The organism is Pseudomonas sp. LS-2 (assembly GCF_003605735.1).
Classification (GTDB): Bacteria; Pseudomonadota; Gammaproteobacteria; order Pseudomonadales; family Pseudomonadaceae; genus Aquipseudomonas.
This window is the reverse complement of sequence record NZ_QXTJ01000039.1, coordinates 715,326-771,836: the sequence shown is the minus strand read 5'-3', so window position 1 is coordinate 771,836 and position 56,511 is coordinate 715,326. Positions and strand designations below refer to the sequence as shown.

55 protein-coding genes and 1 pseudogene (1 of these 56 cut by a window edge) are annotated in these 56,511 nt (G+C 59.4%); 33 read left to right on the top strand and 23 right to left on the bottom strand.

The features are described 5' to 3' along the window. On the top strand, window positions 1–114 hold the 3' portion of the coding sequence (locus D3M70_RS24800) for an OsmC family protein (protein ID WP_081564570.1). It extends 318 nt beyond the left edge of the window; only the last 114 of its 432 coding nucleotides appear in the window; the start codon falls outside the window, past its left edge; its stop codon occupies window positions 112–114. A gap of 132 nt (window positions 115–246) precedes the next feature. After that, window positions 247–480, top strand: a complete 234-nt coding sequence (locus D3M70_RS24795; protein WP_120128242.1) for a DUF1161 domain-containing protein — start codon at window positions 247–249, stop codon at window positions 478–480. A 37-nt stretch (window positions 481–517) separates the two neighbouring features. Here the strand turns inward: D3M70_RS24795 and D3M70_RS24790 are convergent, their stop codons facing one another. Continuing rightward, complete coding sequence (locus D3M70_RS24790; RefSeq protein WP_120128241.1) at window positions 518–934, bottom strand: hypothetical protein; 417 nt, start codon at window positions 932–934, stop codon at window positions 518–520. A 110-nt stretch (window positions 935–1,044) separates the two neighbouring features. On the opposite strand from D3M70_RS24790, the gene D3M70_RS24785 reads away from it, so the two are divergent. Beyond that, window positions 1,045–2,112, top strand: coding sequence for an aminopeptidase (locus tag D3M70_RS24785; protein ID WP_120128240.1), 1,068 nt, complete (start codon window positions 1,045–1,047; stop codon window positions 2,110–2,112). A gap of 105 nt (window positions 2,113–2,217) precedes the next feature. Here the strand turns inward: D3M70_RS24785 and D3M70_RS24780 are convergent, their stop codons facing one another. Then, complete coding sequence (locus tag D3M70_RS24780) at window positions 2,218–2,877, bottom strand: HAD family hydrolase (protein WP_120128238.1); 660 nt, start codon at window positions 2,875–2,877, stop codon at window positions 2,218–2,220. A 104-nt stretch (window positions 2,878–2,981) separates the two neighbouring features. Next, window positions 2,982–3,530: a gamma carbonic anhydrase family protein gene (locus D3M70_RS24775; protein WP_120128237.1), complete on the bottom strand. Its 549-nt coding sequence runs from the start codon at window positions 3,528–3,530 to the stop codon at window positions 2,982–2,984. Between the two features lie 90 nt (window positions 3,531–3,620). On the opposite strand from D3M70_RS24775, the gene prlC reads away from it, so the two are divergent. Together prlC and D3M70_RS24765 are read left to right on the top strand one after the other, a co-directional pair. Next, complete coding sequence (gene prlC, locus D3M70_RS24770; protein WP_120128236.1) at window positions 3,621–5,672, top strand: oligopeptidase A; 2,052 nt, start codon at window positions 3,621–3,623, stop codon at window positions 5,670–5,672. Further along, window positions 5,669–5,956 (top strand): YheV family putative zinc ribbon protein, encoded by a 288-nt coding sequence (locus tag D3M70_RS24765; protein ID WP_120128235.1) that lies wholly within the window; start codon window positions 5,669–5,671, stop codon window positions 5,954–5,956. The genes prlC and D3M70_RS24765 overlap by 4 nt, the downstream gene beginning before the upstream one ends. A 128-nt stretch (window positions 5,957–6,084) precedes the next feature. Here D3M70_RS24765 and D3M70_RS24760 read toward each other — a convergent pair whose 3' ends face one another. Continuing rightward, window positions 6,085–6,759, bottom strand: a complete 675-nt coding sequence (locus tag D3M70_RS24760) for a dual specificity protein phosphatase family protein (RefSeq protein WP_120128233.1) — start codon at window positions 6,757–6,759, stop codon at window positions 6,085–6,087. 193 nt (window positions 6,760–6,952) lie between these two features. Here D3M70_RS24760 and D3M70_RS24755 point away from each other — a divergent pair, with 193 nt between their 5' ends. From D3M70_RS24755 to D3M70_RS24745, 3 genes are all read left to right on the top strand, one after another. Next, window positions 6,953–8,011, top strand: a complete 1,059-nt coding sequence (locus tag D3M70_RS24755) for a PA0069 family radical SAM protein (protein ID WP_120128231.1) — start codon at window positions 6,953–6,955, stop codon at window positions 8,009–8,011. A 249-nt stretch (window positions 8,012–8,260) separates the two neighbouring features. Further along, complete coding sequence (locus D3M70_RS24750; RefSeq protein ID WP_120128229.1) at window positions 8,261–8,992, top strand: carbonic anhydrase; 732 nt, start codon at window positions 8,261–8,263, stop codon at window positions 8,990–8,992. An 84-nt stretch (window positions 8,993–9,076) separates the two neighbouring features. After that, entirely contained in the window at window positions 9,077–10,606 is a 1,530-nt protein-coding gene (locus D3M70_RS24745; RefSeq protein ID WP_120128228.1) for a SulP family inorganic anion transporter, read from the top strand. Between the two features lie 121 nt (window positions 10,607–10,727). Here D3M70_RS24745 and D3M70_RS24740 read toward each other — a convergent pair whose 3' ends face one another. After that, window positions 10,728–11,381, bottom strand: a complete 654-nt coding sequence (locus D3M70_RS24740; protein ID WP_120128227.1) for a hypothetical protein — start codon at window positions 11,379–11,381, stop codon at window positions 10,728–10,730. Window positions 11,382–11,800: 419 nt separating this feature from the next. On the opposite strand from D3M70_RS24740, the gene coxB reads away from it, so the two are divergent. The 5 genes and pseudogenes from coxB to D3M70_RS24720 all read left to right on the top strand — a co-directional run bounded on the left by coxB (window position 11,801) and on the right by D3M70_RS24720 (window position 16,129). Then, entirely contained in the window at window positions 11,801–12,928 is a 1,128-nt protein-coding gene (gene coxB / locus D3M70_RS24735; RefSeq protein WP_120128226.1) for a cytochrome c oxidase subunit II, read from the top strand. A 160-nt stretch (window positions 12,929–13,088) separates the two neighbouring features. Next, window positions 13,089–14,574, top strand: a pseudogene (locus D3M70_RS24730) (cytochrome c oxidase subunit 1); the annotation flags it as partial. Window position 14,575: 1 nt separating this feature from the next. Continuing rightward, window positions 14,576–14,639, top strand: a 64-nt coding sequence (locus D3M70_RS33670) for a hypothetical protein (RefSeq protein WP_256659983.1), incomplete at its 5' end; no start/stop codon positions are given. Window positions 14,640–14,653: 14 nt separating this feature from the next. Beyond that, the gene (locus D3M70_RS24725; RefSeq protein WP_120128223.1) at window positions 14,654–15,217 is read left to right on the top strand and encodes a cytochrome c oxidase assembly protein; all 564 of its coding nucleotides are present in this window, start codon (window positions 14,654–14,656) and stop codon (window positions 15,215–15,217) included. A gap of 27 nt (window positions 15,218–15,244) precedes the next feature. Next, entirely contained in the window at window positions 15,245–16,129 is an 885-nt protein-coding gene (locus D3M70_RS24720; RefSeq protein ID WP_120128222.1) for a cytochrome c oxidase subunit 3, read from the top strand. Window positions 16,130–16,280: 151 nt separating this feature from the next. On the opposite strand, the gene D3M70_RS24715 is transcribed toward D3M70_RS24720, so the two are convergent. Further along, the gene (locus tag D3M70_RS24715; protein WP_062386384.1) at window positions 16,281–16,484 is read right to left on the bottom strand and encodes a twin transmembrane helix small protein; all 204 of its coding nucleotides are present in this window, start codon (window positions 16,482–16,484) and stop codon (window positions 16,281–16,283) included. Window positions 16,485–16,555: 71 nt separating this feature from the next. Between D3M70_RS24715 and D3M70_RS24710 the strand changes: the two genes are divergently transcribed. The 5 genes from D3M70_RS24710 to D3M70_RS24690 all read left to right on the top strand — a co-directional run bounded on the left by D3M70_RS24710 (window position 16,556) and on the right by D3M70_RS24690 (window position 20,715). Beyond that, window positions 16,556–17,317, top strand: a complete 762-nt coding sequence (locus D3M70_RS24710; protein ID WP_120128221.1) for an SURF1 family protein — start codon at window positions 16,556–16,558, stop codon at window positions 17,315–17,317. Next, window positions 17,283–17,876, top strand: a complete 594-nt coding sequence (locus D3M70_RS24705) for a hypothetical protein (protein WP_120128220.1) — start codon at window positions 17,283–17,285, stop codon at window positions 17,874–17,876. Before D3M70_RS24710 ends, D3M70_RS24705 begins: the two co-directional genes overlap by 35 nt. 10 nt (window positions 17,877–17,886) lie before the next feature. Continuing rightward, window positions 17,887–18,942, top strand: a complete 1,056-nt coding sequence (locus D3M70_RS24700; protein ID WP_120128426.1) for a heme A synthase — start codon at window positions 17,887–17,889, stop codon at window positions 18,940–18,942. A gap of 244 nt (window positions 18,943–19,186) precedes the next feature. Further along, window positions 19,187–20,086 (top strand): heme o synthase, encoded by a 900-nt coding sequence (cyoE, locus tag D3M70_RS24695; RefSeq protein ID WP_120128219.1) that lies wholly within the window; start codon window positions 19,187–19,189, stop codon window positions 20,084–20,086. Then, on the top strand, window positions 20,083–20,715 hold the full coding sequence (locus tag D3M70_RS24690) for an SCO family protein (RefSeq protein ID WP_120128218.1): 633 nt from the start codon (window positions 20,083–20,085) through the stop codon (window positions 20,713–20,715). Before cyoE ends, D3M70_RS24690 begins: the two co-directional genes overlap by 4 nt. 106 nt (window positions 20,716–20,821) lie before the next feature. On the opposite strand, the gene D3M70_RS24685 is transcribed toward D3M70_RS24690, so the two are convergent. From D3M70_RS24685 to D3M70_RS24675, 3 genes are all read right to left on the bottom strand, one after another. Further along, window positions 20,822–21,595: a MetQ/NlpA family ABC transporter substrate-binding protein gene (locus D3M70_RS24685; protein WP_120128216.1), complete on the bottom strand. Its 774-nt coding sequence runs from the start codon at window positions 21,593–21,595 to the stop codon at window positions 20,822–20,824. Window positions 21,596–21,661: 66 nt separating this feature from the next. Further along, window positions 21,662–22,336, bottom strand: a complete 675-nt coding sequence (locus D3M70_RS24680) for a methionine ABC transporter permease (protein WP_120128214.1) — start codon at window positions 22,334–22,336, stop codon at window positions 21,662–21,664. After that, the gene (locus D3M70_RS24675) at window positions 22,336–23,343 is read right to left on the bottom strand and encodes a methionine ABC transporter ATP-binding protein (protein ID WP_120128213.1); all 1,008 of its coding nucleotides are present in this window, start codon (window positions 23,341–23,343) and stop codon (window positions 22,336–22,338) included. The genes D3M70_RS24680 and D3M70_RS24675 overlap by 1 nt, the downstream gene beginning before the upstream one ends. 395 nt (window positions 23,344–23,738) lie before the next feature. Here D3M70_RS24675 and katE point away from each other — a divergent pair, with 395 nt between their 5' ends. Next, complete coding sequence (katE, locus tag D3M70_RS24670; protein ID WP_120128211.1) at window positions 23,739–25,898, top strand: catalase HPII; 2,160 nt, start codon at window positions 23,739–23,741, stop codon at window positions 25,896–25,898. A gap of 185 nt (window positions 25,899–26,083) precedes the next feature. Here the strand turns inward: katE and D3M70_RS24665 are convergent, their stop codons facing one another. The 4 genes from D3M70_RS24665 to zur form a co-directional block, all read right to left on the bottom strand. Continuing rightward, a complete protein-coding gene (locus D3M70_RS24665; RefSeq protein ID WP_120128210.1) occupies window positions 26,084–26,797 on the bottom strand; it encodes a PA5502 family lipoprotein in 714 nt (237 codons plus the stop codon). Between the two features lie 157 nt (window positions 26,798–26,954). Beyond that, entirely contained in the window at window positions 26,955–27,737 is a 783-nt protein-coding gene (gene znuB / locus D3M70_RS24660) for a zinc ABC transporter permease subunit ZnuB (protein WP_120128208.1), read from the bottom strand. Then, window positions 27,730–28,542, bottom strand: a complete 813-nt coding sequence (gene znuC / locus D3M70_RS24655; RefSeq protein ID WP_120128207.1) for a zinc ABC transporter ATP-binding protein ZnuC — start codon at window positions 28,540–28,542, stop codon at window positions 27,730–27,732. Before znuC ends, znuB begins: the two co-directional genes overlap by 8 nt. Continuing rightward, window positions 28,542–29,024 (bottom strand): zinc uptake transcriptional repressor Zur, encoded by a 483-nt coding sequence (gene zur, locus D3M70_RS24650; RefSeq protein WP_120128205.1) that lies wholly within the window; start codon window positions 29,022–29,024, stop codon window positions 28,542–28,544. The genes znuC and zur overlap by 1 nt, the downstream gene beginning before the upstream one ends. A 57-nt stretch (window positions 29,025–29,081) precedes the next feature. Between zur and D3M70_RS24645 the strand changes: the two genes are divergently transcribed. Next, window positions 29,082–30,014 carry a zinc ABC transporter substrate-binding protein ZnuA gene (locus tag D3M70_RS24645; protein ID WP_120128203.1) on the top strand — a complete coding sequence of 311 codons (933 nt, stop codon included), beginning with the start codon at window positions 29,082–29,084 and terminating at the stop codon, window positions 30,012–30,014. 123 nt (window positions 30,015–30,137) lie between these two features. On the opposite strand, the gene D3M70_RS24640 is transcribed toward D3M70_RS24645, so the two are convergent. Continuing rightward, on the bottom strand, window positions 30,138–31,088 hold the full coding sequence (locus D3M70_RS24640) for a homoserine kinase (RefSeq protein WP_120128202.1): 951 nt from the start codon (window positions 31,086–31,088) through the stop codon (window positions 30,138–30,140). A gap of 33 nt (window positions 31,089–31,121) precedes the next feature. After that, entirely contained in the window at window positions 31,122–31,412 is a 291-nt protein-coding gene (locus D3M70_RS24635) for a DUF2782 domain-containing protein (protein WP_120128200.1), read from the bottom strand. A 74-nt stretch (window positions 31,413–31,486) separates the two neighbouring features. Between D3M70_RS24635 and polA the strand changes: the two genes are divergently transcribed. Beyond that, window positions 31,487–34,252: a DNA polymerase I gene (gene polA, locus D3M70_RS24630; RefSeq protein WP_120128198.1), complete on the top strand. Its 2,766-nt coding sequence runs from the start codon at window positions 31,487–31,489 to the stop codon at window positions 34,250–34,252. A 397-nt stretch (window positions 34,253–34,649) separates the two neighbouring features. Here polA and yihA read toward each other — a convergent pair whose 3' ends face one another. Next, entirely contained in the window at window positions 34,650–35,285 is a 636-nt protein-coding gene (yihA, locus tag D3M70_RS24625; RefSeq protein ID WP_093466666.1) for a ribosome biogenesis GTP-binding protein YihA/YsxC, read from the bottom strand. A 175-nt stretch (window positions 35,286–35,460) separates the two neighbouring features. On the opposite strand from yihA, the gene D3M70_RS24620 reads away from it, so the two are divergent. The 6 genes from D3M70_RS24620 to D3M70_RS24595 all read left to right on the top strand — a co-directional run bounded on the left by D3M70_RS24620 (window position 35,461) and on the right by D3M70_RS24595 (window position 42,550). Continuing rightward, window positions 35,461–36,078, top strand: a complete 618-nt coding sequence (locus D3M70_RS24620; protein ID WP_120128197.1) for a cytochrome c — start codon at window positions 35,461–35,463, stop codon at window positions 36,076–36,078. Between the two features lie 203 nt (window positions 36,079–36,281). Further along, window positions 36,282–36,923, top strand: coding sequence for a thiol:disulfide interchange protein DsbA/DsbL (locus D3M70_RS24615; RefSeq protein WP_120128195.1), 642 nt, complete (start codon window positions 36,282–36,284; stop codon window positions 36,921–36,923). A 9-nt stretch (window positions 36,924–36,932) separates the two neighbouring features. Continuing rightward, the gene (locus D3M70_RS24610) at window positions 36,933–37,811 is read left to right on the top strand and encodes an endonuclease/exonuclease/phosphatase family protein (protein WP_120128194.1); all 879 of its coding nucleotides are present in this window, start codon (window positions 36,933–36,935) and stop codon (window positions 37,809–37,811) included. Further along, on the top strand, window positions 37,808–39,979 hold the full coding sequence (locus D3M70_RS24605) for a GGDEF domain-containing protein (RefSeq protein WP_120128193.1): 2,172 nt from the start codon (window positions 37,808–37,810) through the stop codon (window positions 39,977–39,979). The genes D3M70_RS24610 and D3M70_RS24605 overlap by 4 nt, the downstream gene beginning before the upstream one ends. Before the next feature lie 93 nt (window positions 39,980–40,072). After that, the gene (locus D3M70_RS24600; RefSeq protein WP_120128424.1) at window positions 40,073–40,849 is read left to right on the top strand and encodes an N-acetylmuramoyl-L-alanine amidase; all 777 of its coding nucleotides are present in this window, start codon (window positions 40,073–40,075) and stop codon (window positions 40,847–40,849) included. An 81-nt stretch (window positions 40,850–40,930) separates the two neighbouring features. After that, window positions 40,931–42,550, top strand: coding sequence for an EAL domain-containing protein (locus tag D3M70_RS24595; RefSeq protein ID WP_120128192.1), 1,620 nt, complete (start codon window positions 40,931–40,933; stop codon window positions 42,548–42,550). Between the two features lie 99 nt (window positions 42,551–42,649). Here the strand turns inward: D3M70_RS24595 and D3M70_RS24590 are convergent, their stop codons facing one another. Both D3M70_RS24590 and algB read right to left on the bottom strand, forming a co-directional pair. Next, window positions 42,650–44,437 (bottom strand): KinB sensor domain-containing domain, encoded by a 1,788-nt coding sequence (locus tag D3M70_RS24590; RefSeq protein ID WP_120128191.1) that lies wholly within the window; start codon window positions 44,435–44,437, stop codon window positions 42,650–42,652. A 10-nt stretch (window positions 44,438–44,447) separates the two neighbouring features. Beyond that, on the bottom strand, window positions 44,448–45,794 hold the full coding sequence (gene algB, locus D3M70_RS24585) for a sigma-54-dependent response regulator transcription factor AlgB (RefSeq protein WP_120128190.1): 1,347 nt from the start codon (window positions 45,792–45,794) through the stop codon (window positions 44,448–44,450). 263 nt (window positions 45,795–46,057) lie between these two features. Here algB and D3M70_RS24580 point away from each other — a divergent pair, with 263 nt between their 5' ends. From D3M70_RS24580 to D3M70_RS24555, 6 genes are all read left to right on the top strand, one after another. Beyond that, on the top strand, window positions 46,058–46,912 hold the full coding sequence (locus D3M70_RS24580; protein WP_120128188.1) for a BON domain-containing protein: 855 nt from the start codon (window positions 46,058–46,060) through the stop codon (window positions 46,910–46,912). A gap of 319 nt (window positions 46,913–47,231) precedes the next feature. Further along, window positions 47,232–47,519 carry a hypothetical protein gene (locus D3M70_RS24575; RefSeq protein ID WP_120128187.1) on the top strand — a complete coding sequence of 96 codons (288 nt, stop codon included), beginning with the start codon at window positions 47,232–47,234 and terminating at the stop codon, window positions 47,517–47,519. 88 nt (window positions 47,520–47,607) lie between these two features. Next, window positions 47,608–47,772, top strand: a complete 165-nt coding sequence (locus D3M70_RS24570; RefSeq protein WP_002555679.1) for a DUF1328 domain-containing protein — start codon at window positions 47,608–47,610, stop codon at window positions 47,770–47,772. A gap of 2 nt (window positions 47,773–47,774) precedes the next feature. Continuing rightward, window positions 47,775–48,242 carry an inhibitor of vertebrate lysozyme family protein gene (locus D3M70_RS24565; protein WP_120128186.1) on the top strand — a complete coding sequence of 156 codons (468 nt, stop codon included), beginning with the start codon at window positions 47,775–47,777 and terminating at the stop codon, window positions 48,240–48,242. A 787-nt stretch (window positions 48,243–49,029) separates the two neighbouring features. After that, window positions 49,030–50,361 carry a glutamate/aspartate:proton symporter GltP gene (gene gltP / locus D3M70_RS24560; RefSeq protein WP_120128185.1) on the top strand — a complete coding sequence of 444 codons (1,332 nt, stop codon included), beginning with the start codon at window positions 49,030–49,032 and terminating at the stop codon, window positions 50,359–50,361. Window positions 50,362–50,539: 178 nt separating this feature from the next. Then, complete coding sequence (locus D3M70_RS24555; protein WP_120128184.1) at window positions 50,540–51,778, top strand: nucleoside recognition domain-containing protein; 1,239 nt, start codon at window positions 50,540–50,542, stop codon at window positions 51,776–51,778. On the opposite strand, the gene D3M70_RS24550 is transcribed toward D3M70_RS24555, so the two are convergent. From D3M70_RS24550 to D3M70_RS32395, 5 genes are all read right to left on the bottom strand, one after another. Beyond that, entirely contained in the window at window positions 51,751–52,389 is a 639-nt protein-coding gene (locus tag D3M70_RS24550; protein ID WP_120128182.1) for an ABC-type transport auxiliary lipoprotein family protein, read from the bottom strand. The two genes, D3M70_RS24555 and D3M70_RS24550, sit on opposite strands and share 28 nt — an antisense overlap. Then, window positions 52,386–53,324: an MlaD family protein gene (locus D3M70_RS24545; RefSeq protein WP_120128181.1), complete on the bottom strand. Its 939-nt coding sequence runs from the start codon at window positions 53,322–53,324 to the stop codon at window positions 52,386–52,388. Before D3M70_RS24545 ends, D3M70_RS24550 begins: the two co-directional genes overlap by 4 nt. Then, window positions 53,324–54,115 carry an ABC transporter ATP-binding protein gene (locus tag D3M70_RS24540; protein WP_375233037.1) on the bottom strand — a complete coding sequence of 264 codons (792 nt, stop codon included), beginning with the start codon at window positions 54,113–54,115 and terminating at the stop codon, window positions 53,324–53,326. The genes D3M70_RS24545 and D3M70_RS24540 overlap by 1 nt, the downstream gene beginning before the upstream one ends. 11 nt (window positions 54,116–54,126) lie before the next feature. Further along, complete coding sequence (locus tag D3M70_RS24535) at window positions 54,127–55,296, bottom strand: ABC transporter permease (protein ID WP_120128177.1); 1,170 nt, start codon at window positions 55,294–55,296, stop codon at window positions 54,127–54,129. A 10-nt stretch (window positions 55,297–55,306) separates the two neighbouring features. Further along, a partial coding sequence (locus D3M70_RS32395; RefSeq protein WP_218568447.1) for a DUF5924 family protein occupies window positions 55,307–56,511 on the bottom strand: 1,205 nt, incomplete at its 5' end.

Sequence of the window (56,511 nt, the reverse complement as noted above, 5' to 3'; positions counted from 1 at the left end):
CCTGGCGCAACTCAGGAACAGTTCGACAAGCTGACCGCCATGGCCAAAGAAGGCTGCCCGGTTTCCAAAGTCTTGAACGCCAAGATCACTCTGGACGCTACGCTGGTGAGCTGATTTTCAGCCCCGCTCCACGTCGATGACCCGCCAAGGCGGGTCATTCTCGTTCAAGAGCCCGCAGAACCGGTTCCGGGCGACAGGGTCATATGCAGGGCCGATGCGATTCGCACGGCATCGAAGGAGTCGAACATGAAACGTATCGCCGCAACCCTGATTCTCAGCGCTCTGACCACTGGCGTGTTCGCCGCTCCCAAACCCTGTGAAGAGCTCAAGGCCGAGATCGAAGCCAAGATCCAGGCGCAGAGCGTCAGCTCCTACACGCTGGAAATTGTCAGCAATGAAGAGGTTCATGACGAGAACATGGTCGTGGGCTCATGCGAAAACGGCACGAAGAAGATTATCTATCAGAAGAATGATCGGTGAGGGCCACGAACGGATTGAAAATATCCTGTAGCAGTCGTCACGGAATGCAGAAAATCTCGCCCTCTTCGGCCAGTACTTTTCGCTGTTCATCACGCAGCTGCGCGTCGATGCTGTTGGCAATGTGGCGAACATCCAGTCGGTAACGGTGGCCGGCTTCGAAATGGTCGTAGTTGATCGTGACGTAGCAGGTCAGCTCGTTGTAGATATCCATCGAAAGCCCCATGCCACCGGGTGCGTACTCATAGTCGTAGCGCACTTCGAGCTTGTGTTTGCCGGGCGTTACCTGGAAATAGCGACCATCCTCGGTGCGCACGCCATCAAGCTTGTCGGCCATCAATGTCTTGCCGGTGAACGTGTGCAGATCGACCCAGGCCTGTTGCGGGTCGACGGCCGGCAACGGGCCTGCGCATCCGGTCAGCAGACTCAGGGCAATGATCGACAGTGGCAGGCGCATGGCAGACTCCGCATTCAGGCAGGTAACGATGGAGGTTGCGTCAGAGGTCGGCTCTGCGGCATAACGCTGGTCTTTGAGTTTTCTACGTGGAACGAGGTTAAGGCCGCTGCATGAATCGATCTGACATCGCGTGGTTGCTGCGCGGCTTGCCGATGCTGGCGATTTTACTCCTCAGTGGCTGTTCCAGTCTCTCCTATTACACGCAATTGGCCAGCGGCCAGGTTGCGTTGCTTCGCGCCCGGGAGCCGGTAGCCGAAATCATCGCCGATCCGCAGCGCGACCCCAGGCTGCGGGAGCATTTGCTCAAGTCTCAGCAGGCTCGCGCTTTCGCCAGCGAACACCTGCATCTGCCCGACAACAAAAGCTATCGACTCTACGCCGACATCCATCGCCCCTATGTGGTCTGGAACGTGTTTGCCACCGGTGAGTTCTCGCTGGAGCCTGTGACTCACTGCTTCCCCATCGCCGGCTGCGTGGCGTATCGCGGTTATTACGATCAGGGCGCGGCGCGAGGGGAAGCGGCGCTGCAGAAGCTTGAGGGCAAGGATGTCTACGTCAGTGGTGTCGAGGCCTATTCGACGCTCGGCTGGTTCAACGACCCGATCATCAGTTCGATGATGCACTGGGGCGATGAGCGTCTGGCCACGTTGATCTTCCACGAATTGGCGCACCAGCGTTTTTACGTGAAGGACGACAGCGAATTCAATGAGTCCTACGCGACTTTCGTTGAGGAGGAAGGCACCCGGCAGTGGCGCGCAGCCCGAGGCTTGCCCCCGGAGACGGCGTCTTCCCTAGCCCGTCGCCGTGATCAGTTGACGCATTTGGCGCTTGATACCCGTGATCGCCTGAAGGCGCTGTATGCCGAGCCACTGACTCCGGAACTCATGCGCCAGCGCAAGGCGGCGGAATTCGAGCGTCTGCGCAGTGAATACCGACAATTGCGCGACAGTCAGTGGGGCGGCGACAAGCGCTTCGACACATGGGTTTATGCGCCGATGAACAACGCCCGTCTGCTCCCGATCGGGCTCTATGACCAGTGGGTTCCGTCGTTCGAGGCTTTGTTCAGGCAGGTCAACGGCGATTGGCCGGCTTTCTTTTCGGCTGTCGAGAAGATCGGGGGCTTGCCGAAGGATGAGCGCAAGGCGGCGTTGGAGCAGTTGGCAAAGCCAGCAGGCTGACGTGATCACCAGTAGGAGCGCGCTTGCCCGCGATTGCGGAGTGTCAGCCAGCGCATCACTCCCCGACAGAACGCTATCGCGAGCAAGCTCACTCCTACAGGTCGTTTAGCGTTTTTCTGACTCCAGAAACGCCTGATGCAGCTCTTTTAGCGAGTTGAAGTGATACGTCGGCGCTTCGGCTTCCAGTTCTTCACGGCTGCCAAATCCGTATCCTACCGCCGCCACGTCCAGCCCGTTGCGCTTGCCGCCGATCAAGTCATGTTTGCGGTCGCCGATCATCAACGTCTGCTTGGGATCGAGCTTTTCCTCTTCCAGCAGATGCCGGATCAGCTCGACCTTGTCGGTCCGGGTGCCGTCCAGTTCGCTGCCGTAGATCAGCTTGAAGTGACGTTCAAAATCGAAATGCCGGGCGATCTCATGGGCGAACACCCATGGCTTGGACGTCGCGATAAACAACGTCCGGCCCTGATCCGACAGCAGATCGAGCAGTTCGAACACACCGTCGAATACCAGGTTTTCATAGAGACCGGTGACCTTGAACCGTTCACGGTAAAAACCCACTGCCTCCCACGCCCTGGCCTCGTCGAAGTCGTAAGCGCGCATGAATTGCTGCAGCAGTGGCGGCCCGATGAAGTGCTCGAGCTGGGTGATGTCGGGTTCGTCGATGCCCAGCTTGCTCAGGGCGAACTGGATCGAGCGAGTGATGCCTTCCCGTGGGTCGGTCAGGGTGCCGTCCAGGTCGAACAGAATATTCTGGTAATGCATGTGTTCTCTCGAAGTCTGTGAATCGGTGCAACGCGTGGCATGTGTAGCAGCACGGCTTGCCGGCGGTGGCGGCTTCAGTCTTCCATCGCCTGCAAGCGGGACTGCTATAGGGGTTTGTCGAAACCTTCAGCCAGGTGCTGATCTTTCAACTTCACGTAATTGCTGGCGCTGTAGGGGAAGAAGGCGATTTCCTTTTCCGTCAATGCCCGGACCTGCTTCACGGGTCGACCGACATACAGAAACCCGCTTTCGAGGCGTTTGCCTGGCGGCACCAGGCTGCCAGCGCCAATGATGACTTCATCTTCGACCACCGCGCCGTCCATGATCGTGCTGCCCATGCCGATCAGAATCCGGTTGCCGATCGTGCAGCCATGAAGCATGACCTTGTGACCGATGGTCACTTCATCGCCGATGAACAGCGGGAAGCCGTCCGGGTTGAAAGGGCCGGCGTGGGTGATGTGCAGCACGCTGCCATCCTGCACGCTGGTGCGAGCACCGATTCGGATGCGGTGCATGTCGCCGCGAATCACGGTCAATGGCCATACCGAGCTGTCGTCGCCGATGTCGACATCGCCGATAACGATGGCCGAATGATCGACAAACGCCCGTTCGCCAAGGGCCGGGATGTGATTCTGGAATGTGCGAATAGCCACAATAGGTTCCTTCTCTGGCGCTGATAGCTGCGGTCAGCGCAGATTGTAATTAAGATGCTCAGGTGTTTCTTCCAGCCAAGGTGCCAAACCGTGAGCGCGAACAACCCTCTTTTGCAATCGTACGACCTGCCACCTTTCTCGGCGATTCGCGCCGAGCACGTAAAACCTGCTATCGACCAGATTCTTGCCGACAACCGCGCCGCGATTGCCGACATCCTCGCCAAGCAAGGTACGCAGCCTACATGGGCTGGCCTGGTGCTGGCGATGGACGAGCTGAACGACCGCCTGGGCGCCGCCTGGAGCCCGGTCAGCCATTTGAACGCCGTGTGCAACAGCGCCGAGCTGCGCGAAGCCTATGAGTCCTGCCTGCCGGGGTTAAGCGCGTACTCCACCGAAATGGGCCAGAACCGCGAACTGTTCCAGGCGTTCGAAGCGCTGGCCAACAGCCCGGAAGCCGCTGGTTTCGACGTGGCGCAAAAGACCATTCTGGAACACTCGCTGCGCGATTTCCGCCTGTCGGGCATCGATCTGCCGCCTGAACAGCAGAAACGTTACGCCGAAGTGCAGAGCAAGCTGTCGGAGCTGGGCAGTCAGTTTTCTAACCAACTGCTCGACGCCACCCAGGCCTGGACCAAGCACGTCACCGACGAAGCCACCCTCGCCGGTCTGACCGATTCGGCCAAGGCGCAAATGGCGGCGGCTGCGAAAGCCAAGGATCTGGACGGCTATCTGATCACCCTGGAATTCCCGAGCTACTACGCGGTGATGACCTACGCCCAGGACCGTGCGCTGCGCGAAGAAGTTTACGCGGCCTACTGCACCCGTGCGTCGGACCAAGGCCCGAATGCCGGCAAAAACGATAACGGCCCGGTGATGGAGCAGATCCTCGACCTGCGTCAGGAACTGGCCAAACTGCTGGGTTTTGCCAGCTTCTCCGAGCTGAGCCTGGCGACCAAGATGGCCGAGTCCAGCGATCAGGTGCTGAGTTTCCTGCGCGATCTGGCCAAGCGCAGCAAACCCTTCGCCGCCCAGGATCTGGAACAACTGAAAGCCTACGCCGCCGAGCAGGGCTGCCCGGACCTGCAAAGCTGGGACAGCGGTTTCTACGGCGAGAAGCTGCGTGAGCAGCGCTACAGCGTGTCCCAGGAAGCCCTGCGCGCCTACTTCCCGATCGACAAGGTGCTGAACGGCCTGTTCGTCATCGTGCAAAAACTGTACGGCATCGAAATCGCCGAGCAGAAAGGCTTCGACACTTGGCACCCGGACGTTCGTCTGTTCGAGATCAAGGAGAACGGCCAGCACGTCGGCCGCTTCTTCTTCGACCTCTACGCTCGCGCCAACAAGCGTGGCGGTGCGTGGATGGACGGTGCCCGTGATCGTCGTCGCACTCTGGAAGGCTCGCTGCAAAGCCCGGTCGCCAACCTGGTGTGCAACTTCACCCCGGCGTCGCCTGGCAAGCCTGCCCTGCTGACCCACGATGAAGTCACGACCCTGTTCCACGAGTTCGGCCATGGCCTGCATCATTTACTGACCCGTGTCGAACACGCGGGTGCCTCAGGCATCAACGGCGTGGCGTGGGACGCAGTCGAGCTGCCAAGTCAGTTCATGGAGAACTGGTGCTGGGAGCCCGAAGGTCTGGCGCTGATTTCCGGCCACTACGAAACCGGCGAGCCGCTGCCTCAGGATCTGCTGGAAAAAATGCTTGCGGCGAAGAACTTCCAGTCCGGTCTGATGATGGTCCGCCAGCTGGAGTTCTCGCTGTTCGACTTTGAACTGCACGCCACACACGGCGACGGCCGCACGACCCTGCAAGTGCTCGAAGGCGTTCGCGACGAGGTCTCGGTCATGCGCCCACCCGCTTACAACCGCTTCCCGAACAGCTTCGCGCACATCTTCGCGGGCGGTTATGCAGCGGGTTACTACAGTTACAAGTGGGCTGAAGTGCTCTCGGCAGATGCCTTCTCCAAATTCGAAGAAGACGGCGTGCTCAATGCCGAAACCGGTCGCGCCTTCCGCGAGGCGATTCTGGCCCGTGGCGGTTCGCAGGCGCCGATGGTGCTGTTCGTCGACTTCCGCGGACGCGAGCCTTCGATTGACGCACTCTTGCGCCACTCCGGCTTGAGCGAGGAAGCGGCAGCATGACCGATACACCGCATGTGGTGACCAAGAAACGCTTCATCGCCGGGGCTGTATGCCCGGCGTGCAGCGAGCCTGACAAACTGATGATGTGGAGCGAAGACGATGTCCCGCATCGCGAGTGCGTGCATTGCGGGTATTCGGACACGCTCAACGCGCAGGGGCAGTCGATCCCGAAGGAGCTGGGCACACGGGTCAACAAGACCCCTGCTAAACCGGCCGGTCCCAAGGTGCAGGGGGTGCAGTTCTTCCCGAATCCGAAGCTGAAAAAGCCGGTTGATCCGAGCTGATTGTTACACCGTCCCACTGTAGGAGTGAGCTTGCTCGCGATTGCTGTTTCTCTGCACCACTTGGGTGTGAAGGGTACCGCTATCGCGAGCAAGCTCAGTCCCACACGTCAGCTGCATCAGCTCCGATCTTACAATCGCCACAAAATCGTCTGCACACCCACCACATCGGTTTTCTGAAACCATCCCTTGATCGCACAACCGGCAAAGGCGCTGGTGCTGCATGCGCCGCTGTTGAGTGCTGTTTTAAGGGCGTCGACATCGACCTTGTGGATGTACGCGATGCCGTGCCTGAGGTCATCCGCGTCACCAAATCCGCCGTATTCCATCTCGTCCAGCGCCGCCTGTTTGCTCCAGCCCTGAACAACGATTCTGTACATCGCCGCCACAAGTCCCGTGCGATCCAGCCCGTGTTTGCAGTGAATCAGCACTGGACCTTTCTCTTGCGCGGTCTCGATGGCGCGCAGGCTGCGAATCATGTCAGCGTCATCGACGTGAACCGTCTGCAGCGGAATCTGAACCTGGGTCACGGACGGGTCGGACAGCCATTTGCTGTCGCTTTCCTTGATGAAGTCCACCACCGTCACGACCCCCAGCTTCTGTAGCAACGGCTGCGCGGCGGCATCGGGCTGACGGCTGCGGTAGAGCGTGGGCGTGATCTCGTAGAGGTTGTAGTGCGTGTCGATTGGCTGCGCCCACTGACCGGGTCTGACGGTGGGAGTGGCAGGTTCGTCTGACTGGGCAAACGCGCAGAGTGAAACCGTCAGCAGAGTGGCCACCAGTGAAGCGATCATTGGAATACGCATCGAGCATTACCGTGCGACAGGCAGGGAGTGGAAGCGGCGAGTCTGCGCCACCGGGAGTCAATGCACTGTGAGGTAAATGTCAAAACCGTGTTGGCGCCGTTGATCGCTGAGCGGTCCATTTTTTCGGATTGAACATGGAGGGTGCGCGGGTTTCACGATACTGTATGCATGAACAGTTATCGGGAGCGTCCGCATGTCCATCACTCTGCCACCCCGCGGCCGCGGTACCGCGACCAACCCCCACAACCGCTTCGCGCCCAACCGCCCGGTGGTCGAGGACGACGGCTGGTATCAGGAAGCGCCGCTGACTCAAGGGACCACTGTCACGCTGGAAACCGCCAAGAGCATCATCGCGCGCAATTCATCGCCAGACATCCCCTTTGACCGTTCCATCAACCCGTATCGCGGCTGTGAGCACGGCTGCATTTATTGTTATGCCAGGCCCAGTCATGCCTATTGGGACATGTCTCCGGGGCTGGATTTCGAGACGAAGCTGATCGCCAAGACCAACGCCGCTGCGTTGCTGGAACAACAGCTGTCCAAGCCCGGCTACAGCGTTGCGCCGATCACGCTGGGAGCCAATACCGATCCTTATCAGCCCATCGAGCGCGAATACAAGATCACCCGCGCCACGCTGGAAGTATTGCTGCGCTATCGTCATCCGGTGACGATCATCACCAAAGGCTCGCTGATTCTTCGTGATCTGGACCTGCTCGCCGAGTTGGCAAAACTTCGGCTGATCTCGGTGTTCATCAGCCTGACCTCGCTCGACGATGAGCTCAAACGCATTCTCGAACCTCGCGCCGCCGCGCCCAAGGCGAGGCTGCGGGCGATTCGGGTGCTGCGCGATGCGGGTGTTCCGGTCGGCGTGCTGCTGGCGCCGATGATTCCTATGATCAACGACATGGAGCTGGAACGGTTGATGACCGAGGCCAAGGCTGCCGGTGCCTTGAGCGCCAGTTACGTGATGCTGCGCTTGCCGCTGGAGGTCGCGCCGCTGTTCGAGGAATGGCTGCAGGCGCATTATCCGCAAAGGGCCGAGCATGTGATGAGCCTGGTCCGCCAGAGTCGTGGCGGGCAGGTTTACGACAGCCGCTTCGGTTCGCGGATGCGTGGCGAGGGTGTGTTCGCCGAGCTGCTGGCGCAGCGCTACAGTATTGCGGTGAAGAAGCTGGGCTTGAACAAGCGCGACAGTTTCACGCTGGACTGCGAAGCGTTCTGCCCGCCGGGTGGTCAGATGTCTCTGTTGTGACTCGGGTGGCGTCTTACATGGCAAGCGCGCTCCTACCAATGTGGCAGTGCCCGTGGATTAAGATTTCCTTAAGCGAGACCCGCGAGCTAGAGCGATGCATTCAGTTTCAGTTAAGTTTTTGCCGTTAATGTGTTTTCCAAGTGACCGACTGGTCGCGTGCAGCTGGAATTGTCCGTATTGCCAGAAAAAAGTGGGCCGTCCACGGGAATCACTGGAAACTCCACTTCAATCCGTCAAAGAGGATAAGACATGACAGACATGGATAAACGGCCTCAGGCGACTTCGCCAGGCGCCTTGGCAGAAGCGGAATCCGCGGATGTTGCACTCAAGCACATCGTCGATGGCTTCAAGCATTTTCGTCACGACGTCTTCCCGCAACAGGAAGAACTGTTCAAGAAACTCGCCACGGCTCAACAGCCACGCGCGATGTTCATCACGTGCGCAGACTCGCGCATCGTTCCGGAACTCATCACCCAAAGCTCTCCAGGCGACCTGTTCGTGACCCGTAACGTGGGTAACGTGGTTCCGCCGTACGGCCCCATGAATGGCGGCGTTTCCACGGCCATCGAATACGCGGTCATGGCGTTGGGTGTGCATCACATCATCGTCTGCGGGCACTCCGACTGCGGCGCCATGCGTGCGGTACTCAATCCGGACACTCTGGAAAAGATGCCCACCGTAAAGGCCTGGTTGCGTCACGCCGAAGTCGCCAGAACCGTGGTTCAGGACAACTGCAATTGCTCGGGCGAGCATGAAACGATGCACGTCCTCACCGAAGAGAACGTCATTGCGCAGCTGCGCCATCTGCAGACCCACCCTTCCGTGGCGTCCAAGATCGCGAGCGGCCAGTTGTTCATTCACGGCTGGGTATATGACATCGAGACCTCCGCGATTCGCGCTTACGATGCCGAGCAGGGAACCTTCCTTCCCCTCGATGGCGACAACGCCACCCCGATGGCAACACCACGAAAACGTTACTGATCCCGGGTTGAAAACAGCCGCAAGGCCGTTGAATCCGCGTCACCACTGACGGTTCANCGTCTGAAGAATCTCCGGAGAGTCGTCATGGCTACTACAGATCTGAAGTCTTTATTGCCACGGGAGCTATTGGCTTCCGTGGTGGTTTTTCTGGTGGCCCTGCCTCTTTGCATGGGGATCGCCATCGCCTCTGGCATGCCGCCCGCCAAGGGTTTGATCACCGGCATTATCGGTGGGTTGGTCGTAGGCTGGCTCGCAGGTTCACCATTACAGGTCAGTGGACCGGCTGCAGGCCTTGCCGTTCTGGTGTTCGAGCTGGTGCGTGAGCATGGCATGGCGATGCTCGGGCCCATCCTGCTACTGGCCGGTTTGCTGCAATTACTGGCCGGGCGTCTCAAGCTCGGCTGTTGGTTCCGCGTCACGGCCCCGGCCGTGGTCTACGGCATGCTCGCCGGTATCGGCGTGCTGATCGTGCTGTCACAGGTCCATGTGATGTTCGACAGCGGGCCGAAACCTTCCGGGCTGGATAACCTGATCGCCTTCCCTGAAACCCTGTTGGGTGCGATCGGCCCGGGCAGCGGCATGCAAGCGGGTCTGCTGGGGCTCGGAACCATCGCAGTGATGTGGCTGTGGGAAAAGCGCCGTCCTCACGCGCTGCGTTTCGTGCCCGGCGCGCTGCTGGGGGTAGGTATCGCCACCGTGGTGAGTCTGCTGATGAGCCTGCAAGTCAAACGAGTCGAAGTGCCCGCCAATCTTGCAGAGGCAATCGACTGGTTGCGTCCTGCGGATCTGCTGAACCTTGCGGACCCTGCGATCCTGATCGCTGCGATTGCCGTGGCGTTCATCGCCAGTGCCGAAACCTTGCTGTCCGCCGCTGCGGTGGACCGGATGCATGACGGCCAACGCTCGGATTTCGACAAGGAACTCAGCGCCCAGGGCGTCGGTAACATGCTTTGCGGTCTGGTCGGTGCGCTGCCGATGACCGGCGTGATCGTGCGCAGTTCGGCCAACGTACAGGCCGGTGCCAAGACACGCATGTCGGCGATGTTCCATGGTCTCTGGCTGTTGGCGTTCGTGTTGTTGCTGTCCAGCGTGCTGCAAAGCATTCCGGTGGCGAGTCTGGCGGGCGTGCTCGTTTATACCGGTATCAAGCTGGTGGATTTAAAGGCGCTGCGAGGCCTGGGTCGTTACGGTCGCATGCCGATGTTCATCTACGGCGCCACAGCGAGCGCGATCATCCTCACGGACCTGCTCACGGGCGTATTGATCGGTTTCGGGCTGACCCTGGTGAAGCTGGCGCTTAACGCTTCGCGGCTGAAGATCAATCTGGTGGATCTGGAGGCCGAAGGCGAGATGGAGTTGCGCCTGAACGGTGCTGCGACCTTCCTCAAAGTTCCGGCGCTGACTCAGGCACTGGGCGCAGTACCGCCCGGCACCACGCTGCATGTCCCGCTGAGCAACCTCAGCTATATCGACCATTCCTGCCTTGAGTTGCTGGAAGAATGGGGCCGCGCCAATGCCGCCCAGGGCTCGCGCCTGTTACTGGAGCAGCGTTTGCTCAAGCGCCGGGTCGAGGGGCGGATTCGGACGTCGATTGGTGGGGCGGCGTTGCATTGAGAATTGAATAGCACGATTGGGAACATTCTGTAGCAGTCCGGCTTGCCGGCGGTGACGGTCTTGTGATCGCTGCCGCCGGCAAGCCGGACTGCTACAGGTCATATGTCGCCAGCAGGCAGGCCTATAAATCCTTCGTACATTCCATTTCAAGCCCCACGCCGAGTTGGCGCGACAGGCTTGGCCAGCGCTTCCACGCAGCCTCTGTGTCCGGGCTGGAAAGCTGGTCTCGGTAGGCTTCTACCGACTCCAGCGAGAAGCTGTCTTCATCGAGCAGTTCGTCGATGGCGTGGTGCACCACTTCGTCGAGCTGGTTGGCGAATTCTTCGCCGATCAATTGGTGGGCAATCACGCTGGCGACGGTGGTGTTGACCGGAATCAGCGGCTGGCCGAAATGCACGATGTACAGGTCGTTGACCTCTTCCACCAGACGGTGCGCCAGATAGGCTTCGTCCAGCAGGCCGTCGAGGCCTTCATGGCCATCCATGATGGCGGGTGGGGCACTGAAGAATTGCTCGGCGATTTTCAGCACCGGTTTAATCTGGGTGTCGATTCCTGCCTGCAGTGCCACCTCATGGGCTGCGTCCAGCAGGTCTGGCACTTGCTCGATGTAGGCGACCACGAAACGCGCCAGAACGCCTCGGGCGTCGACGTCCGGAAGATGAATCGCAGGGTGCAGATGAGGGAGTTGCGACTCGAGTTGGCGCAATAACTGACCGGTCTGGGTCTCGTGTTCCTGTGCTCGTGTGATCTGCTCGCGCAATGCGGCGGTGTTCATGAATGCTCCATAGGGCAATAAAACCAGGCTGTCATTATAGGGAAGTCATACGTTAGCTTGCTTATCAATGACGCTAAGACGTAATTGTCATAACAATTTCATGGTTATGTGCATAGGCTATTAAAAGGCCACTTTTCCCTGTTTTTCTGCGATTTTTCTCAGTAAATGCGCGTGCGTATAGCTGGGTTTTCGGGAATCTCCACTGCATTGCGGACACTTTGCCCGTGTCTATACTCGGATTTGTGATGATTACTCTGATGACACTGAAATGTGACGCTGGCCTGGCCCCGGTCCTATAGCGACTTTCTCGACCGCTCCCTCGCCCGCACAGGCAACGTGTGAAAGCCATGCGCACGGCATGGTTTCGCCCCGTCTGAAATGACTGCTGGCTAATAAGAAGAACAAGAGGGGAACCCGCAATGATGCGACATCCACATGTCTGGATGGGCCTCCTGTTGTGGTCGATATTCGGTCAAGCGCACGCCGCCTGGACCACGAATATGGCGCCGGGAGCGACCGAGGTCAGTCACGAAGTCTTCGATCTGCACATGACCATTTTCTGGATATGTGTGGTGATCGGGATCATCGTGTTCGGCGCGATGTTCTGGTCGATGATCATTCATCGACGCTCAACCGGACAGGTTGCCGCCAAGTTCCATGAAAGCACCACGGTGGAAATCCTCTGGACCGTCGTGCCGCTGCTGATCCTGGTCGTCATGGCGATCCCTGCGACCAAAACCCTTATTCAAATGTACGACAACACGGAATCGGGTCTGGATATCCAGATCACCGGTTATCAATGGAAGTGGCATTACAAGTACCTGGGTCAGGACGTCGAGTTCTTCAGCAATCTGGCGACTCCCGCCGATCAGATCCACAACAAGGAAGCCAAGGGCGAGCACTATCTTCTTGAGGTGGATCAGCCGCTGGTGGTGCCGGTGGGCGTGAAAATCCGCTTTCTGGTGACCGCCGCCGACGTCATCCATTCCTGGTGGGTGCCAGCGTTCGCGGTCAAGCGCGACGCCATTCCCGGGTTCGTCAACGGGGCGTGGACCCGTATCGAAAAGCCCGGCATCTATCGCGGTCAGTGCACCGAGCTCTGCGGCAAGGACCACGGCTTCATGCCGATTGTGGTCGAGGCCAAGTCGCAGGCCGATTACGACACCTGGCTGGCCGGGCGCAAGGAAGAAGCCGCCAAGCTCAAGGAGCTGACGAGCAAGGAATGGACGCTTGAGGAACTGGTGGCTCAGGGCGACAAGGTTTATCACACCACCTGCGTGGCCTGTCACCAGGCCGAAGGCCAGGGCCTGCCGCCGATGTTCCCGGCGCTCAAGGGCTCGAAAACCGTCATGGGCCCCAAAGAAGAACACCTTTCCGTCGTATTCCATGGTCGTCCGGGCACTGCGATGGCAGCGTTCGGCAAGCAGTTGTCGGAGGTCGACATCGCCGCTGTCGTGACCTACGAGCGCAACGCCTGGGGCAACAACAAGGGCGACATGGTTACGCCCAAAGACGTGTTGGCGCTGAAGCAGGCGGAGGCGAAATGAGTTGCCTTGAAGGAATCACCGTAGGAGCGCGCTTGCCCGCGATGGCAGCGTGCCTTCGACACATGCGCAATCTGACACAACCTCGTCGCGGGCAAGCGCGCTCCTACAGTGGAGTTGCGGCAGACACGAACACCCGTCAGTGTTTCGCAGGAGACAGGACATGAGCGCAGTGATTGACGACCATGGTCACGACGGCCATGTGCATGGTCCGGCCAAGGGCTTGATGCGTTGGGTGCTGACCACTAACCACAAGGACATCGGCACGTTGTACCTGTGGTTCAGCTTCTGCATGTTTCTGCTGGGCGGCTCGTTCGCCATGGTGATCCGCGCCGAGCTGTTCCAGCCGGGACTGCAGATCGTGGAGCCTGCGTTTTTCAATCAAATGACCACCATGCACGGGCTGGTGATGGTGTTTGGCGCAGTGATGCCGGCATTTGTGGGGCTGGCGAACTGGATGATCCCGCTGATGATCGGCGCGCCTGACATGGCCTTGCCGCGCATGAACAACTTCAGTTTCTGGTTGCTTCCCGCCGCTTTTCTGCTTCTGGTCTCGACGCTGTTCACACCCGGCGGCGGCCCGAACTTCGGCTGGACCTTCTACGCTCCGCTGTCCACCACCTATGCGCCGGAAAGCGTCACTTATTTCATCTTTGCCATTCACCTGATGGGGATCAGCTCGATCATGGGGGCAATCAACGTCATCGCCACCATCCTCAACCTGCGCGCGCCCGGCATGACCCTGATGAAAATGCCGCTGTTCGTCTGGACCTGGCTGATCACCGCTTTCCTGCTGATTGCCGTAATGCCGGTACTGGCAGGCTGCGTAACCATGATGCTGATGGACATTCACTTCCACACCAGCTTCTTCAGCGCGGCGGGCGGCGGAGATCCGGTGCTGTTCCAGCATGTCTTCTGGTTTTTCGGGCACCCCGAGGTGTACATCATGATCCTGCCGGCATTTGGTGCGGTCAGTTCGATCATCCCGGCGTTCTCGCGCAAACCGCTGTTCGGCTACACCTCGATGGTCTACGCCACGGCGAGCATTGCGTTCCTGTCGTTCATCGTCTGGGCACACCACATGTTTGTGGTCGGGATCCCGCTGGTGGGCGAGTTGTTCTTCATGTACGCAACCATGCTGATTGCCGTCCCGACGGGGGTGAAGGTGTTCAACTGGGTCAGCACCATGTGGCAGGGCGAACTGACCTTCGAGACGCCGATGCTGTTCGCCGTGGCCTTCGTGATCCTCTTCACCATCGGCGGATTCTCCGGGCTGATGCTGGCGATTGCGCCTGCTGACTTCCAGTACCAGGACACCTATTTCGTCGTGGCGCATTTCCATTACGTGCTGGTCCCGGGGGCGATCTTCGGCATCTTCGCTTCGGCCTATTACTGGCTGCCGAAATGGACCGGCCATATGTACGACGAAACCCTGGGCAAGCTGCATTTCTGGCTGTCCTTTATCGGCATGAACATGGCGTTCTTCCCGATGCACTTCGTGGGGCTGGCGGGGATGCCGCGTCGGGTACCGGATTACAACCTGCAGTTCGCCGACTTCAACATGGTGTCGTCGATTGGTGCGTTTACCTTCGGCGCGACGCAGATATTTTTCCTGTTCATCGTGATCAAGACCATCCGTGGCGGCCCGCNGGAGTGGACCGTGCCTTCGCCGGCACCGTATCACACCTTCGTCACGCCACCGGAAGTGAAGTAAATGAGCCAAATGCAATGAGCGACACCTTGCGCCCGAACAAGCGACTGGTCACCCGCCTGCTGATATTGGTGGTGGCGATGTTTGCCTTCGGATTCGCGCTGGTGCCGCTGTACGACGTGATGTGCAAGGCGCTGGGCATCAACGGCAAGACTGGCGATCAATACACGCAGACCCAGCAGGTCGATGACAGCCGCCAGGTGCGTGTGCAGTTCCTCGCCACCAACAATGCCGATATGAGCTGGGGTTTTTTTCCCAAGGCTGAAGAGATCACGGTCCACCCCGGTGCGGTCAGCGAAATGCTTTTCGTGGCGCAGAACCCGACCGACAAGCCAATGACAGCGCAGGCGATCCCGAGCATTTCACCGAGCACCGCTGCGGTGTATTTCCACAAGACCGAATGCTTCTGCTTCACCCAGCAAATGCTGCAACCGGGCGAGCGCATAGAAATGCCGGTGCGCTTCATCGTTGATCGCGACCTGCCCAAGGATGTGAAACACCTGACCCTGGCTTACACGCTGTTCGATATCACCGCTCGCATGCCTCCCGTCGCGCGCCCTGTCGCGGCAACGGGTGGCTAGACCGCTAAGGTCGAGGAGATTCAGAAGATGGCAACGCATGAGCATTACTACGTCCCGGCGCAGAGCAAATGGCCGATCATCGCCACGGTCGGCATGTTCATCACCATGTACGGCCTTGGCACCTGGTTCATCGACATGAAGGCAGGGCGTGAGTCTCACGGACCGATCTTCTTTGCGATTGGAGGACTGATCGTCGCCTACATCATGTTCGGCTGGTTCGGGACGGTGATCAAGGAAGGTCGTGCGGGGTTGTACAGCGCGCAGATGGATCGCTCTTTCCGCTGGGGCATGAGCTGGTTCATTTTTTCGGAAGTGATGTTCTTCGTGGCTTTTTTCGGTGCTCTGTTCTACGTGCGCACTGTCGCGGGCCCTGCGCTGGGCGGCGAAGGCCCGAAAGGCATCGCACACATGTTGTGGCCGAACTTTCAGTACGCCTGGCCGTTGCTGCAGACGCCCGATCCGAAGATGTTTCCGCCCCCAAGGGAAATCATCGACCCCTGGCACCTGCCGTTGATTAATACGGTGCTGCTGGTCAGTTCCAGCGTCACAGTGACCATCGCTCACCACGCTCTGAAGAAAGGCCATCGCGGTGCGCTGAAGCTGTGGCTGGGCCTGACGATTTTGTTGGGCCTCGCGTTTCTGGCCTTGCAAGCTCTGGAATACCACGAGGCTTACACCGAGCTGGGGCTGACTCTGGGCTCGGGCATCTATGGCGCGACGTTCTTCATGCTGACGGGATTTCACGGGGCTCACGTCACCATCGGCACGATCATTCTGTTTGTGATGCTGATGCGGATTTTGCGCGGACATTTCGACGCCGAGCATCAGTTCGGATTCGAGGCGGCAAGCTGGTACTGGCACTTCGTGGACGTGGTGTGGGTGGGGTTGTTCGTTTTTGTGTACGTCTTGTGATCGCCGGAACGTTGCCTTCACGCAGAGCTGTAGGAGCGCGCTTGCCCGCGATCGCGGTGGATCAGGTAAAGAGTTGTCAGCTGACCCTACGCAATCCCGGGCAAGCGCGCTCCTACAGGGTAAAGCTTCGACAGTGAGAAGGTCGGCGGTCTCACCAAGGCGTGTGATAGACCAACTGCCCACTGAAATACCCATAGGCAATCAACGCCAGGGTGATGGCGGCGCAGGTCACGCGCACAGTGAGGGCTTTCACCAGCCGGGTGGACGACGCATCGTCCTTGACCAGAAAGAACAGGCCGCTGAACAGGCTGACCACCGTGGCGATGAGCATAAAAACAATGGCCGCTTTGAGCATCGGGTAACTCCGGGAGCGAACGCTATGCAAGAGAGTATAGGTGTGGCTCGTCAGCAGGCGCGCAGGGCGTGATGAAGCCTTTCCGGCCCGGCATTGCGCCCACCCTCGTGGTCTTGGCGCTGCTGCCAGTGCTGATCTCGCTGGGCTGTTGGCAACTGGGGCGTGGCGAAGAAAAGCGCGTCATGCTCGCCCATTACGCCGAGCGCCGCGCTGCGCCGCCGATGACTGCCGAGTTGCTGCCAGCCACCTCCGACCTGGCCTATCGTCGAGTGCAATTGCGCGGCAGTTTCGACGCCGAGCACAGCCTGTTGCTGGACAACAGCACCCGGGAGGGTAAGGCCGGTGTCGAGCTGATCCAGCCCTTTCATGATCAGGCGAGCGGTTTATGGCTGATGGTCAATCGTGGCTGGCTGCCATGGCCGGACCGGCGTACGCCACCCGTGTTCGACACGCCCGCGCAGTCGTTGAATCTGGACGCCTGGGTTTATGTCTCGCCCGGCGCGACCTTCCAGTTGCACCCTGATGCGCAGAGCGGTACCTGGCCGAAACTGGTCACGGCGATCAATCCGGCCAAGGTCTGGCCTGAATTGAACCGCGAAGGCTTTGCCCATGAGTTGCGCCTGGATACAGGGTCGGCGGCCTATCGCACCGACTGGCCAGTTGTTGCCATGGGACCCGAAAAGCATCTGGGCTATGCCGTGCAATGGTTCGCCATGGCCACAGCATTGGTCGGGCTATATCTGTATTTGAGCTTCAGCCAGCCGCGAAATGCCAAGAACAACAAGAAGGAGAAGCCCCATGGGAACAGCGACGAATCCAGCCAGCATGTCTGAAGCCCGTGCGCCGAGAAGCCGGCGTCGCGGGCGCTTGCAGCTGATTCTGGTGCTGCTGGTAGCGCTCGGGCCGATGATCCTCGCCACCACCATGTACAAGTTCAAGTTCTGGGTGCCTGACAGTCGCAGCTTTCATGGCGAGCTGATCGGCAATGGCGAGAGCCGCGCTGAGCTTGGAGTGCAGTCCGACGAGAAGCGCTGGCAGCTCTTGGTGACAGCGCCCGATCAATGCGAAGCCGACTGTCAGCAGTTGGTGTATCTGGCGCGACAGATACAGATCGGTCTGGGTCGCGATGCGTCGCGCGCCAGTCATGCGCTGACCACCGCTCAACCGCTCAATCCCGAGTACGACGCCGTGCTCACTCGGGAATACCCGCAATTGCAACGTTATCCGCTGGACCTCAAGCGCTATCACCGCATGGCGCCGGGCGTCGAGTTGCCGCAGCTGTGGATCGTCGACCCCCACGGCAATCTGGTGCTGCGCTACGGCGCGCAGGTGAAAGGCAAAGACCTGCTCAACGACCTGCGCCAACTGCTGAAACTGTCGAACATCGGATAAGGGGGGCATGATGACCAGGCCCGGATTTCGTCTCGCACTGTTTGCAACCCTTTTGGCGCTGGTGGTCGTGCTGCTCGGTGCCTACACCCGTTTGACCCATGCAGGCCTCGGCTGCCCGGACTGGCCCGGCTGCTACGGCTTCATCAGCGTGCCCAATACCGAGGCGCAACTGGCCCATGCCGAGCTGCGTTTCCCGGAGTCGCCTGTCGAGGAGCACAAGGGCCGTAACGAGATGGTCCACCGCTATTTCGCAGGCGGGCTGGCTTTGATGATCATGATGCTCGGCGTGCAGGCCTGGCATCGACGGCACTTCGTCGATCAGCCAGTTGGACTGGCTTTGGCCCTGGTCGGTGTGGTGTTCGCGCAGGCAGCATTCGGTATGTGGACGGTGACGCTCAAACTCTGGCCGCAGGTGGTGACAGCGCATCTGCTCGGCGGCATCACCACGTTGAGTCTGTTGTTTCTGCTGACGTTGCGCTTGAGCGGGCGGTTTGCGGCCATGCCTCAGATCGCACCGCGCTTGCGGCGCCTGGCTGTGATCGGGCTCGTGTTGGTGGGGCTGCAGATTGCGCTGGGGGGATGGGTCAGCTCGAACTACGCGGCCATGGCCTGCACTGATCTGCCGACCTGTCAGGGCCAATGGTGGCCGGAGGCCGACTTCGCCAATGGCTTTCATCTGACGCAGCACATCGGCCCCAATTACCTGGGGGGCAAGCTGGACAGCACGGCCCGTACGGCTATTCATCTGACACATCGCGTTGGCGCTTTACTGGTGACATTCTCACTGCTGGCATTGGCCTGGCAGCTGCATCGCGCGGGGCTGAAAGGTCTGGCGGGTGTGTTGGTGCTGGCGCTGGGCATGCAGATCGGGCTGGGCATCAGCAATGTGCTGTTTCACCTGCCGTTGGCAACGGCTGTAGCGCATAACGCGGGAGGCGCGGCGTTGATGCTGGCGATGACCCTGATCAACTACCGTGTCAGGCCCGTTTATGCGCTGTCCCGAAGGCACGCCCCCAGTTTCTGGCAACACGCCCATGTGCTGCTGCACCTGGGCCCACATCGTTGAGGGATTGCACATTGCTTTTGATTCTGGCCGGAGGCCGTGGAAGCTCGGCTTGCCAGCGATCTGCTGCGCAGCAGTAGCAGGCCCTACCGGCGCGGCGTGTCTGGCATAGCCAAGGTCTCAGATTTTGCTGCCGGTGCCCGGCAGATCGCGAGCAAGCTTGCTCCTACGCCCTTCGGGCAGAAGCGAGAATGAGTCATTGTCCAAACCGCACTCCGGCGCAAGCTGATCGCAACAGGAGGAACACATGACAACCACAACTGGCGAGCACCATCGCCAGGCGCTGTGGCGGGACTATCTGGAGCTGACCAAGCCCAAGGTTCTGGTGCTGATGCTAATCACTTCGCTGGTGGGCATGTTCCTTGCCACCCGCGCCGGCGTGCCGTGGACAGTGCTGATCTTCGGCAATCTGGGGATCGCGCTGTGTGCCGGTGGCGCGGCAGTGGTCAATCATGTAGTGGATCGACGCATCGATGCCCTTATGGCCCGGACACGCAAACGTCCCATCGCCCGGGGCCGCGTCTCACCCGTCGCCGCCCTCACATTCGCCGCGTTGCTGGCAATCAGCGGGCAGGCGTTGTTACTGACATTCACCAACCCGTTGGCCGCATGGCTGACCCTGGCATCCTTGCTCGGCTATGCAGTGATCTACACCGGCTTCCTGAAACGCGCGACGCCACAGAACATCGTTATCGGTGGCCTGGCCGGGGCTGCGCCGCCGATGCTCGGCTGGGTCGCTGTCACCGGGCACGTCACCGCCGAGCCGTTGCTGCTGGTGCTGATCATCTTCGCCTGGACCCCGCCGCATTTCTGGTCGCTGGCAATTCATCGCAAAGAGGAATACGCCAAGGCCGACATCCCGATGTTGCCCGTCACCCACGGCGAGCGTTACACCAAGCTGCACATCGTGCTCTACACCTGTGTGTTGCTGGCGGTGAGCCTGATGCCGTTCGTGATCAAGATGAGCGGTGCGCTGTATCTGATCTGCGCCAGCGCACTGGGGATTCGCTTTCTGCATTGGGCTCTGGTGTTGTACCGTGGCAGCCGGCCGCAGGCCGCGATCAACACCTTCAAGTACTCGATCTGGTACTTGCTGCTGCTGTTCATCGCGCTGCTCGTAGATCACTACTTATTGTTGAATTTATGACCCGAACCCAAAAAACCGTCTTCATTCTCGTCGCTGTCGTTGCGGTGGTGCTGGGCCTGACCGTCAACCGGGTACTTTCCGGAAAAGGCCAGGGTGATCAGACCGCGCTGATCGACGCGGGTGTGATTCTGCTGCCGCAAAGCCGCGAAGTGCCGGACCTGAAGATGGTCGATCAGGACGGTCAGTCCGTTTCGCTGGGGTCATTGAAGGACAAGTGGACGCTGCTGTTCTTCGGCTACACCTTCTGCCCGGACATCTGCCCGACCACCCTCGCCCAATTGCGCCAGATCAAGAGCGAGTTGCCGAAAGAGGCGGTCGATAAACTGCGTATTGTGCTGGTCAGCGTTGACCCGAACCGGGACACGCCGCAGCAGCTCAAGACGTATCTGGGGTACTTCGATAAACAGTTCGTGGGCCTGACCGCGCCGGTAGACATCATTCAGAAGCTGGCCAATGCGGTGAGCATTCCGTTCATTCCAGCGGACACCAGCAAACCGAATTACACCGTTGACCATAGCGGCAACCTGGCGCTCCTCGGCCCAGACGGGACACAGCGCGGATTCATACGCGGGCCGTTGAACAACCAGAAGCTGGTGGCGCAATTGCCGGGGCTGGTCGAGAGGAAGTAAGAGGCGGGATGGATAATCGTGGATCGGCGTTCCCACGCGGAGCGCGGGAACGATCAAACAACATCAGAACTGTAGCCGTCACAGCTGCGGCAAGCACCGCGTTCGATTAGAACGCCGGAACCACAGCACCCTTGTACTTGGTCTCGATGAACGCCTTGGTCTCTGGGCTGTGCAGCGCGGCGACCAGTTTCTGGATGGCGGGCGAATCCTTGTTGTCTTCGCGAGTCACGAGAATGTTCGCGTACGGCGACTCCTGACCTTCGATGATCAGCGCATCCTTGGTCGGGTCGAGCTTGGCAGTCAGCGCGTAGTTGGTGTTGATCAGCGCCAGGTCTACCTGAGTCAGCACGCGCGGCAGGGTTGCGGCTTCCAGTTCGCGGAACTTCAATGCTTTCGGGTTCTGCTGCACATCACTTGGCTTGGCGGTGATGCTGGTCGGGTCCTTGAGGGTGATCAGACCGGCTTTCACCAGCAGCAGGAACGCGCGGCCTTCGTTGGTCGCATCGTTGGGCAGGGCCACGGTCGCGCCGTCAGGCAGGTCGGCCAGGTTCTTGATCTTGTCCGAATAGGCGCCGAACGGCTCGACGTGAACCTTGGCCACGCTCACCAGATGCGTGCCCTTGCCCTTGTTGAACTCATCCAGGTATGGCTGGTGCTGGAAGAAGTTGGCGTCCATTCGCTTCTGATCGACCTGCACGTTTGGCTGGATGTAGTCGTTGAAGACTTTCACGTTCAGGGTCACGCCTTCTTTGGCGAGCGTCGGTTTGACGAACTCGAGGATCTCGGCGTGGGGCACGGCGGTGGCCGCGACATTCAGGGTTTCATCGGCGTGGGCGGAAAATGCAGCCACTGCAGCGAAAACGGCCAACAGCTTCTTCATGGGTTCTTCTCCTTGAAATGCGCGCCGTTCGGCGCGCACTTGCCGGCCAATGACCGGCGAAATCGGTTAACGGTGTGAAAAGTGTGCGACCAGTCTGTCGCCCACGGTTTGCAGAATCTGCACCAGCACCAGCAGCAATACGACCGTCACGAACATCACATCGTTCTGGAAGCGCTGGTATCCGTAACGAATCGCCAGGTCGCCCAGGCCGCCTGCGCCGACCGCACCGGCCATGGCAGTGAACGAGACAAGGGCAATCGCAGTGACGGTGATTGCCGCCAGAATGCCCGGACGCGCTTCGGGCAGCAGCGCCTTGACGATGATCTGGCGGGTGGTGGCGCCCATCGCCTGAATCGCTTCGATGATCCCGCGATCCACTTCACGCAGCGCGGTTTCCACCAGACGTGCGAAAAATGGCGTAGCGCCGGCAATCAGCGGTGGCAGGGTGCCGAGAATCCCCAGCGAAGTGCCGGTGATGATTTCCGTCAGCGGCATCATCACGATCAGCAGGATGATGAAAGGCAGGGCCCGCAGCATGTTCACGATCAAGCCAACGGTGGCGTAGACCGGCTTGTTCTCGAGCAACTGGCGGGGCGAGGTGAGGAACATCAGCACGCCCAGCGGCAGGCCGAGCAGCACGGTAAAGGCCAGGGAAACGCCGAGCATGATCAGGGTATCGCCGGTGGCGACCCAGATTTCATACCAGTCGACGTTGGAAAACATATTGATCAGGGTATCCATCAGCGCAGGACCTCCATGTGAACGTCGGCTGCGGTGAAGCGGGCGAACGCGGCGTCCATGTCGCCGCCAGTGATGGCCAGCGTCAATTGCCCGTAGGGGGTGTCCTTGATGCGGTCGATTCGTCCGGCCAGGATGCTGTAGTCCACGCCGGTTTCCCGCGCGACGGTACCCAGCAGCGGCGCGTAGGTCGCTTCGCCCTGGAAGGTCAGACGCACGATTCGGCCCTGCACGTGAGCAAAGTCGGTGTTCTGTTCGTTTTCGTCCACTTCCTCGTCTTCCTGGACGAAGCGGCGGGTGGTCGGGTGCTTGGGATGCAGGAACACATCGGCCACGGCCCCCTGCTCGACGATCACGCCCGCGTCCATCACCGCCACCTGGTCACAGACGCGACGAATCACGTCCATCTCATGGGTGATCAGGACGATGGTCAGTTTCAGCTCGCGGTTGATCTCGGCCAACAGTTGCAGGACTGAGGCGGTGGTTTGCGGGTCCAGAGCGCTGGTCGCCTCGTCGCACAGCAGAATTTTCGGTTTGGTCGCCAACGCACGGGCGATACCGACGCGCTGTTTCTGGCCGCCAGACAACTGGGCGGGGTACTTCTTCGCGTGATCCGACAGCCCGACCCGCGCCAGCAACTCGGCCACTCGCTGATCAATCTGCGCACGGGACATGTCCCCGGCCAGAGTCAGCGGCATGGCGACATTGTCGGCCACTGTCCTGGATGACAGCAGGTTGAAGTGCTGGAAGATCATCCCGACCTGGCGGCGAAAACCGCGCAGGCCGTCAGCATCCAGAGCCGTGACATCGACGTCATCGACCAGAATTCTGCCGCCGCTTGGCGCTTCGAGGCGGTTGATCAGGCGCAACATGGTGCTCTTGCCCGCACCGGAATGGCCGATCAGACCAAACACCTGACCGTCTTCGACCCGAAGGCTGGTGGGGTGCAGTGCGGGAATTTCCCTGTCGGCGACCCGATAGGTTTTATGGACGTTTTGGAACTCGATCACTTAGCGAACCTTGTGGGGGCGCGGTAGAAGTTCAGCGTGCGAGATGGATCTCGAGCAGGCTGGTGGGCGATGCCATTTCGGCCATTTATCGCCTCGGCTGGATAAACCGGGCGCGCATTTTAGCCTGTCGAACCGCGGTTGAGCCCAGCCTTCTTAGCATTTATTTCACGCATCACCTGCCGAACGGTCATATGGGTGCGCTCAGGCCAGGTTGATGCAACGTTAGACCAAAGGTTTGAAAAAACACGGAACGCCCATTTTTATCCTCAGTCACTACATAAGCGCCGAGATTTCCCCAGTCTTCTGTCCGGGAAATCCTTACTAAACGAGCTCCTACCGCCTTTCGCCACGGAAGAACGAGAAAAGAGCCGCCTGAACCGAGGAGTTTTTGACTGATGGCTACGAAAAAACCAGTACCTGTAAGTCCGACCGGCAAAAGCGAACTGGCCGGGACCGATACATTGGATCGGGGCAACACCAACCAGAAGCTCGAAAGCCTTGAGCAGTTTCGCTCCGACGCAACAGGTCAGGCCTTGCGCACTAACCAGGGCGTGAAGGTCTCCGATAACCAGAACACGTTGAAAGTCGGCAATCGAGGCCCGTCGCTGCTCGAAGACTTCATCATGCGTGAAAAGATCACGCACTTTGACCATGAGCGCATTCCGGAGCGCATCGTTCATGCTCGCGGGACGGCTGCCCATGGTTACTTTCAGACTTACGAGAACCACTCGGCACTGAGCAAGGCTGAATTCCTGCGTGATCCGGGAAAGAAAACGCCGGTGTTCGTGCGCTTTTCCACGGTTCAGGGCCCAAGAGGTTCGGGCGATACGGTGCGTGACGTGCGCGGGTTCGCGGTGAAGTTTTATACCGGCGAAGGCAACTACGATCTGGTCGGCAACAACATGCCAGTGTTCTTCATTCAGGACGCGATCAAGTTTCCTGACTTCGTTCACGCCGTAAAACCTGAGCCACACAATGAAATCCCTACCGGGGGTTCGGCTCATGACACCTTCTGGGATTTCGTGTCGCTGGTCCCGGAATCGGCGCACATGGTGATTTGGGCCATGTCTGACCGGGCCATCCCGAAAAGCCTGCGCACCATGCAAGGCTTCGGCATTCACACCTTTCGCATGATCAACACCGAGGGTAAATCCTCGTTCGTGAAATTCCACTGGAAGCCCAAGTACGGCACCTGCTCGCTGCTGTGGGACGAGGCCCAGAAGCTGGCGGGTAAAGACACGGACTACCACCGTCGTGATTTGTGGGAGTCCATCGAGATGGGCGACTATCCCGAATGGGAACTGGGCGTACAGATCGTCGCCGAAGAAGATGAGCACAAGTTCGACTTCGACCTGCTGGACCCGACCAAGATCATTCCGGAAGAGATGGTCCCGGTGACGCCGCTGGGCAAAATGGTGCTCAACCGCAACCCGGACAACTACTTCGCCGAGACCGAACAGGTTGCATTCTGCCCAGGCCATGTCGTGCCCGGGATCGACTTCTCCAACGACCCGCTGCTGCAAGGTCGCCTGTTTTCCTACACCGATACGCAGATCAGCCGACTCGGCGGGCCGAACTTCCACGAAATCCCGATCAATCGCCCGGTTGCGCCGAACCACAGTGGCCAGCGTGACGCGCAGCACCGGATGACCATCGACAAGGGTCGTGCTTCCTACGAGCCGAACTCGATTGACGGCGGCTGGCCGAAAGAAACACCCGCAGGCCCCGAAGATGGCGGCTTCGAGACGTATCAAGAGCGTGTCGAGGCGCATAAGGTGCGTGAGCGCAGCCCTTCTTTTGGCGACCACTTCTCCCAGGCAACGCTTTTCTTCAACAGCATGAGCGAGCACGAGAAGGAGCACATCATTGCGGCTTACAGTTTCGAGCTGGGCAAGGTCGAGCGCGAGCACATTCGTGCCCGTCAGGTGAACGAGATCCTCGCCAATATCGACATGACGCTGGCCTCTCGCGTTGCGGCCAACCTTGGATTGCCGGCGCCGCAAGGTCCGACCGTCACGACGCAGAAAACCGGCAAGCCGACGGTGGACAAGTCGCCATTGCTCAGTCAGGCCAATCTGTTGTCCGGTGATATTGCTTCGCGCAAGGTGGCGATTCTGGTGGCCGATGGCGTCGACGAAAAAGCCGTCGCCACCATGAAAGCGGCGCTCGAAGCTGAAGCCGCTCACGCCAAAATCCTGGGCCCGACCTCTGCGCCGGTGAAAACCGCTGACGGGAAGACCCTGGCCGTCGATGCCTCGGCTGAAGGACTGCCATCGATTGCTTTCGATGCCGTGTTCATCCCCGGTGGTGCCGCGTCGGTGAAAGCGCTGACTGGCGACGGCGTGGCGCTGCATTACGTGCTGGAAGCCTACAAGCACCTCAAGGCCATCGCTTACGCGGGTGAAGCGCAAGAACTGATCGATCTCCTGCGTCTGGAGCCTGATGCGGGACTGTTGACGGTGTCGGACAGCAAGTCCTTCGCAGCGTTCTTCGATGCAATCAAGCAGCATAGGGTCTGGGCCCGTGAGCCGAAGGCGAAGGCCATTCCGGCTTGATTGGCAATCTCTAACGGAGCGCTGGCTTGTAGGCGCGCGCTTGCCCCGTGATTGCGGTGTGTCACAAACCTACGTGTGACTGAAACGCTGCAATCGCGGGCAAGCGCGCTCCGACTTGATAGATCCGGCCTGCAAAAAAGGCGTTGCCTGTGAGGGCAACGCCTTTTTTGTTGATCAAATTTTGATCAGGTTTTCGCGTGTTTCAGAATGATCTGCGCCGGTTCGGTTTTCTCGATCTCACGCTGAATCTGCAATTCGAAATCCGGGTTGATCTTCGTTACTCGCTTGGTCAACAGCGTTGCCAGCCATGGGTAATCGTCGGTGCGTGGCACCTGAACAATCACGTCGCAGTTGAACGCTGTCACATCAGCCGCAATGTCGTTCAGTTGGCGGCGCAGTTGCGCCATATCGCCGATCTTCAGCTCAATCGTGCTGCTTTCCGCCGAGGGATCGATGATCTTGGCAGTACGTCTGGCTTCGGCCTCACGCAGTTGCGCTTCCGCTTTATCGAGTTCAGCCTTGCGTGCGTTGGCAATGGCGCCGTTGACGCCGCTGGTCAGCGCGGGCGCTTTTGGCATCAGCGCGCGGGCCCGGCTCAAAGCGGTGGCAGCAGCATTCATGTCGCCCTTTTGCAGCACGATCTGGCTGCGCGCCAGGTAAGCCTCTGCCAGTTGGCGTTGGTACTGCTCCAGGCGAGGATCATCGGGGTTCTGGGTCTGCAACGCTGCCAACTGATCTTCAGCGGTGGCCAGTTCACTGCCTGCGATGTTCTGTTCCAGCTGTTGATAGGCGTCCGGCGCCGCGACTTGCGCAGGCTGGTCGACGGGCTTGCTTTGGCAAGCAGCCAACAGGATGGAAAATGCGGCAAGCAGCAGATAACGGGATGCGAACGGCTTCATTCCTGCGATTCTCTAATTGCGCAAAAAACGAGCAAGTCTACACATAAGTGCCTTGCACCGAAAATAACTGATCACCATCGGCGGTGCTTCATCAGGTCATTGCACATTGCCGCCATTCGATGATTGCCGAGTATGACTGTTCTTACGACGCAAGGTTCTACCGCTTGGGTAAAACGAAGCTCAACAGAAAGAGTGCCGCTGCGCATACCACAATCGACGGGCCTGCCGGGGTGTCCTTAAACCAGGACAACGCCAGCCCGCCGCACACCGCAAGGATGCCGATCACGCTGGCGCCAAGGGCCATCTGTTCCGGTGAGCGTGCGTGACGTTGTGCCGCAGCGGCCGGGATGATCAGCAACGAGGTGATCAGCAGCACCCCGACGATTTTCATCGCTACCGCAATGACCACAGCGATCAAAAGCATCAGTGTCATGCGCAGCGTCGCGACCGGCAGGCCTTCGACCATCGCCAGTTCTTCATGCACGGTGATGGCCAATAACGGACGCCATAACGCACAGATCAGCACCAGCACAGCGGCGCTGCCGCCGAGAATCCAGGCAAGATCGGTCGGGCTGATCGCCAGCAGATCACCGAACAGGTAGCCCATCAGGTCGATGCGCACATCACGCATGAAGCTCAGAACCACAAGACCCAGCGACAACGTGCTCGGTGCAAGAATCCCCAGCAGCGTGTCTGACGCCAGCGGTTGGCGTTGCTGCAACGTGACCAGCAGGATCGCCAGCAGCAGACAACCGACCGTCACTGCGACAGCCGGACTGATATCCAGCAGAAAACCCAGTGCCACGCCGAGCAAGGCCGCATGGGACAGCGTGTCGCCGAAATAGGCCATCCGCCGCCAGACCACGAACGAACCCAGAGGGCCGGCCACGACGGCCAGAGCGAGGCCTGCGAGCAAGGCATAGAGTAGAAAATCAGCCATGCTTGCAGCTGTCTCCGTGGTCATGATTGTGGGGGTGGGCGTGATCATGGTTGTGATCGTGCGTCGGCGCCGGTTGGCAAACCTCACCGTGCAGGTCATGGGCATGATCGTGGTGATGGTGATAGATCGCCAGGCTCGGCGCATGCTGGCCGAACAGTTCGACAAACGCCGGGTCGTTGCTCACATGCTCAGGGTGACCGGAACAGCAGACGTGGCGATTCAGGCAGACCACCTGATCGGTGGTGCTCATGACCAGATGCAGGTCGTGGGACACCATCAGCACGCCGCATTTGTGGCGATTGCGCAGCTGGGTGATCAACGCATACAGCTCGGCCTGACCCGCGACATCAACGCCCTGGACAGGCTCGTCGAGGACCAGCAGCTCAGGTTGGCGTAGCAGCGCCCTCGCCAGCAGAACACGCTGCATCTCGCCGCCGGAAATGCCTTGCAGCGGGCTATCGATGACCTTCTCGGCGCCCACTTCAATCAGCGCGGCCAGCGCTGTTTCCCTGTCCACGCCGGGCACCAATCGCAGAAAGCGCAGGACCGACAGCGGCAGCGTGGCGTCCACATGGAGTTTTTGCGGCATGTAGCCGACGCGCAGCTTTGGCTTGCGCCAGACATCGCCCGAGTCGGGTTTCAGCAGGCCCAGAACGGCGCGCACCAGCGTCGTCTTGCCCGCGCCGTTGGGGCCGATAAGCGTGACGATCTCCCCTGGGCTGACACTCAGCTGGATATTTTCCAGCACGCTCTGGCCCGCGCGGGTGACGCTGACATCCTTCAGGCGGATCAGGGCATCGCTCATCAGGCGGCCTTGCAGCCAGCACACACACCCACGACCTCGACCGTCTGGGCTTCTACCGCGAAGCCGACTTCATTGGCGGCATCGACGATGGCGGAACTGATCGCCCCGTGTTGCAGCTCAATGGCGGCGTGGCATTCGCGACAGATCAGGAACTGGCCCTGATGCGCGTGGGTCGGGTGATTGCAGCCAGCGAAAGCGTTCAAAGAGGCAATGCGGTGCACCAGACCGTTTTCCAGCAGGAAATCCAGCGCACGGTAGACGGTGGGAGGCGCGGCTCGACGACCATCTTCTTCGCTCAGCACGGCGAGGATGTCATAGGCCCCCAGCGGCTTGTGGCTTTGCCAGACCAGTTCCAGCACGCGACGACGCAGAGCGGTCAGGCGCAGACCTTTGCCAGCGCAAAGCGTATCGGCTTCAGCGAGGGCGCTGTGCACGCAATGAGAGTGATCGTGAGGGCGACTGGCCAGTGGTGTTTTGGACATGGGCGGCGACGGCTTTTGTGAGAGACGTTATTATGTTACCCGTTCCTGCCCCCATGAGTGGTCATCGTGTCCCGACTTTTTTTACTTTTTGTCGTATTCATCACTGGATTCTCTGCAATTGCTCCCGCCCAGGCCGACGTCCGCGTTCTGACCAGCATCAAGCCGCTGCAGCTGATTGCAGCCGCTGTACAGGAGGGTGTCGCCGTGCCGGAAGTGCTGTTGCCGCCGGGAGCGTCACCGCATAACTACGCACTGCGCCCTTCCGACGTACGGCGCGTGCAAGACGTCGACTTGCTCTACTGGATTGGCCCGGACATGGAAACATTCCTGCCGCGCGTGTCGGCGAGTCGGACCAAGGCCTCGGTGCCAGTACAGTCCCTGCCGGGCATGCATTTGCGTCATTTCACCGCCAGTAGCGATCATCACGACGAGGGCGATGAAGACGAGCATGATCACGATCACCGCCCGGGCAGCATCGATGCGCACCTGTGGCTATCGTCGTTCAACGCTCGGGTGATCGCCGCGAAGATGGCAGCGGACCTGAGTCAGGCGGACCCGGGCAACGCAGCGCGCTATGCAAGCAACGTCAAAGCATTCGATGCGCGTCTGGATGCGCTGGATTCGAAGATCAAGCAGCGCGTGGCGGGCATTACCGACAAGAAGTACTTCGTGTTCCATGAGGCTTTCGATTATTTCGAAGAAGCCTACGGGCTCAAGCACGCTGGCGTGTTCGCCGTCAGCAGCGAGGTGCAGCCCGGCGCCCAGCACGTCGCCGCCATGCGCGCGCGGTTGGCTGAATACGGCAAGACCTGCGTGTTCAGCGAGCCGCCGCTTCGTCCTCGGTTGGCTGATACCTTGAGTGCGGGTTTGCCGGTGAAGCTGGCCGAGCTTGATGGACTGGGCGGATACACGCCCGCAACGGCTCAGGGGTATGAGCAGTTGCTGAGCAAACTGGCGGATGATCTGGCGGGGTGTCTGGAGAGTTTGTAACCCTGAGCGCGTGACAGACCTGTAGCAGTCCGGCTTGCCGGCGGTAGCGTCTTCAAAAATCGCTGCCGACGGCAAGCCGGACTGCTACAGAGTCGGCGGTTTGATCACTTGCAGGTCTGATGCTTACAACGCGAACGGCAACGGAATATGAGTTTCCTGACGCTGTTCCAGGCGCTTGCGGAACTCGGACGGGTCGTGGATCAGAACGTCCTGCCCGGCAAAGCTCTCGGCGGCGATCAGGCGTGACAGCCAGAACCGCACACAACCCACACGCAGCATCGTTGACCACAGCTCGGCTTCGGCGGCGGTGAACGGACGCAGTGCCGCGTAGGCACCCAGCATTGCGCGTGCCCGTGGCGCGTCGATCCTGCCATCCTCGAACGAACACCAGTCATTCACGGCGATTGCCACGTCGTACAGCATCGGCCCGGAACAGGCGTTGTAGAAGTCGATCACGCCCGTCAGGTGCGTGCCTTCGAACAGCGTGTTGTCGCGGAACAGGTCGGCGTGCACGTTGGCGCGAGGCAATGCCATTATCCCGGTCTTGGTACGCTCGATTTCCTCGACTGACTTTTTCAGCAGCGCACCTTCCGACTCGTCCAGATGCGAAATGAAGTTGCTGCCTTCCTTGAGCATCCAGTCCAGACCACGGTCCGTTCTGCGCTCGATGGTCTTTTCCCGGGTCGCGAGGTGCATATGCGCCATCAGCTCGCCGATCTGCGCGCAGTGCTGGGTGTTCGGGTCGGTCGGGTGTTTGCCCGACAGACGCGGTTGCAGCAAGGCCGGTTTGCCTTTGAGCTCGCGCAGCGCCTGGCCGTCCGTGGTGCGCAGGGCGTAAGGCACCGGTAGATCGGCGTCGTGCAGCACGTCCAGCAGTTCGATGAAGAACGGCATTTCCTGCATGGGGCCGCGCTCCACCAGCGTCAGCACGAACTCGCCCTGTTCCATGCTGATGAAGAAGTTGGTGTTTTCACTTCCGGCTGCGATGCCTTGGAAATCACGCAGTTGGCCGAGCCCGTACGGGGCGAGAAAAACTTCCAGCTCGGGCCGAGCCAGGGGAGTAAAAACGGACATATGAACACTGCCAGCAAAAAGTGAATGTAGGTGTTACCAACTGAATAGTACCCATTGGGGTATCAGCATGTCCGGTTGATCCGAACGAATGAATTGACCGCTTGTGCCGTCGGCGCGCACCAGATAATAGGGCTTGCCGTACTTTGGCGTGATTTTTACCGCATAAACGAAACCGTTCGCTTTGTATTCCTGAATGAAGTTGTCACCGTCCTTGCGGATCGTGACGTCAGGTTCCGGCGAAGGCGCCTCATCTTCAGCCGCTGCCACCATGAGGGGGCAAGCAGCCGTCAAACTGACCAGTAACAGGCGATTTAGCGTGCGCATGATAACCTTGTTCCTTTGTCGTCAACGGTCCTCGCATTCTAGCGCCGACCCCGCCGAAAAGGTTGATCCTGCACATGAGTCTTGCGCCCCTCGTCCTGGTGGACGGTTCTTCTTACCTGTATCGCGCCTTCCACGCGCTGCCGCCACTCACCACGTCCAAGGGCCTGCCCACCGGTGCGGTCAAGGGCGTGCTGAACATGCTCAAGAGCTTGCGCAAACAGTATCCCGAAAGCCCGTTCGCCGTGGTGTTCGACGCCAAGGGCGGGACTTTTCGCGATGAGATGTTTGCCGAGTACAAAGCCAATCGCCCGAGCATGCCAGACGACATGCGCGTGCAGATCGATTTCCTGCACAACTGCGTAAAAGGCCTGGGCTACCCGCTGCTGTGTGTTGAAGGCGTTGAAGCCGATGACGTGATCGGCACCCTGGCGCGCAGCAGTGCTGCCGCTGATCGCCCGGTGGTCATTTCCACAGGCGACAAGGACATGGCCCAGTTGGTGGACGGGCACATTACGCTGGTCAACACCATGACCGGTAGCGTGCTGGACGTTGCTGGCGTGAAAGAAAAATTCGGCGTCGGTCCCGAGCACATCATCGACTACCTCGCGCTGATGGGCGACAAAGTCGACAACATTCCCGGCGTTCCCGGCGTTGGCGAGAAAACCGCCACCGGGCTGCTGGTCGGTATCGGTGGCGGCCTGAAAGAGTTGTACGAGAACCTGGACAAGGTTCCGACGCTGGCGATTCGCGGGGCGAAAACCCTGCCGGCCAAGCTCGAAGAACATAAGGACATGGCGTTCCTTTCCTATCAGCTTGCGACCATCAAGGTCGATGTGCCACTGGATATCGAACTCGACGCCTTGCACTGCGGCGAGCCTGACCGCGAAGCCTTGCTCGCGCTGTACACCGAGCTCGAGTTCAAGAGCTGGATCACCGATCTGCAGCGTGAGGCAAAGCAGGAAGGTGCCCAGATCGTGCCTGTCGAGGAGGCTGCTCCGGTCATCGAGGCCCAATACGAGCTGATTCTCGAGCAGACCCAATTCGATGCGTGGCTGAATAAGCTCGCTGCAGCCGATCTGTTCGCTTTCGTGGTGCAGAGCAACGGCACCGATGCCCAGCGCGCTCAGATCGTCGGTCTGTCGTTCGCGATCAAGACCCATGAAGCTTGCTACATCCCTATGACCCACTCCTATATGGGCGTGCCGCAGCAGTTGGACCGCGATACGGTGCTCAGGGCGGTCAAACCAATGCTGGAGGACGCCGGCAAAATCAAGGTCGGCCAGCACGCCAAGTTCGCGATTAACCTTCTGGCGAACTGCGCCATCGATGGCGATCAGGATCAGGGCATCAACGTGCAGGGCGTGAAGTTCGACACCATGCTCGAATCCTACGTGCTCGACTCGACGGCGACCCGTCACGACCGTGACAGCCTGGTGGCGAAGTATCTGGACCACACGCCGGTCAATTTCCAGGACATAGCGGGCAAGGGTGCCAAGCAGCTGACTTTCGACCAGATTGCGCTGGAACAGGCCGGAATCTACGCCGCCGAAGAAGTGGATCTGACTCTGCGCCTGCATGAAGTCCTTCAGGCAAAACTCGACAAGACCCCGACGCTTGCGCCTGTGCTGAACGACATCGAAATGCCACTGATGCCAGTGCTGGCGCGTATCGAGCGTCAGGGCGCGCTGGTCGACGCCAGACTGTTGGGCACACAGAGCGTTGAGCTGGGCAACAAGATGACCGAGCTTGAGCGCGAGGCGTTCGCCATCGCGGGCGAGGAGTTCAACCTTGGATCGCCCAAGCAACTGGGGGTGATCCTGTACGAAAAACTCGGTATGCCGATCATCAGCAAGACTGCCACTGGCCAGCCTTCTACGGCTGAGGCGGTGCTGGCTGAACTGGCCGAGCAGGAATTTCCGCTGCCTAAAGTACTGATGCAGTACCGCTCGATGAGCAAGCTGAAAAGTACCTACACCGATCGTTTGCCCGAGCAGATCAACCCGCGCACCAACCGTATCCACACCTCCTACCATCAGGCGGTAGCGGTGACCGGGCGCTTGTCCTCAAGTGATCCTAACCTGCAGAACATTCCCATCCGCACAGCTGAAGGTCGTCGGATTCGCCAAGCGTTCGTCGCGCCCCAGGGTTACAAACTGCTGGCGGCGGACTATTCCCAGATCGAGCTGAGGATCATGGCCCACTTGGCGAAGGACGAAGGCCTGCTGCACGCGTTTCGCAATGATCTGGACGTCCACCGTGCAACCGCCGCCGAGGTGTTTGGTGTCGAGCTGCCGGAGGTGACCAATGACATGCGTCGCAGCGCCAAGGCCATCAACTTCGGCCTGATTTATGGCATGAGCGCGTTTGGCCTGGCCAAGCAGATTGGGGTCGACCGTAAGCAATCGCAGGCGTATGTCGACCGCTATTTCGCTCGCTACCCCGGTGTACTTGAGTATATGGAGCGCACCCGGACCCAGGCGGCTGAACAAGGCTTCGTTGAAACCATCTTCGGGCGTCGCCTGTATCTGCCGGACATCAACGCGAAAAACCAGGCCCTGCGCAAAGGCGCCGAACGCATGGCGATCAACGCCCCGATGCAAGGCACGGCGGCGGACATCATCAAACGCGCCATGGTGGCGGTGAATGGCTGGCTGGAAACGTCAGGCCTCGATGCTCGCGTGATTTTGCAGGTACACGATGAACTGGTGCTGGAAGTGCGTGAAGATCTGGTCGAGCAGATCAGCCAGGACATTCGCGTGCACATGAGCGGTGCGGCGAATCTGGATGTGCCGCTGCTGGTGGAAGTGGGTGTGGGGAATAACTGGGACGAGGCGCATTGATGTGCGCCGCCGCTTTTGATTCTGCCCGGAGGGCGTGGGAGTTCGGCTTGCCGACGATCTGACGGGAGCCGTCAGAAAATCCTGTTGATGCGATTTGCCTGACAGCCATGGAAATGCCCGATTTGCTGCCGCTTCGCGCCAGATCGCTGGCAAGCCAGGCTCCCACGGGCTCCGCCCAGAATCAAAAGAAAAATTGCGCTGCCAACATTAAATTTCCACAGATTTTGAACTTCCGTGGACAAATCCCGGTCAGAGTTTGCGAGTGGCTGACGTAGCCACTCATGCTCCTATGTTGTGTTAAGTGTTGGCAGATATCCGGACCCCTCCCTAGTGGTCTGGACTTAGACCCCGAACTTCCCCTCCCCATATGAAGTCCGGGGTTTTTTTTGCCTGCGATTTAAGCCGCAGGTGCCTTGTCTTCCAGTTCCATCCAGTCGGCGAGCACGGTGTACGCTTCTTCCAGGCCCATGCGCTTGGGTGCCGAGAACAGCTGGATGGTGACGGTGTCGCCCCACCCCTTGCGAATCTCGGACTGCACTTTGAGCAGCGTGTTCTTGGCCGCGCCGAAGGTCAGCTTGTCCGCTTTGGTCAGCAGGATATGCATCGGCATGCCGCTGGCGATGGCCCAGTCGAGCATCAGCAGGTCGAAATCGGTCATCGGGTGACGGATGTCCATCATCAGAATCAGACCCTTGAGGCTCTCGCGGCTACCCAGATACGCCTCAAGGTGGCGCTGCCAGTGCTGCTTGAGCGGAATCGGGACTTTCGCGTAACCGTAACCTGGCAAGTCGACCAGCCGACGGTCGTCGTCAAGGCTAAAGAAGTTCAACAACTGTGTGCGCCCCGGGGTTTTCGAGGTCCGCGCCAGACTTGCGTGGGTCAGGGTATTCAGTGCGCTGGATTTGCCCGCGTTGGAACGGCCGGCGAAGGCCACTTCGAAACCTTCGTCGTCGGGGCACTGGTCGACTTTGGCGGCGCTGAGCATGAACTTGGCTTGTTGGCACAAACCGAGGATCGGGTTCTTGAGTTGCATGGGATATCCGGTGAGGGCGTTGCTGCGATGGGGCGGCAACGGGGTGTCGTTTCCGTTTGATGGGCGCAAGTATATAATGCCGCAGATTTTGTGTGTGCTTTGTCCCACCCGAAGGATGAAGTTCGCAGAAGTCGGACTAACCTTACACCAACAATAAAACGTACTGGATTAGCCGATGAACAATCTACTGGTGAGTATGCTGTTGATCCTGGGCCTGTCTGTCGGTGCGCATGCCGCCGACGCGGTGGTGGGCGATCCCGCCGCAGGCCAGGCGAAAACCGCAGTCTGTGGGGCCTGTCACGGCCCGGATGGTAACAGTCCCGCTCCCAACTTCCCAAAACTGGCCGGGCAAGGTCAGCGATACCTGCTCAAGCAACTGCATGAAATCAAGGACGGCAAACGCGTCGTGCTTGAAATGACCGGGCTGCTCAACAACCTCAACGAGCAGGACCTGGCCGACATCGCGGCCTATTTTTCCAGCCAGAAAGGCAGCGTGGGTGCCGCAGACGCCAATCTCGTGGCGCGTGGCGAAGCGCTGTTTCGTGGCGGCAAGCTCGACCAGGGCATGCCCGCCTGCACCGGCTGCCACTCGCCCAATGGTGCCGGTAATGCCGCTGCAGGCTTCCCACACTTGGGCGGACAGCACGCCGATTATGTGAAAAAGCAGCTGACGGCTTTCCGCGAGGGTGACCGCACCAACGATGGTGACACCATGGTCATGCGCTCGATTGCGGCCAAACTCAGCAACAAGGACATCGACGCGTTGTCGGCCTACATACAGGGGCTGCATTAAGCTTGGATTAACGCCCAGAGCCCCATTCCAGCGGAATTGAGGTCTGAAATCTTTGCTCACGAGTTGGCGCTCCGAGCGGGTCAAAAAGGGTAGCGAACGGCTGCCCTTTTTTGTGCGCGCAGGCGTTACACTTGCGAACTCGTATCACCCCGCCCGGTCCAACTGCGGCCGTCGAGGTGACTTTTCATGCCCAGGAGTTAAGCATGCGTAATCTGATTCTCAGCGCCGCTCTGTTGTTTACCAGCCTGTTCGGTCTGACCGCTCAAGCTGCAGAGCCAATCGAAGCCGGCAAGCAATATGTCGAGCTGAGCAGCGCCGTCCCTGTTTCCGAGCCAGGCAAGATAGAAGTCGTTGAAATGTTCTGGTATGGCTGCCCTCACTGCTACGCCTTCGAGCCTGTCATCAATCCGTGGATTGAAAAGCTGCCGGCCGATGTCCACTTCGTTCGTGTTCCTGCGATGTTTGGCGGCCCATGGGATGCCCACGGCCAGCTGTTTATCACTCTGGACACCATGGGTGTCGAGAAGAAGGTCCACGCTGCTGTGTTCGACGCCATCCAGAAAGGCGGCAAGCGTCTGACCGATCCGAACGACATGGCCGAGTTCGTGGCGACTCAAGGCGTAGACAAGACCAAGTTCCTCGAAACCTTCAACTCGTTCGCCGTGAAGGGCAAGATCGCCCAGTACAAGGAACTGGCCAAGAAATACGAGATTTCTGGCGTTCCAACCATGATCGTCAACGGCAAATATCGCTTTGACCTGGCTTCTGCCGGTGGTCCTGAGCAAGCGCTGCAAGTGGCTGATCAGTTGATCGCCAAAGAGCGCGCAGCGCTGACCGCCAAGTAAGCGCCGATCATGACGCGCTGGGGTACTGAACGCATCGTTGCCCGGCATAATCCCAAGGTCAACGAACGACACCTGCAGGAAACCGGATTGCCGGCCGATGGCCGGCTCCGACTGCTCAGCTTCAACATTCAGGTGGGCATCAGTACCGAGCGCTACCGGCATTATCTGACCCGTGGCTGGCAGCACTTGCTGCCCCACAACGGTCGCGCCGGCAATCTGCAAAAGATCGGCAACCTGCTCAGCGACTACGATCTGGTCGCTTTGCAGGAAGCCGATGGCGGCAGCCTGCGATCAGGCTATGTCAATCAAGTCGAACACCTCGCCCAGCTCGGGTCATTTCCGTACTGGCACCAGCAACTCAATCGCAATCTCGGACGTTTCGCCCAGCACAGCAATGGCGTGTTGAGCCGGTTGCGCCCGTGGGATATCGAAGACCATCCATTACCGGGCCCTGCCGGTCGCGGCGCGATTCTGGTTCGGTTCGGCGAGGGCGAAGATGCGTTGATCGTGGTGGTCATGCATCTGGCCCTGGGTGCGCGTACTCGAACCCGGCAGCTTGCATATATTCGCGAGATGATCGGCGGCTACAAGCACCAGGTGTTGATGGGCGACATGAACACCCACGCCAGCGATCTCCTGGAACTCTCTCCCCTGCGTGATCTGGGTCTGCTTGCTCCACAGATCGAGGCCACCTTCCCCAGTTGGCGACCTCAGCGTTGCCTGGATCATATCCTCCTCAGCCCGACCCTGACGCTTGAAAAAGTGCAGGTGCTGGCTCAGCCCATTTCAGATCATCTGCCGGTCGCGGTGGAGATTCGCTTGCCGGCCTCATTGATTGGGGACTCGCTGCCGATAACAAGCACATCTCCTCTCGGACCCTCGGAATGAGCGACGAAGCCCAACGCTGGAAAGAAAAATACCTCAAGAGCATCGAGCAACAAGACAGACTGGAAAAGCGCTGGAATGCGCGTCTGGACTTGCTGCGTCGAGGCCTGGTGCGTAGCAGCCTGGCGGCGGAGGGTGCTGACAAGGCGGTCGATCAGTGCATGAAGGAAATGCGCGAAGTCGTGCGCAAGGATGATATGGATGCGGGTCTGGCTGCGCTGATTCCCCGCCTGGAAAAGGCCGTGCTCGATTCCGAGCAGCGCCGCGAGAAACGCGTCGAGCAAATGGGCACGGCGCTGACCTCGCTGGTGGCGCAGTTGCAATCGCTGCCGTTGCCCCGAGAAGTCGCCAAGCCACTCAAACGCTTCGCTAAGAACCTTGAAGACCGCGTGACCCAGGCGCGGGAGCTGCCCCTGCTGTTGAGCGAGCTAAGCGGGCTGCAAGGCAAGGCGCTGTCTCAGCTCGATCATCCCGAGGAGGCCGCTCGGCCCGGTTTCCTGCAGCGGCTGTTCGGCAGTCGCGATGCTGCTGAAGGAGAAGATGCCACCCCGCCCGGTCTCCCCGCTCAGCCTGTCAGCGAAGCGCCCAAGCCAGCGCCGATCTCGGTCGTCGAGGATCACGAAGAGGACGTCGCGGCGACGGAGCGTTCAGTGCCACAAACGGCGCAATGGACCAACGAAGCGCCTTCTGATGTCGAGCTTGCCATCAGCGATGAAAAGCCTGCTCTCGAGCCGGACGTCGTCGTATCCCCTGTTCCGGATCGCGTTGGGTCTCCTGCATACGTCAAGGCAAGCGAGCCTCTGGCCAATGAGTCAGTGGGAGAGGTCGTTGAGCGTGAAGCGGCCGTTGCTGAAGTTGAAGCGCCACGGTCTGAAGAAGTCGTCGAATCGGTAGAGGGCCAAGAGGCTTTGGCGGTGGTTGGCCCAACGCCTGTCGAACCCCCTCTGGAGCCGCTTGCGGACAGCGAAGAGCAAGCCATCGAACAGGCGCAGGCCGAATCGGCTAAAGAACAGGCGCCCAATGTAGACGAAAAAAGGGAATCAGCCCTCGAGGATGAAGACTCCGACGCCCACGACGCTGTCGAGGACGATGGCTCTTTTGCGCTTCCGTCCTCGCCGGAACCCAGCTACAGCTCGGTCGCGGCACACATCGAGGAAACGCTGCTGGGTCTTCTTGACGATCTGACCCTGCCGGAGCATCACCGCCCGCAAGCCGAGGCCATGCGTGCTCGTCTGGAACATGGACTGAACTGGTACGAACTGCTGCCGATTCTCGATGATCTTGCAGTATTGATGCTGGCGATCACCGACAGTGGTCAGCATGAGTTCGAGCGCTATCTCAAGCAACTCAACGAGCGCCTTGAGTCTTTCCAGGCCAATCTTCAGGCGGCCAGTGAGGACCATGCGGGTCAACAGACCGCTTCGCGAGAGCTGAACGATCAACTGCGCGAACATGTTGGCGGCTTGCAAAGCAGCGTGCAGGAAGCGGCTGATCTGGATAGCTTGAAAAATGTGCTGGAGAGTCGACTTGAAGGCCTGCTCGGGACCATGGACGCGCACCAGAAACAGCGTGATCAGCGCGAGCAGGAGGTCGCCTCGCGCCTGCAATCGTTGGCCGGTCGTGTTGCCACAATGGAACAGGAAGCCCTTGGCTTCCGTGCGCATCTGGAAGAGCAGCGCCAGAAAGCCCTGATCGATACGCTCACCGGTCTGCCGAACCGCGCGGCCTGGAACGAGCGTCTGGATCACGAGATCGATCAGCTGCAGAAAAATCGATCCAGCCTGCTGCTGGGGATTCTCGACCTCGACCATTTCAAACGCATCAACGATGGTTACGGCCATCTCGCGGGCGACAAGGTGTTGAAAATCATCGCTTCGCAACTGAAAAAGCGCCTGCGCCCTTCGGATTTCGTGGCACGCTTTGGGGGGGAGGAGTTCGTCGTTCTTCTGCCTCATACGCAAATGGCTGATGGGCTGGCACTGCTGGAACGGCTGCGCGTGACCATCCAGGAGTGTCCGTTTCACTTCAAGGGCGAGCCCGTGACCATCACCGTTTCGATGGGCATCACGCTGTTCAAGCCCGGAGAGCGCAGCGATCTGGTGCTCAAACGTGCCGACCAGGCGCTATATCGGGCCAAGGCAGAGGGCCGAAATCGTATCGAACAGGGCTGAGGCGCTGGCCGATGAAAAGAGCCGGTTCAATTTTGAGCGAGGCACTGGCATTACGTTACACTGTTGCATTACTTGCCTATGTACTTTGCCTTTATGAAGCTCTTATCTGCCGTTTTCCTGCTGCTCATGCTCGCCGCCTGTTCCAGCGGTCCGAAGCTCGACACCAGCCACCCTTCCGTCAATTTCGACAGCCGTGCGCAGTTCGTGGTGGTGCATTACACCTCCGCGTCGCTCGACCGCTCGCTGGCGTTGCTGACCCACGGCGAGGTCAGTGCGCATTATTTGATCGGCGATGGCCCGGCCACGACCTACAAGCTGGTGGATGAAAGCCAGCGTGCGTGGCATGCCGGGGAAAGCGAGTGGGATGGCCGGACGTGGCTGAACTCCAGCAGCATCGGCATCGAGATCGTCAATCCGGGGTATCGCGACACCCCGACCGGTCGGCTTTGGTATCCCTACAGTGAGGCGCAGATCAAGGCGCTGATCGTGCTGCTCAAGGACATCGTCAAGCGCAACAGGATCGAGCCTCGCCATGTGATCGGTCACAGCGATATCGCGCCGATGCGCAAGCTCGACCCGGGCCCGCTGTTCCCCTGGAAGCGTTTGGCTCAGGAAGGGCTCGGTATCTGGCCGGACGAGCAGCAGGTTGCGCAACGTCAGGCACAGATGATCGGTGGCCTGCCGACTGCTTCGTGGTTCCAGCAACAACTGGCGTTACTGGGCTATCCGACCCCGCAAACGGGTGAGTGGGATCTTGGGACTCGCCACGTTCTGGCGGCGTTCCAGATGCACTATCGCCCGCAGAAGTTCGATGGCGAACCTGATGTGCAAAGTGCAGCTATCCTTCAGGTGCTGAACTTCAGGCACTAAATTACCCGTAACGTCGGTTTTTGGCGGGCTATTTGCGCGCTTGTTGCTATACCTCATTGGTATTCATCTGGATATCGGCCGATGTTCACGGCGTCACCGCAGCTGCGCTCAATTCTTTATCGCCCTTCTCTCCTGGCACTGCTGGCAGCGTTGTTGAGCGCTGCCGTGCTGTTGGCGGGCAGTTTCGGCCTGGCCATGCATCAGGCCAAGCAAGAAGAAAGTGCTCAGATGAATGCTCAGGGCGAGCGTTTCCTGGTGCGTCTGGAGCAGTTATTCGGTCAGCTGCGCGCCGGCCTCGACCTGTTGGAAGCCCAGCCGTTGCGGGGGTGCAGTCCGGCAATGGTCGAGCAGTTACGGCAGGTCAACTCGCGCTTTCGCTTCATTTACGAAGTCGCCTATTCGGACGGTACCCAATTCTGCTCCAGCTGGACCCGCCAGAGCATGATCGGCAAGCCCCGTGCGCCGGACATCCGTGGACCTACTTACGATTACTGGCTCAACACGTCTACGCAGCCTGATGACAACCTCGCTTCCTTGATGCTCGGCCGTGGCGAGTTCCGGGTCTCGACGTCCCGCGGGCACTTGACCGACGTGGTGGACCTGCCAGCCGGCGCAAGTCTGGTGGTGGTGCTGGATCAAGGAACCAAAGCGGTTCCGGTGCTCGGCCCAACGCAAACGTGGCCGCCGACGCCCGATTGGACGCTTACTACTGTCGAGACGCTAATCACCACCCAAGACAAGCTCATTTATCGAATGCCGACGCAAAGCCCTGAATACCAGTTGGTGTTGATTACTCCGCGTAATGGCTTGCAGCAGAAAATCACCGGGGCTTGGTGGCTGCTGGTGCCAGCCAGTGTCCTGGTGTCGCTGTGCATCGGGATTCTGGTGCTGCAACTGGTCCGGCAGCGTCAATCGCTCGGAGGCGAGCTGCACGGTGCGTTGCGTCGTGGCGAGCTGAAGGTTCTGTATCAGCCCATTTTCGACCTCAATACCCGTCTGTGTGTGGGTGCTGAGGCCTTGGTGCGCTGGCGACGACCTGACGGCACGCTGACCAGTCCTGACCTGTTTATCCCCTTGGCGGAAAACACCGGACAGATTCGTCAGATCACCGATTTCGTCCTGCAGCAGTTACTTGAGCAGCTAGGGCATCTCTTGCGCGCCAATCCGCACCTGTACGTGTCCGTCAATCTGGCCGCGTGTGACGTGATGGCTCCGCGCATCGGCCGGGTCACCGCGAAACTGCTCGCGTTGCACCGCGTGGCGCCTCGCCAGATCGCGTTTGAAGTGACGGAGCGCGGATTGGTGGACGTGGTCGTCGCGCGCAATCACCTCCAGGCCCTGCGTGACCGTGGCCATCAGGTATTGATCGACGACTTTGGCACGGGGTATTGCAGCCTTGCCTATCTGCAGACCCTACCAGTCGATTGCCTGAAGATTGACAAGGCGTTCATTGATGCACTCGGCCATGATGCGGCTAGCAGCGGGGTGGCGCCACACATCATCCGAATGGCCCATGCGCTGCAGTTGCGGGTCATCGCCGAAGGTATCGAGTTCGAGTCCCAGGCGCTGCTGCTCAAGAGCGAAGGCGTGATCTACGGGCAAGGCTGGTTGTTCGCCCGGCCGCTGAGCGCAAACAAGTTCACTGAGCTGGTGACTGGCGGACGTCGCAGTGCCGGGCGGCGGGCCGATGACGTGGCTTGAAGATCGCTATGCGGTTTTGTTGCTGGCTGCTGGCTGCTGGCCGACGGCTGTAGGAAGCGGAATCACCGAGCATCTGTCCCACTTCAATACGGAAAGCGGTTAGAGCGGCAACGCCATGTAGAACTGCGTCCCCTGCCCCGGTCTTGAGTAGACCCCCATGCGTCCGCCGTGCAGTTGCACGATTTCCTTGCACAGCGCCAGACCCAGGCCAGCCCCTCCCTTTTTACGGCCGACCTGGACGAAGGGTTCAAAGATCCGGGCCTGTTGGCCGTAGGCAATCCCTTCGCCATTGTCTTCGACACTGATGATAAGGCGTTCACCGTGTCGACGGGCTTGCAGCCGAATCAGTCCGGATTGCGGAGTATGGCGCAGCGCATTGTCCAGCAGGTTATCCAGCACCCGTTCAAGCTGCGCCTTATCGGCCTGGAGGCGTGGCAACGGTTCCTGCAAATCCAGCAACACCAGTACGTCCTGTTCCTGCGCAGATTCGGCGAAGCGTTGCCGAGTCTCGTTCAGCAGATCGCCGACATCGCAGGGGGCGAGCGTCAGTTTTTGCAGACCGTTCTGGTAACGAGAGAAATTCAGCAGGTCGTTGATCAACTGCATCAATCGCTGCATCTCTTCGTTGACGGTCTTGAGCAGGTCCGTCTCCCGTGATTCCGGCGGGAAGTGCACGCGCTCCTGCAGCAACCCGAACGCCATGTGCATGCCCGTGACCGGGGTGCGCAGTTCGTGAGAGGCCCGCAGGACGAATTCGCTGCGTACCCGTTCGAAGGCGCGCTGTTCGGTAACATCGTGAAGCACCATCACCGCGCCGAGGATGTGGCCTTTGGTATGGCTGACGGGGGTCAGGCTGTAAGTCAGCAGACGGGTTTCGCCGTCTATCTCGATGGACAGGTCCTCCGGCGCACGCTCGAGCGTCCCGCCACGCAGAACCAGGTAAAGCTGCTCATCCAGCTCCGGGCGCTGCAAGGCTTCACCCAGACCCTGGCCCAGCTTGCTTTCTTCCCAACCCAATTGTCGCTGGGCAACAGGGTTGAGGTGTTCCAGCTGACCTTGTCGATCAATCATCAGCAAACCGTCATCGATGCTGTCGAGCACGGCCTGCAACCGTTGCTGTCCGGCCAGCAGCTCATCGACGTTGGTCACCTGATGCTGACGCAACGCCTCGGCCATGATGCCGAAGCGTCGAGTGAGTTGATTCATCTCGGCCGCCGAAGAAATGGGCAACGTGACCTCGAAGTTGCCCTGCCCGATGTTGTCTGCGGCCTTCGCCAGCGCCTCGATCGGTGCACCGAAGCGGCGGGCGATGCCGTGTGCAGTGACGAATCCGATCGCCAGCACGGCCAGACCCACCAAGCCCAGAAGTGCGGCCACCCACAACGCCCGTGTGCGCGATGCGCTTTCCGCCTGACTGATGTTTTCCAACGCCTGACGATGAGCATCGAGCAACCCGTTGCGCAGCGTGTTGAAGGCATTGGTGACGGACTTGTCGTCGCTCAGCGCATTGGTCGGGTCGCTGGATCGCTGCAAGGCGCTCAAGAATTGCTGATAGTCCAGGCGCGCCTTCTCGAAGCCGCTTTGCGCATGGGTTTGCTGGTCGTGGTCGATGCCCTGCTCAAGTAGATCCTGAAACTGCTGCTGATTCTGCTCCAAGGCCGCGCGGTCCGGGGTTTCCTTCAGCAACATGACCAGTTGATCGCCCAGGTTCTGCCTCAGCTTGAGGCCGATATCCAGAGTGATGAAGTTGTGGCGAATCAACGACTCCTGGGACTTGGCCATCTGCATGACGCTGACCAGCCCCAGCAAGAGTCCCAGCAGGGCGACCGTCATCAGCGCTGAAATGCTGAGGAACAGTCGGGTGCGCAGTTTCATCGCTAACTTCATGGGCGACCTGTCACAGGTTGTACTGCTTGCGCTTGCGATACAGCGTCGAAGCGTCGATGCCCAGCGTGCGGGCGGCCTGATCGAGCGTGTCGCTGGTGGCGAGCACCGCGCCGATGTGGGCTTTTTCCAGTTCGTCCAGGCTCAATGCCGCGCCTACCCGTGGCGCGTTATTGGTCGGTTGTTCGGCCATTCCGAGGTGGCTGATCTCGACCTTTTCCTGCGGGCAGATGATGCTCGCCCGTTCGATCACGTTGCGCAGCTCACGGATGTTGCCAGGCCAGCGGTAGTTGAGCAGCGCACTGCGGGCGTCTTCGCTGAAACCTCGCGCCGGACGGCCGTACTCCTTGACGAAACGCGCCAGGAACCGATCGGCCAGCGTCAGAATGTCCTCGCCACGCTCGCGCAATGGCGGCAGGTGCAGCGTAATCACGTTGAGGCGATACAGCAGATCTTCACGGAAGCGGCCGTCGCGGACCATGTCTTCCAGATTCAGGTTGGTCGCAGCGAGGATGCGCACATCGGCCCGACGTGTCACGGGGTCACCGACGCGCTCGTATTCCTTATCCTGAATGAAGCGCAGCAGCTTGGGCTGCAGTGTCAGTGGGAAATCACCGATTTCATCAAGGAACAACGTACCGCCGTCGGCCTGATTGACCCGGCCCAGTGTGCTTTCGCTGGCGCCGGTGAACGCGCCGCGACTATGACCGAACAGCTCGCTTTCCATCAGTTCAGCGGTCAGCGATGGGCAGTTGATCGTCACGCAGGCTTTCTTGTTGCGCTTGCTCCAGCCGTGGATGGCACGGGCCAGCTCGCCTTTACCGGTCCCCGATTCGCCGAGAATCAGAATGTTGGCGTCGGTATTGGCCACCTGACGGGCCGTCTCCAGAATCGCCATCATTGAGGGGCTGTGGGAATCCAGACCGTCCTTGGGTTTACGCACTTCGCCTTCCAGCGCTTCAAGGCGAGCCGAGAGCTGGCGGACTTCCAGTTGCTTGGCTGTCGCCAGACGCAGTTGGTCCGGGCTGCAGGGTTTGACCAGATAATCAGCGGCGCCTGCCTGAATCGCATCCACTGCGGTGTCCACAGCGGAATGTGCGGTGACGATCACGACCCGCATCCAGGGCGCTTGAATGCGCATCTGCGCCAACACGTCCAGGCCATTGTCCTCCCCAAGACGCAGATCCAGGAAACACACGTCGAACACCTGACGTTGGAGCAGCGCTTCGGCCTGCGTCGCACTGTTGGCAGTGGCGACGCTGTAGCCCTCATCTTCCAGACAATAGCGGAAGGTGCGAAGGATGGCGGATTCGTCATCCACAAGCAGAATACGGCCCTGATTCTCAGCGGCTGCTTCCATTTTTCCTACGCTCCTAAATGAATGATCTTGGTTAGTCCCGGAAAAATCGGGCAAGTTGCATGGTTCATTCTGATTGATTCGATGCCAAGCATGGAAGTTATCTGCCAAAAAATCAGATAAATCATTGATCTGCCGCGTACGGCACCGAAAATCTGTGCAGCACGTCAATTGGGTGCTGTTTTCTGGATGCGCAGGGCAACAGAACGTCCGGTCAAATGAAAAGTCTCTCCAGTAGCCCTTTTTGAAATGTCTGGAGATTTGCCATGCACCCGCTCAAGAAAATCGCTCTGGCTACGGCCGCCGCTGGCCTGATCGGGATGACCCCCGTCGGCGCTCAGGCGGCTCAGAGCGATTTGCAGACTCAACTGTCCCAAGCGCGCCAGGAAGGTTCGATCTGGACGGCATTTGCATTAAATCGCCATCTGAGCCCATTCAATATCGGCGTGAAAGTCGAACAGGGAACCGCCGTTCTGACCGGCAAGGTCGAAAACCAGGTCGACAAGGACCTCGCCACCCAGATTGCGGGTGACACTCAGGGCATCAATAAGGTTGATAACCATCTGGAAATCGATCCGCAGGTTGCGGCCGAGCCGGGGACTAAGGCCAACATGGCTCAGCGGTTCGACGACGCGACGCTGACCGCCACCATCAAATCAAAACTGCTATGGAACAGCGTCACCGAGGGACTGAACATCGACGTCAGTGCTGCGAAAGGCGTGGTGACGCTCAAAGGTCAGGCCAAAGACGCTGAAGCCAAGCAACTGGCGGGCAGTCTCGCCAGCAACACCGACGGTGTCACGGAGGTGAACAATCTGATCAGCCTCAGCGCCCGCGATACCCAGGCTATCAAAGAGCAGAACGCCGCTGCTGCGAACAGCGTGCATGAAGAGTTCAGCGATGCGTGGATCACCAGCAAGGTCAAATCGAGCCTTATCTATAGCCGCAATCTCGATGGCCTGAATATAAAAGTCGAAACCAAGAGCGGGGTCGTGAATCTGGATGGTGTTGTCGCCAACTATGCCGAGAAGGAACTGGCGGTCGAGATTGCGCGAAATATCCGTGGAGTCAAAGGTGTGGATGCCGATACGTTGCGCGTCATGACCCGTAGCGCGGGGTAAGCCCTGTAGGAGCGCGCTTGCCCGTTAAACCATGTCTCAACTTTATACACGGCATATGGCAATCCCAGGCAAGCGCACTCCTTCACCATTTTCTAGTCACCGCAGGCCGCCCTGCACATTCAACCTGCTTCTTCGTGCAATACGCACGATGCCAAATGTTCAATCGTGCAGCTTGCTCGTAGGAAACCTCTCTCAAACTTTCATAACCTACTGATATTTAAGATATTTATCGCTTTTAAAAAGCTGGCACAGGGGCTGCAATATCTCAGGTAAGAAAGGTCTGAACCGTCGACCGACAAGATTGCCTGGAGCCAGCTAAATGAATACTCGATCTCTCGCCGCACTGCGTATCTCCCCACTGCACATGCAGCAAGGTTTGTTCGCCAGTCTGGCGTTGATGATCACGCTGATCGTCGTTCAGCAGTTCGCACACTGGAATCAAACTCACGAAATCACCCAGCAGATTCAGCGCTCTTACCATCACAGCGCCCCCTTCGCGGAGGCGAGTGCTCTGAAGGCCACGGATGTTGCTCTGAGTCTGCAACCGGTTGACGAAGCAGCTGCTGCCGTTGAACAAGCGCCGCGTCAGGAGAGTTGGGTCTTCTGATCTTCGAAATCAGAGACACGATCTACGTCGAGGGTCGAAACCGACATCTCGGTGTAGTTAGAAATTAAAAACAGTAAGGAGAATCACCATGTTGAGCTGGGCTATCACATTTCTGATCATCGCCATCGTCGCAGCAGTACTAGGCTTCGGTGGTATCGCAGGCACTGCCACGGGTATCGCCAAGATCCTCTTCGTCGTGTTTCTGGTGATGTTCGTCGTGTCCTTCTTCTTTGGTCGTCGCGGACGGGGTTAACGATGGTCCGCAAGCCTTTCCATGCAGTGACGCTGGCGCTCTTGACGAGCGCCAGCGCCATGGCAATGGCGGCAAACGACGGTCAGGCGAGGGTCAGCGAGCTTTTGGGCTCTGACCCTGAATATCGCGAGACCTGGTCAAGTGTCGTAAAGAAAGAAGAGCGTTTACCCGATTGGGTGATCAATCTGTCCGGTGCTTCGGAACAGATGAACGCGGTGACCGAGGATGGTGACAAATACCTGGTAGGGCCTCTCTGTGAAACCCAGGACACGTGCATCAACAAACGGCTCATCGTCGCGTTCAGCCTGGATAAGGAACATGCCTACGCCATGTTGGTAGAGGTGCCCGCTGGCCTGCCGGCTGACAAATCGCCGACTCGCCACGCTGACTACCGTTTCCTCGGCAAGCCCGATGAAGGGATGCAAGGCCTTCTGAAGGAACAGCTGAAGAAGGATCCTAACTGGTACTGATTCAAATGACGGAAGACCGAGTGAGTCGGGTCTTCCCGTAAGCCGCGCAGCCCGAGGAGGGTATGCGCGTGACCAAGGGGCCGGGACGTTCTGACCAATGGAATGGTTGAAGCGGCCCAGGTGTACAGGGAGTACTCCCATTCGTGGGCCGGGTCAGGAAGCCGCAACGCAAGCCCATCTTCAGGTCCGCTTTCAAGCAAGCCGCGACCCGAATATGGGCTTGTGACGCGCAAATCTCGCAGTTTCTCTGGTCACTTCTTTGTGTCGATTTTCAGGGTCGTAGCCCTGCACCATCCCTCTAGCGGTCTGGCTTGCCGGCACGCGCGTGTTTAAAAAATGTCACGCGGGCAGGCCGTGCGTCTACAGGTCTGCGAGTTCGTTGACCGTATATCGAGAAAATAGGCTACTCAAAGGCATCTCAGTCGGCGGTGACCATTTAGTCATGTGCCCCCCTCCTCGTTACCCACATCTCTCTGCAGGCGACGTTTTAGCCACATCTCAGCATAAATCCACATCCAATTCATGCCTTCTTTTGGGGCGTTGTCTCCTAACCTATTGATTTTCTTCATGCCGATTCGGCATGGGGTAGTCATTTACGGCATTAGACGTTAATGGCCTGGATAGGAATAGTTGCGCCCTTTTTCCGCCTGCCGAGAGCTTGGATGCTCATTTGCAGTGACCTTCTGGACAGATCCAAGGGCATCCACGCTTCGACACTGCTTTATTTAGAGCGACCTCGAATGCGTCGGTGAGAAATGTCCACGCCAACGACAACAAGGTTAATGACATGAAGAAGGCAAAACTGAGCCTCGCCTGGCAGATCCTCATCGGTCTGGTACTCGGGATCGCGCTTGGCGCAGTGCTTAACCACTTCAGCGCCGAGAAAGCCTGGTGGATCAGCAATATTCTGCAGCCAGCGGGTGACATCTTTATCCGCCTGATCAAGATGATCGTCATCCCTATCGTGATCTCGTCGCTGATTGTCGGCATCGCGGGCGTAGGCGACGCGAAAAAGCTGGGTCGCATCGGCCTGAAGACCATCCTGTACTTCGAAGTCGTGACCACCATCGCTATCGTCGTCGGTCTTTTGCTGGCTAACGTTTTCCATCCAGGCACCGGCATCGACATGAGCACGCTGGGCACCGTGGACATCTCGCAGTACGAGAAGACCACGGCCGAAGTGCAGCATGATCACGCGTTCATCGCGACAATCCTGAACCTGATTCCGTCGAACATCTTTGCCGCGATCTCCCGTGGCGACATGCTGCCGATCATCTTCTTCTCGGTGTTCTTCGGTCTGGGGCTGTCCAGCCTCAACGCCGAAGTGCGTGAGCCGCTGGTCAAGGTTTTCCAGGGTGTCTCGGAGACCATGTTCAAGGTCACTCACATGATCATGAACTATGCACCGATCGGGGTTTTCGCACTCATCGCCGTGACCGTCGCCAACTTCGGGTTTGCCTCATTGCTGCCGCTGGCCAAGCTGGTGATTCTGGTTTACGTCGCCATCGCCTTCTTCGCCTTTGTGGTGCTGGGTCTGATCGCCCGCCTGTTTGGCTTCTCGGTGATGAAGCTGATGCGCATCTTCAAGGATGAGCTGGTGCTGGCCTATTCCACCGCCAGTTCCGAAACCGTGCTGCCGCGTGTCATCGAGAAAATGGAAGCCTATGGCGCGCCGAAGGCAATCAGCAGCTTCGTGGTGCCGACCGGTTACTCGTTCAACCTCGACGGCTCGACTCTCTACCAGAGCATCGCGGCACTGTTCATCGCCCAGCTTTACGGCATCGACCTGTCAATTGGTCAGCAGGTCATGCTGGTCCTGACGCTGATGGTCACCTCCAAGGGCATCGCAGGCGTACCGGGCGTATCGTTCGTCGTATTGCTGGCGACACTGGGCAGCGTTGGCATTCCGCTGGAGGGCCTGGCGTTCATCGCCGGTGTCGACCGGATCATGGACATGGCCCGTACCGCGCTGAACGTGATCGGCAATGCGCTGGCCGTTCTGGTCATCGCGCGCTGGGAAGGCATGTACGACGACGCCAAGGGTGAGCGCTACTGGAACTCCCTGCCCCACTGGCGCAGCAAGGAATCGCTGCCACCAGGTCAGTCGTCGGTGGATTGATGGCCGGATAGCTTGAACACAAACCCTGCCCAGTGCGGGGTTTGTTGTTTATGGCGAATGAGTGACCTGTACCCCTGCGCCAGCAAGCCGGACAGCTACGAGACGGGAAGTGTTGCGTGGGGTTTGTTGTTTTGCCCCTCGCCGCTATCATCCCCGCATCTTGCGAGGGGAATGACTGATGCTTAACGGCCTATGGCTTGGTTTTTTTGCGGTTGCGGCAGTTTCCGCACTGGCTCAATGGCTGATTGGCGGTAACTCCGGGATCTTTGCCGCGATGGTGGAAAGCATCTTTGCCATGGCCAAGCTCTCCGTGGAGGTCATGGTCGTGCTGTTCGGCACGCTGACTCTGTGGCTGGGCTTCCTCAACATCGCGCAGAAAGCCGGTATCGTCGACTGGCTGGCGAAAGTACTGGGTCCGCTGTTCCGTCGCCTGATGCCGGAAGTCCCACCCGGCCATCCGGCACTGGGCCTGATCACGCTGAATTTCGCGGCCAACGCCCTGGGGCTGGATAACGCCGCCACCCCCATTGGCCTCAAGGCCATGCGCGCGTTGCAGGAGCTCAACCCTAGTCAGACGGTGGCGAGTAACGCGCAGATTCTGTTTCTGGTGCTCAACGCCTCGTCGCTGACTCTGCTGCCGGTGACCATCTTCGTCTATCGCGCACAGCAGGGGGCGGTCGATCCAACGCTGGTCTTCCTCCCGATTCTGCTGGCGACCAGCGCCTCGACGCTGGTCGGCCTGCTGTCGGTAGCGGTCATGCAGCGCCTGCGATTGTGGGACCCGGTAGTGTTGGCCTATCTGATTCCAGGTGCATTGCTGCTGGGCGGCTTCATGGCGGTTCTTGCCGGATTGTCGGCTACCGCGCTGGCAAGCCTGTCGTCAGTGCTTGGCAACCTGACCCTGTTCGGCATCATCATGGTGTTTCTGGTGGTCGGCGCGCTGCGCAAGGTCAAGGTCTACGAAACGTTCGTGGAGGGGGCCAAAGAAGGCTTCGATGTTGCCAAGAGCCTGTTGCCGTATCTGGTGGCGATGCTGTGCGCGGTGGGGGTGCTTCGGGCCTCGGGTGCGTTGGACTTCGCGCTGGAAGGCATCCGCCACGTCATCCAGTGGATGGGCCTGGACACCCGCTTCGTCGATGCCTTGCCCACTGCCCTGGTCAAGCCGTTTTCTGGGAGCGCAGCGCGGGCGATGCTGATCGAGACCATGAAAAGCCAAGGCGTCGACAGCTTTCCAGCGCTCATAGCCGCGACCATTCAGGGCAGCACCGAAACCACTTTTTATGTGCTGGCGGTGTACTTCGGCGCCGTCGGCATTCAGCGAGCGCGCCACGCCGTGGGCTGCGCACTGCTGGCTGAGCTGGCCGGCGTGATCGCCGCGATCTTCGTCTGTTACTGGTTCTTCGGCTCAGCGGTATAACGCCGCTGACCCTGATCCACGGTCCATTGCAGCACTTGGGCGGTCAGCGTATCGCTGGCTTGCCCAAAGCCGGCCACAACGGCTGAGACTTGCTTGTCAGCGACTGGCTGATGCACTTCGAAGCGTCGACTGGCGACGATGCGTTGGCGATCATCGGCCAGACGCGCATCCAGACGGATCACCACTTCGATAGCCTGGCCGCGATACTCGCTCTGGAACGCCTGCAACTCCCCGCCCAGCTCGAAATCCGCCTGCAGATTGCTGTCATCGGTGCTGATCGATTGCACGCGTCCGTCCCGATAGAAGGCATCGGTCAGGCGGTTACGCAGCAACACCGGCGCCGGATCGCTCCAGCGCGCGCCCTTATAGCTGCTGATCACGTCGCCTTGTGGAATGACTGCAATGCGCGGGCTGTCGAGGGTTTCACTCGATTTTGGCTTCGCTACGCGCAACGACCAGGGCGCGGGCGTCGCTGCCTTGCTGATGGTTGCTGCGGTCGGCAGGCGATAGACATCCGACGGCTCCTGCTCGGGAAGAATGGAACAGGCGCCCAGTGCCAGCAATGCGCTCACCATCAACAGTCGGGTAAATGGGTGACTGGCAAGCCTCATGGCTCGAACTCCTTGTTCTTGTCGCTACCGAGCAGGTAGCCGCTGGGGTTGGCGTTCAGACTGCGAGAGATGGTTTTGAGCGAAGTGAGGGTTTCACGAAGTTCACGGATAGCCGGGCCCAGTTCACCCAAACCCTGCAATCCGCCGTCGACCGAGTTCTTGTTGGCTTTGATCAACTGATTGATCGTGTCCGTGCTCTGTTGCAGCGAAACCATGGCAGCCTGACCCGTTGCAATTGCCTGCTTTCCGTCCACTGTGAACAACACATTGGCGTTACGCATCGCGGTAGAGGTCTGGTCCAGCGTGGTGCTGGCCTGCTTGCTCAACGCCAGCAATTGCTTGAGGGTCTGGCGGATGTCCTCGCGCTCGTCGGCGATCACCGCAGTGGCCTGTTCCAGATGCTCCAGGGTGTTGCTCATCGCCTGAACGTTTCTGGATGACAGGAGTTCGTTGGCGTTGTGCAGCAAGACGTTGATGCCGGTCAGCAGATCGTTGCTGTCATTGAGCAGTCGCGAGATGGGTGACGGCGACGCGATGATCACCGGCAGATTTCCATCCTCGCCCTTGAGTTCTTCGCTCTGGGGCGTGCCGCCGCTGAGTTGAATGATCGATGTGCCGGTGATGCCGGCGAGCGCGAGCTTGGCGAAGGTGTCGCGTTTGATCGGGGTATCCCCGGCGACGCGAATCTGAGCCAGCACGCGGCGGGGGTCCTTCGGGTCCAGACGCAGTTGAGCCACGTCGCCGACCTTGATGCCGTTGTACTGAACCGGGCTTCCCCGCGACAGACCGGTGACAGCCTCATTGAACACGACCTGATAATCCTTGAACGCGGTGTCGACGCTGGATTTGGCCAGCCACAGGCCGAACAGCAGCGCTGCCGCGACCACGATTACCGTGAACAGGCCGATCAAAACGTGATGGGCGCGGGTTTCCATCATGAGACCTCTTGTGGGTGGGTGGCCGCTGCATAGGCCGAGCGGCCGCGCGGGCCATGAAAGTATTCGTGAATCCAATCGTCCTTGTAGGCCGAGACCTTGTCGATGCTATCGGCCACCAACACGCGTTTCTGAGAGAGCACCGCAACGCGGTCGGTAATGGTGTACAGCGTGTCCAGATCGTGAGTCACCATGAACACACTCAGGCCCAGCGCATCGCGCAGGGTCAGGATCAATTGGTCGAATGCACCAGCCCCGATGGGATCAAGCCCGGCTGTGGGCTCATCGAGAAACAGGATGTCCGGGTCCAGCGCCAACGCCCGGGCCAGTGCGGCGCGTTTGATCATGCCTCCGGAAAGTGACGCGGGGTATTTGTGCGCGGCCGACAACGGCAGGCCGGCGAGCGCCATCTTGATCCCCGCCAGGTGCTCGGCTTCTTCGCGACTCAGTCCGGCGTGTTCGATCAGCGGCAAAGCGACGTTCTCTGTGATGGTCAGCGACGAGAACAAGGCGCCTTTCTGAAACAGCACTCCAAAACGTCGCTCAACCTGAGAGCGGGCCTTGTCTGACAGATTCAGCAGATCCTGGCCCAACACCCGGACGTTACCTTCAGCGGGTCGCTGCAAGCCGACGATGCTGCGCAGCAACACCGATTTACCGCTGCCCGAGCCCCCGACGACCCCGAGAACTTCCCCGCGATACAAATCCAGATCGAGGTTTTCGTGGACCACCTGTGGTCCGAACCGATTGCACAGGCCGCGCACCTGAATCACGGCTTCACTGGGTTGCACGCAACGTCGGGTCACCAGCCCATCTCCATGAAAAACATCGCCGCCACCGCGTCCAGCACGATGACGACGAAAATCGACTGCACCACGCTCGATGTCGTGTGAGCCCCCACCGATTCAGCGCTGCCCTCGACTTTGAAACCTTCCAGGCAGCCGATTGCGGCAATGAAGAAGGCAAAGATCGGCGCTTTGACGATCCCCACCAGAAAATGCTGAACGCCGATGTCGGCCTGCATCAGCGAGAGGAACATCGCGGGTGAGATACCCAATGACAACGCGCACACCATCCCACCGCCAACGATGCCGCATATCATCGCCAGAAACGTCAGCATTGGCAGTGAGATGAGCAATGCGAGGACGCGAGGCAGCACCAGAAGCTCTGTAGGGCTAAGCCCCAGGGTCTGAAGCGCATCGAGCTCTTCGTTGGCCTTCATCGAACCGATCTGTGCCGTGAAGGCACTGGCGGTACGGCCGGCCAGAAGAATCGCGGTCAACAGCACGGCGAATTCGCGCAAGAAAGAAAACCCGATCAGGTCAACCGTGAAGATCGTCGCGCCGAAGGCCTTGAGCACCGTGGCCCCCAGAAACGCCACCACCGCGCCGACCATGAAGGTCAGGAGGGCAACGATGGGCGCGGCGTCCAGGCCGATCTGCTCGATATGGGCAATGACGGACGTCGTGCGCCAGCGCTTGGGTCGGAACAGGGTGGTGACGAAGGTTTGCAGGATCAGGCCGATAAAACCCAGCAACTGCAAGGTGTCCCGCCAGATCACTTCAACTGCCGAGCCGATACGTGCGAGCAATTGGGTGCCGACCGCGACTTCCGGATCCTTGACTGGCTGGCAGTAGTCGCAAAGCGCACTCTGAATCGTCTGCATCAGAGCGCGGCTGGATTCGGGCAGATTGGGCGCCTGAACCGCCAGCAAACGCAGGCGTTGAACCCCCAACAGCTCGACGAGCAGCGATGCTCCTGCGGTATCCAGTGCGCCTAACTCGTTCATGTCGACGTGCGTGGCAGCACCGAAACCGGCACTCAGCGAGTCGGTCTGGCGTTTGAGTTCGTGGTAATGGGCAAGCGTCCAGTCCCCGGAAATCCGCAGTTGAGCGGGGTCGGTCGAGGTGTCCAGGGTGACGCTGCCGCTAACCGCCGGTGGTTTGTGTGCAAGGGTGATCGATGGGGTCATGGCGACGAGCTTAGTTGTTTTTGGTCGGGGCGGTTGGGCTCGCTGCTGGCGGATTGTCCTCGGGCTTTTTCGAGCCGGTGTCACGGGTGCCCGACGCGTCTGCCCCGGGCTTCAGACCGGCAGGGGTGATCCTTTTGCGGGTGACCGCAGGCTGGTCAGTATCCGTGACTTCGAAGCGCAAAACACCGATCATCTGGCCATCCTCTGTCAGCACCCTGACCTGCCATTTGCCGAGTACGTCCGGCGGAAAATTCTGCTTGTGTGTCCACGCGCGATAGCCTTCCTTACGTCCGCCATGGATGTCTAGAGCAATTCGATCAACTTCTTCGCCATTGTGGCGCCAAACGTGATAAATCCGCTCATCCAGACCCCGAGGTGCGTTGATCGAGGTGTAGGCATACAGCCCGGCACTGCGTAGTTGGTTCACACCGATCTGTTCAATGCTTTCGCCTGGCGTGCGGTTCTGGTTATCGAACTGAGTGCTGACCGCCACCTCGGTCAGCCATAGCGTCGCGGGCGGCACCCAGGAGCGCAGCATCCAGCCAGCCGCGCCAATGGCAAGGGTCATGGCAATGAGGCCCAATCCGCGTTTCCAGCTATTGATGGGAAAGCCTGATGCCAGACTCGGAAACGACAGCAGCATTGCGGTGATCAGCGAAAGTTTGTAGCTCTCGGCGGTAGTCAGATGAAGAATGATCGGCAGTGCAGTCAGCAAGGCGGCGAATAACGTCAGCGTGTGCAACGCCATGAACAGCCACCGGCGCGGCGCGAGCCACTTGTAGTACAGCGGGTCGGTGATGGAAATCAGTCCGGCGCCAGCCAGTATGCCTGTGAATACGAGCTGTCCACTGTTCCACGTCGTGGTGATGAAGAAGAACGGCAGGACGAAGAACAGACTTTCCTGGTGGATCATCTGCGTGGCGTAGCGCAGCAACGGCTGAGGAATTTCGCGTTTGAACAGTTTGGCAATCAGCGCTACGGCGTTGTTTTCCACCATTAACCAGACCCAACTGACCAGCATGATCACCGCGATCCAGGTTGCGAGCTTTGCCTGTCGATCCACCAGAATGAAGCTGCCGATGCCCGAGCAGAAACCGAAGAACGCAATAAGGCCGGGATAGCGCTTGATGAACTCCAGTACGCGCTGTACCAGGGAGTTCTGCATGATGGCGTTTAAGTCCGGCATGTCGGTGATCACTATGGCAGTAGGGAAAA

Bases quoted from the DNA above. Each gene is read 5' to 3' on its own strand.
- D3M70_RS24795 (WP_120128242.1), top strand. From the start codon at position 247: ATGAAACGTATCGCCGCAACCCTGATTCTCAGCGCTCTGACCACTGGC.
- D3M70_RS24790 (WP_120128241.1), bottom strand. From the start codon at position 934: ATGCGCCTGCCACTGTCGATCATTGCCCTGAGTCTGCTGACCGGATGC.
- D3M70_RS24785 (WP_120128240.1), top strand. From the start codon at position 1,045: ATGAATCGATCTGACATCGCGTGGTTGCTGCGCGGCTTGCCGATGCTG.
- D3M70_RS24780 (WP_120128238.1), bottom strand. From the start codon at position 2,877: ATGCATTACCAGAATATTCTGTTCGACCTGGACGGCACCCTGACCGAC.
- D3M70_RS24765 (WP_120128235.1), top strand. From the start codon at position 5,669: ATGACCGATACACCGCATGTGGTGACCAAGAAACGCTTCATCGCCGGG.
- D3M70_RS24760 (WP_120128233.1), bottom strand. From the start codon at position 6,759: ATGCGTATTCCAATGATCGCTTCACTGGTGGCCACTCTGCTGACGGTT.
- D3M70_RS24755 (WP_120128231.1), top strand. From the start codon at position 6,953: ATGTCCATCACTCTGCCACCCCGCGGCCGCGGTACCGCGACCAACCCC.
- D3M70_RS24750 (WP_120128229.1), top strand. From the start codon at position 8,261: ATGACAGACATGGATAAACGGCCTCAGGCGACTTCGCCAGGCGCCTTG.
- D3M70_RS24745 (WP_120128228.1), top strand. From the start codon at position 9,077: ATGGCTACTACAGATCTGAAGTCTTTATTGCCACGGGAGCTATTGGCT.
- D3M70_RS24740 (WP_120128227.1), bottom strand. From the start codon at position 11,381: ATGAACACCGCCGCATTGCGCGAGCAGATCACACGAGCACAGGAACAC.
- coxB (WP_120128226.1), top strand. From the start codon at position 11,801: ATGATGCGACATCCACATGTCTGGATGGGCCTCCTGTTGTGGTCGATA.
- D3M70_RS24725 (WP_120128223.1), top strand. From the start codon at position 14,654: ATGAGCGACACCTTGCGCCCGAACAAGCGACTGGTCACCCGCCTGCTG.
- D3M70_RS24720 (WP_120128222.1), top strand. From the start codon at position 15,245: ATGGCAACGCATGAGCATTACTACGTCCCGGCGCAGAGCAAATGGCCG.
- D3M70_RS24715 (WP_062386384.1), bottom strand. From the start codon at position 16,484: ATGCTCAAAGCGGCCATTGTTTTTATGCTCATCGCCACGGTGGTCAGC.
- D3M70_RS24710 (WP_120128221.1), top strand. From the start codon at position 16,556: ATGAAGCCTTTCCGGCCCGGCATTGCGCCCACCCTCGTGGTCTTGGCG.
- D3M70_RS24705 (WP_120128220.1), top strand. From the start codon at position 17,283: ATGGGAACAGCGACGAATCCAGCCAGCATGTCTGAAGCCCGTGCGCCG.
- D3M70_RS24700 (WP_120128426.1), top strand. From the start codon at position 17,887: ATGACCAGGCCCGGATTTCGTCTCGCACTGTTTGCAACCCTTTTGGCG.
- cyoE (WP_120128219.1), top strand. From the start codon at position 19,187: ATGACAACCACAACTGGCGAGCACCATCGCCAGGCGCTGTGGCGGGAC.
- D3M70_RS24690 (WP_120128218.1), top strand. From the start codon at position 20,083: ATGACCCGAACCCAAAAAACCGTCTTCATTCTCGTCGCTGTCGTTGCG.
- D3M70_RS24685 (WP_120128216.1), bottom strand. From the start codon at position 21,595: ATGAAGAAGCTGTTGGCCGTTTTCGCTGCAGTGGCTGCATTTTCCGCC.
- D3M70_RS24680 (WP_120128214.1), bottom strand. From the start codon at position 22,336: ATGGATACCCTGATCAATATGTTTTCCAACGTCGACTGGTATGAAATC.
- katE (WP_120128211.1), top strand. From the start codon at position 23,739: ATGGCTACGAAAAAACCAGTACCTGTAAGTCCGACCGGCAAAAGCGAA.
- D3M70_RS24665 (WP_120128210.1), bottom strand. From the start codon at position 26,797: ATGAAGCCGTTCGCATCCCGTTATCTGCTGCTTGCCGCATTTTCCATC.
- znuB (WP_120128208.1), bottom strand. From the start codon at position 27,737: ATGGCTGATTTTCTACTCTATGCCTTGCTCGCAGGCCTCGCTCTGGCC.
- znuC (WP_120128207.1), bottom strand. From the start codon at position 28,542: ATGAGCGATGCCCTGATCCGCCTGAAGGATGTCAGCGTCACCCGCGCG.
- zur (WP_120128205.1), bottom strand. From the start codon at position 29,024: ATGTCCAAAACACCACTGGCCAGTCGCCCTCACGATCACTCTCATTGC.
- D3M70_RS24640 (WP_120128202.1), bottom strand. From the start codon at position 31,088: ATGTCCGTTTTTACTCCCCTGGCTCGGCCCGAGCTGGAAGTTTTTCTC.
- D3M70_RS24635 (WP_120128200.1), bottom strand. From the start codon at position 31,412: ATGCGCACGCTAAATCGCCTGTTACTGGTCAGTTTGACGGCTGCTTGC.
- polA (WP_120128198.1), top strand. From the start codon at position 31,487: ATGAGTCTTGCGCCCCTCGTCCTGGTGGACGGTTCTTCTTACCTGTAT.
- yihA (WP_093466666.1), bottom strand. From the start codon at position 35,285: ATGCAACTCAAGAACCCGATCCTCGGTTTGTGCCAACAAGCCAAGTTC.
- D3M70_RS24620 (WP_120128197.1), top strand. From the start codon at position 35,461: ATGAACAATCTACTGGTGAGTATGCTGTTGATCCTGGGCCTGTCTGTC.
- D3M70_RS24615 (WP_120128195.1), top strand. From the start codon at position 36,282: ATGCGTAATCTGATTCTCAGCGCCGCTCTGTTGTTTACCAGCCTGTTC.
- D3M70_RS24610 (WP_120128194.1), top strand. From the start codon at position 36,933: ATGACGCGCTGGGGTACTGAACGCATCGTTGCCCGGCATAATCCCAAG.
- D3M70_RS24605 (WP_120128193.1), top strand. From the start codon at position 37,808: ATGAGCGACGAAGCCCAACGCTGGAAAGAAAAATACCTCAAGAGCATC.
- D3M70_RS24600 (WP_120128424.1), top strand. From the start codon at position 40,073: ATGAAGCTCTTATCTGCCGTTTTCCTGCTGCTCATGCTCGCCGCCTGT.
- D3M70_RS24595 (WP_120128192.1), top strand. From the start codon at position 40,931: ATGTTCACGGCGTCACCGCAGCTGCGCTCAATTCTTTATCGCCCTTCT.
- D3M70_RS24590 (WP_120128191.1), bottom strand. From the start codon at position 44,437: ATGAAGTTAGCGATGAAACTGCGCACCCGACTGTTCCTCAGCATTTCA.
- algB (WP_120128190.1), bottom strand. From the start codon at position 45,794: ATGGAAGCAGCCGCTGAGAATCAGGGCCGTATTCTGCTTGTGGATGAC.
- D3M70_RS24580 (WP_120128188.1), top strand. From the start codon at position 46,058: ATGCACCCGCTCAAGAAAATCGCTCTGGCTACGGCCGCCGCTGGCCTG.
- D3M70_RS24575 (WP_120128187.1), top strand. From the start codon at position 47,232: ATGAATACTCGATCTCTCGCCGCACTGCGTATCTCCCCACTGCACATG.
- D3M70_RS24570 (WP_002555679.1), top strand. From the start codon at position 47,608: ATGTTGAGCTGGGCTATCACATTTCTGATCATCGCCATCGTCGCAGCA.
- D3M70_RS24565 (WP_120128186.1), top strand. From the start codon at position 47,775: ATGGTCCGCAAGCCTTTCCATGCAGTGACGCTGGCGCTCTTGACGAGC.
- gltP (WP_120128185.1), top strand. From the start codon at position 49,030: ATGAAGAAGGCAAAACTGAGCCTCGCCTGGCAGATCCTCATCGGTCTG.
- D3M70_RS24555 (WP_120128184.1), top strand. From the start codon at position 50,540: ATGCTTAACGGCCTATGGCTTGGTTTTTTTGCGGTTGCGGCAGTTTCC.
- D3M70_RS24550 (WP_120128182.1), bottom strand. From the start codon at position 52,389: ATGAGGCTTGCCAGTCACCCATTTACCCGACTGTTGATGGTGAGCGCA.
- D3M70_RS24545 (WP_120128181.1), bottom strand. From the start codon at position 53,324: ATGGAAACCCGCGCCCATCACGTTTTGATCGGCCTGTTCACGGTAATC.
- D3M70_RS24535 (WP_120128177.1), bottom strand. From the start codon at position 55,296: ATGACCCCATCGATCACCCTTGCACACAAACCACCGGCGGTTAGCGGC.